The 57,671-nt window shown below is 43.3% G+C and carries 53 protein-coding genes, 1 tRNA gene and 1 pseudogene (1 of these 55 running past the window's edge); 6 read left to right on the plus strand and 49 right to left on the minus strand.

Annotation, left to right across the window (positions count from 1 at the left end):
• Positions 1-439 precede the first annotated feature (439 nt).
• Positions 440-1,558 (plus strand): IS110 family transposase, encoded by a 1,119-nt coding sequence (locus DWW70_RS02600; protein WP_055145656.1) that lies wholly within the window; start codon positions 440-442, stop codon positions 1,556-1,558.
• A gap of 567 nt (positions 1,559-2,125) precedes the next feature.
• Here DWW70_RS02600 and DWW70_RS02605 read toward each other — a convergent pair.
• The 14 genes and pseudogenes from DWW70_RS02605 to DWW70_RS02665 form a co-directional block, all read right to left on the minus strand.
• Complete coding sequence (locus DWW70_RS02605) at positions 2,126-2,893, minus strand: vWA domain-containing protein (RefSeq protein WP_055144220.1); 768 nt, start codon at positions 2,891-2,893, stop codon at positions 2,126-2,128.
• A gap of 85 nt (positions 2,894-2,978) precedes the next feature.
• A complete protein-coding gene (locus DWW70_RS02610; protein ID WP_158576504.1) occupies positions 2,979-3,731 on the minus strand; it encodes a vWA domain-containing protein in 753 nt (250 codons plus the stop codon).
• A gap of 129 nt (positions 3,732-3,860) precedes the next feature.
• Positions 3,861-4,349, minus strand: coding sequence for a hypothetical protein (locus DWW70_RS02615; RefSeq protein ID WP_055144216.1), 489 nt, complete (start codon positions 4,347-4,349; stop codon positions 3,861-3,863).
• A gap of 12 nt (positions 4,350-4,361) precedes the next feature.
• A complete protein-coding gene (locus tag DWW70_RS02620) occupies positions 4,362-5,210 on the minus strand; it encodes a hypothetical protein (RefSeq protein WP_055144214.1) in 849 nt (282 codons plus the stop codon).
• On the minus strand, positions 5,207-7,702 hold the full coding sequence (locus tag DWW70_RS02625) for an ATP-binding protein (protein ID WP_055144212.1): 2,496 nt from the start codon (positions 7,700-7,702) through the stop codon (positions 5,207-5,209). The genes DWW70_RS02620 and DWW70_RS02625 overlap by 4 nt, the downstream gene beginning before the upstream one ends.
• A gap of 23 nt (positions 7,703-7,725) precedes the next feature.
• Entirely contained in the window at positions 7,726-8,418 is a 693-nt protein-coding gene (locus DWW70_RS02630) for a hypothetical protein (protein ID WP_147360136.1), read from the minus strand.
• Between the two features lie 16 nt (positions 8,419-8,434).
• Positions 8,435-8,698, minus strand: a complete 264-nt coding sequence (locus DWW70_RS02635) for a DUF1292 domain-containing protein (protein ID WP_015534128.1) — start codon at positions 8,696-8,698, stop codon at positions 8,435-8,437.
• A 95-nt stretch (positions 8,699-8,793) separates the two neighbouring features.
• Positions 8,794-8,982, minus strand: coding sequence for a hypothetical protein (locus tag DWW70_RS14760; protein ID WP_147360137.1), 189 nt, complete (start codon positions 8,980-8,982; stop codon positions 8,794-8,796).
• A gap of 54 nt (positions 8,983-9,036) precedes the next feature.
• On the minus strand, positions 9,037-9,447 hold the full coding sequence (locus DWW70_RS02645) for a hypothetical protein (protein ID WP_015534130.1): 411 nt from the start codon (positions 9,445-9,447) through the stop codon (positions 9,037-9,039).
• A gap of 212 nt (positions 9,448-9,659) precedes the next feature.
• Positions 9,660-9,881 carry a helix-turn-helix domain-containing protein gene (locus DWW70_RS02650; RefSeq protein WP_015534131.1) on the minus strand — a complete coding sequence of 74 codons (222 nt, stop codon included), beginning with the start codon at positions 9,879-9,881 and terminating at the stop codon, positions 9,660-9,662.
• Positions 9,882-10,203: 322 nt separating this feature from the next.
• Positions 10,204-10,362 (minus strand): annotated as a pseudogene (locus DWW70_RS15550) (DUF6075 family protein); the annotation flags it as partial.
• A gap of 189 nt (positions 10,363-10,551) precedes the next feature.
• Entirely contained in the window at positions 10,552-13,188 is a 2,637-nt protein-coding gene (gene ppdK, locus DWW70_RS02655; RefSeq protein ID WP_015534133.1) for a pyruvate, phosphate dikinase, read from the minus strand.
• Between the two features lie 436 nt (positions 13,189-13,624).
• On the minus strand, positions 13,625-14,869 hold the full coding sequence (locus DWW70_RS02660; RefSeq protein ID WP_022216005.1) for an aspartate aminotransferase family protein: 1,245 nt from the start codon (positions 14,867-14,869) through the stop codon (positions 13,625-13,627).
• A gap of 53 nt (positions 14,870-14,922) precedes the next feature.
• Positions 14,923-16,320, minus strand: a complete 1,398-nt coding sequence (locus tag DWW70_RS02665; RefSeq protein WP_022057995.1) for a glycine--tRNA ligase — start codon at positions 16,318-16,320, stop codon at positions 14,923-14,925.
• A 346-nt stretch (positions 16,321-16,666) separates the two neighbouring features.
• Here DWW70_RS02665 and pdxR point away from each other — a divergent pair, with 346 nt between their 5' ends.
• Positions 16,667-18,073, plus strand: a complete 1,407-nt coding sequence (gene pdxR / locus DWW70_RS02670) for a MocR-like pyridoxine biosynthesis transcription factor PdxR (RefSeq protein WP_243017648.1) — start codon at positions 16,667-16,669, stop codon at positions 18,071-18,073.
• Between the two features lie 69 nt (positions 18,074-18,142).
• Here pdxR and recO read toward each other — a convergent pair whose 3' ends face one another.
• The 8 genes from recO to DWW70_RS02710 all read right to left on the minus strand — a co-directional run bounded on the left by recO (position 18,143) and on the right by DWW70_RS02710 (position 27,604).
• On the minus strand, positions 18,143-18,886 hold the full coding sequence (gene recO / locus DWW70_RS02675) for a DNA repair protein RecO (RefSeq protein WP_022216007.1): 744 nt from the start codon (positions 18,884-18,886) through the stop codon (positions 18,143-18,145).
• Positions 18,887-18,983: 97 nt separating this feature from the next.
• The gene (gene era, locus DWW70_RS02680; RefSeq protein WP_015534137.1) at positions 18,984-19,883 is read right to left on the minus strand and encodes a GTPase Era; all 900 of its coding nucleotides are present in this window, start codon (positions 19,881-19,883) and stop codon (positions 18,984-18,986) included.
• Positions 19,884-20,023: 140 nt separating this feature from the next.
• Positions 20,024-22,933 (minus strand): insulinase family protein, encoded by a 2,910-nt coding sequence (locus DWW70_RS02685; protein ID WP_173795373.1) that lies wholly within the window; start codon positions 22,931-22,933, stop codon positions 20,024-20,026.
• 36 nt (positions 22,934-22,969) lie between these two features.
• Positions 22,970-23,473: a cytidine deaminase gene (locus DWW70_RS02690; protein ID WP_015534138.1), complete on the minus strand. Its 504-nt coding sequence runs from the start codon at positions 23,471-23,473 to the stop codon at positions 22,970-22,972.
• A 185-nt stretch (positions 23,474-23,658) separates the two neighbouring features.
• Positions 23,659-24,393 carry a DUF4190 domain-containing protein gene (locus DWW70_RS02695; RefSeq protein ID WP_242849641.1) on the minus strand — a complete coding sequence of 245 codons (735 nt, stop codon included), beginning with the start codon at positions 24,391-24,393 and terminating at the stop codon, positions 23,659-23,661.
• A 165-nt stretch (positions 24,394-24,558) separates the two neighbouring features.
• Positions 24,559-26,190: a chaperonin GroEL gene (groL, locus tag DWW70_RS02700; RefSeq protein ID WP_004853959.1), complete on the minus strand. Its 1,632-nt coding sequence runs from the start codon at positions 26,188-26,190 to the stop codon at positions 24,559-24,561.
• A gap of 80 nt (positions 26,191-26,270) precedes the next feature.
• Entirely contained in the window at positions 26,271-26,558 is a 288-nt protein-coding gene (locus DWW70_RS02705) for a co-chaperone GroES (RefSeq protein WP_015534141.1), read from the minus strand.
• Positions 26,559-26,728: 170 nt separating this feature from the next.
• Positions 26,729-27,604 (minus strand): DNA-3-methyladenine glycosylase family protein, encoded by an 876-nt coding sequence (locus DWW70_RS02710; RefSeq protein WP_022216012.1) that lies wholly within the window; start codon positions 27,602-27,604, stop codon positions 26,729-26,731.
• A 147-nt stretch (positions 27,605-27,751) separates the two neighbouring features.
• Here DWW70_RS02710 and DWW70_RS02715 point away from each other — a divergent pair, with 147 nt between their 5' ends.
• Positions 27,752-28,471 carry a DUF6062 family protein gene (locus DWW70_RS02715; protein ID WP_015534143.1) on the plus strand — a complete coding sequence of 240 codons (720 nt, stop codon included), beginning with the start codon at positions 27,752-27,754 and terminating at the stop codon, positions 28,469-28,471.
• 54 nt (positions 28,472-28,525) lie between these two features.
• On the opposite strand, the gene DWW70_RS02720 is transcribed toward DWW70_RS02715, so the two are convergent.
• The gene (locus tag DWW70_RS02720; RefSeq protein ID WP_055144201.1) at positions 28,526-29,173 is read right to left on the minus strand and encodes a hypothetical protein; all 648 of its coding nucleotides are present in this window, start codon (positions 29,171-29,173) and stop codon (positions 28,526-28,528) included.
• A gap of 96 nt (positions 29,174-29,269) precedes the next feature.
• Positions 29,270-30,946: a glutamine--tRNA ligase/YqeY domain fusion protein gene (locus DWW70_RS02725; protein ID WP_055144198.1), complete on the minus strand. Its 1,677-nt coding sequence runs from the start codon at positions 30,944-30,946 to the stop codon at positions 29,270-29,272.
• 201 nt (positions 30,947-31,147) lie between these two features.
• On the opposite strand from DWW70_RS02725, the gene DWW70_RS02730 reads away from it, so the two are divergent.
• A tRNA-Thr gene (locus DWW70_RS02730) sits at positions 31,148-31,220 on the plus strand.
• A gap of 279 nt (positions 31,221-31,499) precedes the next feature.
• On the opposite strand, the gene DWW70_RS02735 is transcribed toward DWW70_RS02730, so the two are convergent.
• From DWW70_RS02735 to cysS, 4 genes are read right to left on the minus strand one after another with little or no spacing between them, the layout of a single operon-like run.
• Positions 31,500-32,090 (minus strand): sigma-70 family RNA polymerase sigma factor, encoded by a 591-nt coding sequence (locus DWW70_RS02735; RefSeq protein ID WP_055144193.1) that lies wholly within the window; start codon positions 32,088-32,090, stop codon positions 31,500-31,502.
• An 11-nt stretch (positions 32,091-32,101) separates the two neighbouring features.
• The gene (gene rlmB, locus DWW70_RS02740; protein ID WP_015534148.1) at positions 32,102-32,884 is read right to left on the minus strand and encodes a 23S rRNA (guanosine(2251)-2'-O)-methyltransferase RlmB; all 783 of its coding nucleotides are present in this window, start codon (positions 32,882-32,884) and stop codon (positions 32,102-32,104) included.
• Positions 32,874-33,431: a Mini-ribonuclease 3 gene (locus DWW70_RS02745; protein WP_015534149.1), complete on the minus strand. Its 558-nt coding sequence runs from the start codon at positions 33,429-33,431 to the stop codon at positions 32,874-32,876. Before DWW70_RS02745 ends, rlmB begins: the two co-directional genes overlap by 11 nt.
• Positions 33,416-34,807: a cysteine--tRNA ligase gene (gene cysS, locus DWW70_RS02750; protein WP_015534150.1), complete on the minus strand. Its 1,392-nt coding sequence runs from the start codon at positions 34,805-34,807 to the stop codon at positions 33,416-33,418. The genes DWW70_RS02745 and cysS overlap by 16 nt, the downstream gene beginning before the upstream one ends.
• Before the next feature lie 276 nt (positions 34,808-35,083).
• Between cysS and DWW70_RS02755 the strand changes: the two genes are divergently transcribed.
• Positions 35,084-35,386, plus strand: a complete 303-nt coding sequence (locus tag DWW70_RS02755) for a DUF1292 domain-containing protein (protein ID WP_015534151.1) — start codon at positions 35,084-35,086, stop codon at positions 35,384-35,386.
• Between the two features lie 11 nt (positions 35,387-35,397).
• Here the strand turns inward: DWW70_RS02755 and DWW70_RS02760 are convergent, their stop codons facing one another.
• The 13 genes from DWW70_RS02760 to rho all read right to left on the minus strand — a co-directional run bounded on the left by DWW70_RS02760 (position 35,398) and on the right by rho (position 47,943).
• The gene (locus tag DWW70_RS02760) at positions 35,398-37,395 is read right to left on the minus strand and encodes an ATP-dependent helicase (RefSeq protein ID WP_118649195.1); all 1,998 of its coding nucleotides are present in this window, start codon (positions 37,393-37,395) and stop codon (positions 35,398-35,400) included.
• Between the two features lie 96 nt (positions 37,396-37,491).
• On the minus strand, positions 37,492-37,995 hold the full coding sequence (locus tag DWW70_RS02765; protein WP_118649196.1) for an SEC-C metal-binding domain-containing protein: 504 nt from the start codon (positions 37,993-37,995) through the stop codon (positions 37,492-37,494).
• 80 nt (positions 37,996-38,075) lie between these two features.
• On the minus strand, positions 38,076-38,288 hold the full coding sequence (locus DWW70_RS02770) for a hypothetical protein (protein WP_015534154.1): 213 nt from the start codon (positions 38,286-38,288) through the stop codon (positions 38,076-38,078).
• Between the two features lies 1 nt (position 38,289).
• Complete coding sequence (locus tag DWW70_RS02775; RefSeq protein WP_118649197.1) at positions 38,290-39,606, minus strand: replication-associated recombination protein A; 1,317 nt, start codon at positions 39,604-39,606, stop codon at positions 38,290-38,292.
• A 96-nt stretch (positions 39,607-39,702) separates the two neighbouring features.
• Positions 39,703-40,098, minus strand: coding sequence for a response regulator (locus DWW70_RS02780; RefSeq protein ID WP_015534155.1), 396 nt, complete (start codon positions 40,096-40,098; stop codon positions 39,703-39,705).
• Between the two features lie 18 nt (positions 40,099-40,116).
• Positions 40,117-40,704 (minus strand): TetR/AcrR family transcriptional regulator, encoded by a 588-nt coding sequence (locus tag DWW70_RS02785; protein ID WP_022216022.1) that lies wholly within the window; start codon positions 40,702-40,704, stop codon positions 40,117-40,119.
• An 82-nt stretch (positions 40,705-40,786) separates the two neighbouring features.
• The gene (locus DWW70_RS02790; protein WP_015534156.1) at positions 40,787-41,686 is read right to left on the minus strand and encodes a DUF5688 family protein; all 900 of its coding nucleotides are present in this window, start codon (positions 41,684-41,686) and stop codon (positions 40,787-40,789) included.
• Positions 41,687-41,899: 213 nt separating this feature from the next.
• Entirely contained in the window at positions 41,900-42,955 is a 1,056-nt protein-coding gene (gene hisC, locus DWW70_RS02795; RefSeq protein WP_022216024.1) for a histidinol-phosphate transaminase, read from the minus strand.
• A 1-nt stretch (position 42,956) separates the two neighbouring features.
• On the minus strand, positions 42,957-44,033 hold the full coding sequence (gene prfA, locus DWW70_RS02800; RefSeq protein ID WP_015534158.1) for a peptide chain release factor 1: 1,077 nt from the start codon (positions 44,031-44,033) through the stop codon (positions 42,957-42,959).
• Positions 44,034-44,085: 52 nt separating this feature from the next.
• Entirely contained in the window at positions 44,086-44,949 is an 864-nt protein-coding gene (gene prmC, locus DWW70_RS02805) for a peptide chain release factor N(5)-glutamine methyltransferase (protein WP_015534159.1), read from the minus strand.
• A gap of 15 nt (positions 44,950-44,964) precedes the next feature.
• On the minus strand, positions 44,965-45,921 hold the full coding sequence (locus DWW70_RS02810; RefSeq protein WP_022216026.1) for a DUF1385 domain-containing protein: 957 nt from the start codon (positions 45,919-45,921) through the stop codon (positions 44,965-44,967).
• An 87-nt stretch (positions 45,922-46,008) separates the two neighbouring features.
• Positions 46,009-46,215: a 50S ribosomal protein L31 gene (rpmE, locus tag DWW70_RS02815; RefSeq protein WP_004853176.1), complete on the minus strand. Its 207-nt coding sequence runs from the start codon at positions 46,213-46,215 to the stop codon at positions 46,009-46,011.
• Positions 46,216-46,368: 153 nt separating this feature from the next.
• Positions 46,369-47,943, minus strand: a complete 1,575-nt coding sequence (gene rho, locus DWW70_RS02820; RefSeq protein ID WP_118649198.1) for a transcription termination factor Rho — start codon at positions 47,941-47,943, stop codon at positions 46,369-46,371.
• A 277-nt stretch (positions 47,944-48,220) separates the two neighbouring features.
• On the opposite strand from rho, the gene DWW70_RS02825 reads away from it, so the two are divergent.
• Entirely contained in the window at positions 48,221-48,754 is a 534-nt protein-coding gene (locus DWW70_RS02825; protein ID WP_015534160.1) for a DUF4364 family protein, read from the plus strand.
• 101 nt (positions 48,755-48,855) lie between these two features.
• Here the strand turns inward: DWW70_RS02825 and yihA are convergent, their stop codons facing one another.
• From yihA to ptb, 8 genes are all read right to left on the minus strand, one after another.
• Complete coding sequence (gene yihA, locus DWW70_RS02830) at positions 48,856-49,452, minus strand: ribosome biogenesis GTP-binding protein YihA/YsxC (RefSeq protein ID WP_118649199.1); 597 nt, start codon at positions 49,450-49,452, stop codon at positions 48,856-48,858.
• 10 nt (positions 49,453-49,462) lie between these two features.
• On the minus strand, positions 49,463-51,766 hold the full coding sequence (gene lon, locus DWW70_RS02835; RefSeq protein ID WP_118649200.1) for an endopeptidase La: 2,304 nt from the start codon (positions 51,764-51,766) through the stop codon (positions 49,463-49,465).
• Between the two features lie 118 nt (positions 51,767-51,884).
• On the minus strand, positions 51,885-53,195 hold the full coding sequence (clpX, locus tag DWW70_RS02840; RefSeq protein ID WP_022216030.1) for an ATP-dependent Clp protease ATP-binding subunit ClpX: 1,311 nt from the start codon (positions 53,193-53,195) through the stop codon (positions 51,885-51,887).
• Between the two features lie 136 nt (positions 53,196-53,331).
• On the minus strand, positions 53,332-53,913 hold the full coding sequence (gene clpP, locus DWW70_RS02845; protein ID WP_015534163.1) for an ATP-dependent Clp endopeptidase proteolytic subunit ClpP: 582 nt from the start codon (positions 53,911-53,913) through the stop codon (positions 53,332-53,334).
• 46 nt (positions 53,914-53,959) lie between these two features.
• Positions 53,960-55,246, minus strand: a complete 1,287-nt coding sequence (tig, locus tag DWW70_RS02850; protein ID WP_015534164.1) for a trigger factor — start codon at positions 55,244-55,246, stop codon at positions 53,960-53,962.
• 267 nt (positions 55,247-55,513) lie between these two features.
• Positions 55,514-55,720 (minus strand): alpha/beta-type small acid-soluble spore protein, encoded by a 207-nt coding sequence (locus DWW70_RS02855; protein WP_015534165.1) that lies wholly within the window; start codon positions 55,718-55,720, stop codon positions 55,514-55,516.
• Positions 55,721-55,852: 132 nt separating this feature from the next.
• Positions 55,853-56,920, minus strand: a complete 1,068-nt coding sequence (gene buk / locus DWW70_RS02860) for a butyrate kinase (protein WP_015534166.1) — start codon at positions 56,918-56,920, stop codon at positions 55,853-55,855.
• A 33-nt stretch (positions 56,921-56,953) separates the two neighbouring features.
• Positions 56,954-57,671 carry the 3' portion of a phosphate butyryltransferase gene (gene ptb, locus DWW70_RS02865; RefSeq protein ID WP_022216032.1) on the minus strand. The gene runs 203 nt beyond the window's last position, so 718 of the gene's 921 nt are visible here — the last part of the coding sequence; the start codon falls outside the window, past its right edge; the stop codon is at positions 56,954-56,956.

The following is a 57,671-nucleotide window of genomic DNA, read 5'->3' on the forward strand; positions in this document are numbered from 1 at the left end:
ATTATTTCCAGCCATAAACTGGACTTCTCGGGTATTTCCAGCAGTTTTCAATTTTACCATATTGGTCTCGTATAGTTTAATGGCATCTGAGTTAACTTTCTTTATTTTCATAAAAAACACGCACCTTTCACAACAAATTTTTTTGTTATGAAAAGTGCGTTTATATCGGTCAATTGGAACTTAATATGAAGTTTTGTTCTTTCGTATACCTAGGGGCAAATTTCGCTTTAACCTATGAATTCCTCTACGGAATTCTGACTCGATTCATAATAATCGGTCACCGAAAAGTTTTGCCTTCGGCAATGGTTATGGAGGTAGTTGGATTTATTAGACAATATGTAATGACCTCCACATTGTAGGTTCGTGGATTTACCTGTATACTAAAGATTGTCAAAGTCAATGGTAACAGGGATTACCGCATACAAAGGGAGGTCATCAAATGAATTATAACACAGTTTACGTAGGAATGGATGTACACAAAGAAAGTTTTACATTTTGTGCGTACACAATCGATGCAGAGAAAGGTTCCCACTTCCAGAGAACAGAAGCTGATTACAAAAATGTTCTGAAATATCTGGAGTTTCTTCGTACCGTCTACGGAAACGATGCTAACTTTATATGCGGTTATGAGGCGGGTTGCCTCGGTTATACTTTATATCATCAATTAATAGAGCATCATGTTAACTGTGTGATACTTGCGCCAACAACGATGCTTGAGCAGTGCAGCAGAAGAAGAATTAAGACTGATCGGCGTGATGCTGAAATCATTGCCAAATGTCTGGCACAGCATAATTACAGTCCTGTTCATATCCCTACAGCAACGGACGAGGAAACAAAAGAATTCCTCCGTATGAGGGATGATCATAAACTGGCACTGAAAAAGGTCAAGCAGCAGATTCTTGCATTTTGTCTTCGCCACAACTATCGCTATGATGGAAACAGTCATTGGACAGCAGCGCACATCAAATGGCTTAAGTCATTAAAGCCTGAGGCACTTTATAAGGAAATCCTCGACGAATATCTGCTGACCTATACTACCCTTAGCGATAAGCTTGAACGGTTGGATAAACGCATTGAGGAGCTTGCCTCCAAGGATGAATACAGAGAATCGGTTAAGAAACTCTGTTGTTTCATCGGTATCAAGACTCACACCGCATTATCTGTTCTGATTGAGGTTGGCGATTTTCAGCGTTTTGCTTCTGCACAGAAATTTGCTTCCTACCTGGGACTTGTACCGGGTGAGGATTCCAGCGGTGATGAACAGACAAGGCTTGGCATTACCAAAGCCGGAAATCGTCATGTGCGTATGCTCCTTACAGAAGCTTCCCAGTGCTATGCCCGTGGTCAGATAGGATTCAAATCAAAGGAACTGAAATCACGTCAAGCCGGTAATTCACCACAGGTTATTGCTTATGCAGATAAAGCCAATGAACGCTTAAGACGCCGATACTACAAAATGGTTCTTGGAAAAAGTAAGAAACACAATGTAGCTAAAACAGCGATTGCGCGTGAGCTTGCCTGTTTCATGTGGGGCATGATGACTGATCATATCACCTGATACAGGTATAACATCGTGCTGCCGATATCAAGACCAGGCCGCTGCCAGCGGTGCTTCGCAGCCTTGACATCATCATCCCGCTGTTATAGCAGGTAATCAAGCAGATGTAAGATGGCTTGCGCCACATACATCTGGCCAGTAACTAAAGTAACAACTGAAGACATCCTGAAAGGGCTTCGGCCATTTCAAGGTTCGAGCTATCTGCGATAAATCTATGTTGGCACAGAGAAATCTGTGATCCACGCAATTAGACGGTAGAGCTCACGGCGGACCATTGACCTGTCGGTAACCAATCCACGTATATCAGAGTGGCCAATGCCGGGAACTGATACTCCGAGGCTCTTTCCGGGTGCCTTCAGACAACTAAATAAAGTTTTGTGGTGATTTCTGTTAACTTGTACTTGACAAGAGGTCATTACATATCAGATTTTTGGAAGCTAAATGGTATCATCGCCAGTCTCCTTTCCTCGAACAAACAAACAATATCCTAATACACATGCATTCTTCATGTCTGCAATTGTAAAAAACAAGCCACGTAAAGAATGCATGTATAACAAAGACTAATTACTACTCAGCATACGAATACGCAAGCATCGCAGCCATATCATCCGATACTAAATCCTTTCCACCTTGACCAGCCTCTATTGGTTTTCTAAACACATATTCCAAATCAGTTTCCAAATCATTCCACGGATATGCGTCAGGTGCAAATAATACCAGTCTTCGCCCTTTCGGATCAAGATTAGACACTCCCAATGCTTCTTGGGTTTCTTCATCTTTTTTTTGCCACATACGATAAAATTCTTCTATGTCCTTGGGCATGTTATCCGGGTACATCGTAGGTCGACAAGACTCTTTTGCTGCCTCCTCTACTAATTTGTCATAATCCTCTAATGGATGAGCTCCATCGTCTGTAAACAACGCAATAATATGTCTCCGGCTATCTCCCGTTTGAACAAAATCAGAACGCATTGCCATTGTAAGAGCCTCTAAGGATGACTCTGGCAAATCTCCACCCCCTTTAGCTTCCAAGCTTTCAACATATTTATGAAAATCTTCTTTCTGTTCAGGGAGTTCAAAGAAATCTGATTCCCCGTAAGCTTGATTGCCATCATAATAAAAATCTCTAAACCATATAACTTTAATCCTGAGATTATTGATAACATGATGTGAGCTTTTTAATTTTTCTTCCAAAAGATCCCGAAATGATAATGCCGTCCTCTTTACCATATCTATAATTGGATCCATACTCCGTGTTACATCAATAACAAATACAATGTCCACGTTTGTCTGTTTATCCGGTATCATTCCTAAACTTTCCTGCAAATCTGACATTTTAATATCCTCCGTAATATAATTAATTTAAACTAAATAAACATATGTTCCCGATTTAATAGGCAATCCTTACTTTCCTATCTTATCAAGCTATCGAGCAACTAAGCATCTTTATAATATCATCTATGTCTAATTCCGCACCTCCATTACCTTTATTCATTTCTCTTCGCATCGTATTCTCAAAATTTTCATCAATTTCTTTCCACGGATAAACATCTGGGGCAAATAATACCAGACGCTTGGCTTTTTTTGACATCTGCGGCGTCATATTATTAGATTCAACACCTAGTGCATCTTGTCCCGTGCCCCATGTTCTGTACAAATCATCTAAACTTCTAAACATATTTGAAGGGTAATTATCTGGCACTCCTTCATTTTGTTTTTCATATCTATGTGCCGAAGCATCCGTAAACAAAACTATAACATGCCGTTGTCTATCCCCCCCGGTTATAAAATCAGATCTTAAAGCTAATGCCAATGCTTCAAGACCACTTTCTGGTTCATCACCGCCACCGCTAGCAGTAATATTTGACACAAAATCATGGAACTTATTATTCGCATCAGGCAACTCGAAAAAAACTGATTCTTCCATTGCCGCATTTCCATCCACATAGTAATCTCTAAAAACAATAACCTTCGCCCTAAGATTATCTATCCGTCTTTTATTCTCTCGCAAGCCCTCCTCCAACTTTTCATGTAATGATAACGTCAGTGTCTTTACCTTGTTTATCAATGGCTGCATACTTCCCGTCCCGTCTATAACAAAAACAATATCAACGTATGTGCTCAAATCGTTATTGTTATCAGCCATTACACCTAATGCATCCTGCATATTCATATTCATTTAACCTCCATTCATCAATATATTTTCTTCAATATTACAGCTGTTTTCGATTTCCAAGTTAACTCTCTATGAACCTCTCATCCCAATGCCTCCTAGTATTTACTGATAGACTCCGTAGTCATTTTATTTCACATTTACCCTTCTTGACAGCCGCATACTCATCTTGTCGGATTTCCCATTGATATAAGCTATATCAAGCAATCCCTCTGACACTTGCATATCTACCATGCTTTTTAACATCGGCTCTTTATACAGTCCTCTCGCAAGTGACGTTAACTTACCCTCAATTGCGTCATTATCCATTTTCATGTTCTCGCCATTATGTGTTCTTACTGCGAGTTCTAATATTTCGTTAGAATATGCGTTCAATTCCACTATCATGTCATAATTTTCAAAGTACGCTCTAACATAATCTGCGCTCAGTCGGAATATCGGTTCTACATATGTCTCAACAAGCATTTTGCATGTTTTTTCATCTGTACCTACGCAAGCGTTATTTAAACCATTATCTCGTACATATCCTCGTACACCTTCTGCCAATTTCTTGCCGTTAAATGGCGCATTGCCCATTTTATTTAGAAATAAATTATACAAGATTTCTTCTGCGCTCATAATCAACATCTCCTATCTAAAACCTTCATATCTATTAATCGCCATTGTTTTATACTGTACAAACAATCTTTCTTTGGCATGCTGTGTCTCATTCGTGTTGCCGCCGCGTGTCAGTATATCAATATCCCTTGAAAACTGATTCCATGCTCCGTCATATCCATTCAATCTGTTGAATTCACTTATAAGTCCTTCCTTGTTATCTCCAAAATAAGCAGCTTCAACATTTTCTTTACCTGTCAGAGACTCCAATCGCTCTGCCCACATTCTAGCTTCCGGATACGAGATCATTTCCTGTACCGCTTGTTCCCGTCCCGTATTTTCAAGTTCTCTCAATGTGTACATTTCGGTAAGTCCTTCATTGATTCCACAGTTCATATCAGTAACTCTACCATCTTCATGAAATCTGGTTTCTCTTACTCCACTGACAATAACCTCATCTCCATTGGTTTCTGTCTCATTTTTTCTGTCTGCACACAGATGAATCGTTTCATGTGTCGAAACATGTTCAATCTCCGCAGGCGATATGTCCTTGATATATATATTTCCTTCCGAATCACAGTGTCCTATAACATTAAGCGGGACATCTTGAAATCGTTCCACATACTCATCACTTGACACTACATTAAGTCGTTCGAGTGTTTCGTCTGATTCAAGCAACTCCTTCTGTGATTCTGACATCACTTCACCATGCTCAGACAGCATGTCCCTCTTTGTCTCAAGATGAACAGAGTCTGCAATTTCCGCCGATGATTTATATTCATCTCCATATTCCACAGGCTGGAAATCAGACATTTCATGTATCTCTTGTCCGCTTCCGACTTCCCTGCTATCAATATTATCTGATCCAAACTCATGCATCATCTCTCACCTCCCGTGTACCTGTATATCAATTTTCTGTATTCCCTCATTCCTCTGGAACCAGACTGCATCAATACATACCCCAATGCACAGAGGGTTTCCCATGTTTCTAATCTGTGTTTTGTTGCAAAATTATCAACCATTTCACGAATTCTGCGTCCATCATACATAGCGGTAAGCATTATCTCTATCGTAAGTACTGTATCAGCATCCATACGAACCTTATTCTTAACTCTTTCATAACAACAGAATTCTCTGCTTTTGCAAAATATACACGCAACATTTTTCACGCTTGTATTCGAATGTTGCACATTTACTCTTGAAGTAACTCCACCTCCCGGCAATGATACGAGCGCTTGTCCTGTTCTCATTGTCGGAAGCACACTCTCTTGATACTCACTGAGCCCCAACGCATATGAAACACTTTCCATATCTCTTCTGTCGCTGGTCTCATGAATAATCTTAACAGAAGTATTCCTTATAGCACTCTGGTTTATCCTTGACGGACTTTGATCGGCTATAATCATTCCCATTCCATAAGCTCTCACTTCCGAAAGCATATCGCTAAAATACGTACTTGTAATTGATTTCGAGCTCTTGACAGTGCCTTCAGGAATGTCTGCCATCACGTTGTGAGCCTCCTCCAAAACCAATACATTGCGAAGATGGCTTGTCTCATTTTGCCGATATATGTACTGCTTAATCTTGATAAGCAGTATGCTTAACACAAATGACTTTGCATCCGTGGACAAATCATCAAGTTCTACTACATTATGACCGGTACAAAGTCTCTCTCCGGTTAACAATGTTCTGCTATCGCTGCCGTTCTGAAATATCAATCCCGATATTCCCGAACGCAAATCCCTGCCTCTACTGTATATAGCGCCCTCTATATCCCTCTTAATCTCACTGCTTGAACGAATCTCCTTATCCGAATACTCATAGAGATTATTCATAAGATCTTCAAACGAAGGATATCTGCCTCGATATTTATATGCCTCATCATAGCTTTTCCATCCCAGCTTTTCATATGTGTATCCAAGCAAGCCCTTAAAATCCATTCGTATTCGGTCTTCCCAATCGAACGCACCCGAAAACGCGTACATCAGCTCATCTATATGATTTCCTATGACGACACCATCTTCCGGTTCAAACGGATTCAACCGAAGCGGTAATGCATCATATCCCGCAGAGTATACCTGCAAATCGTTGACTGAGCCTATCAACTCCCAATATTCCTTTTTTGCCGATTCCAAGACACAGAAGTTCTTATTTGCTCTCGCTACTTCTTCCAAAATGTGTTTTACCGTATTACTCTTGCCGCTCCCCGGCGTACCGGTTACCAATACATGTCTCTGAATTGCATCCAACTTTACGTACAACGGCTGTCTGCTCTCGTCCATGCTCCCAAGGACAAAACTATCCGCTGTGTCGGTGCCCGAACTATTATAGGCAAATGTTCTCATACTGTCAGATGTAATATCTGCATCTATGACCTCGATTCCTGAGTGACTATACAGAGGTAACTGGAAAAGCGATGCCAGTTCCTTGCTTGTCATGTACGATATCAGATCACCTTTAATAAGATTACTATCCAAGTCATAGCCTATATTTCTATATCTCGACGTAGGTATGTGCAGTCTGCCGTTTCTGAATCCATTTGTGTTGATATAAAAACATCCGGCTCTTTCAAGTTGTATCTCATCCGCTCTATTAAACGCCCCGACAAGGCAGTCACCCAAAGCATTTCTATCTGATTCTCTGTTTGCTGTAAACCATATAGCAGTTTCCCATATGTCATTTCCGTCCTCGGAAAATCTATCTCCCTGACGATTTAAGAAGTCCAAGAGACGACGATTCCCCGGAAAGTTGTCCGGCAACTGTCTCCTTCCGTTGTTTCCAAACGTGTTGTTCTGATTGTTATATCTGCTCGATAATAATGCAAGCTCCGAAAGTGCAATCGTATATGAAATACCATCTGCGGGAATTGCAAGAATCGCCACCATCATCTCCCCGCCTTCCATTGCATTCATGATGGTATCTACAACATCTTCACTGATTCTAAATGCTCCTGTTACTATCCCACTATAGTTAGATGCTCGACAAAACACTTTGCTTCTGATATTGTCTCTTATATGTAATTCCGGCAATACTGAGCGAAGGTTGTTCTCGAATCCATTATCCTCAGAGCCAAAGAACAATCTCGTGCTGCGCCCATCGGACACAAGGAAATATCCAACAGCTATATCACTACTATGAGAGGATGACAATGAACTCGCTACACTATTGCTTATAGTGGCTATATTGACATCTGAATCTTTAAGTTTTCTGTAGCCGGTAACCTCCTTGATTCTCAAAGAAACCTCATCATAGTTATTATAGTTGAGTAATGAACTATGCGCATATCTGGACAGACTATCTCCAGACAGGTATTCATATATCTCCGAAGCATGCTGTAAAAAATAATTATCTCTGTCTGTGTAATAGTTCGCCATAATGTCATCTCCTAGTGTAAATATCACTTTTTACTAAAAAATCCACCGAGAAATATCAAAAAACCTACAATCAATATTGCATATACCAAAATATCAAACAGCACTCCGGAACTAATCAAACAAATTATTCCGAAGATAACCACTAAATCCAATATCCAAAACAGCGATGCCGGAATCTGTGGTGGAGCCTTGATTTGTGATTCAGTCTCGTTTGAATACAATCTAATAACAACATATCTGTCACCTAACTTTCTCGCTATCGCTATAACATCATCGCCATAATTAATTCTGCCTTCGATGTCTCCATAGAATATTAAATCGCGCTTTCTTCCAGATACAAGTCCATCGTGAAAACCCTCAATTCTAAAAACAGTCTCGTGCGAAGTGTTGCCAAACTGATATGGTTCTCCACGAAGCAGAGCATTTACAATCTTCTTAAATCGGTTATGGTATCTCACGTGTGAGCTTATCTCTGTAACAGTACCGCGATACACATAGTTGAATCCTTCTCGCGTTTCAAACTCAGGTGTTCCACCATCATACTCTCTCGTCAATTCTGGAGTATATGAAACCGGTTCAATCACCTTCAAAGAATCTTCACGAATAGCCATGGTCTTCCTTCTTCGATACCTTATCAAGGTTGTTCCACATATCGGGCAAGTATCTATACTGTCATCATACAATGCAAAATCATTGCAACTTGGACATCTTTTCATCTGCTATCACCTGTTATCAATCACAATCATTTAATAAACTAACTATTTTGTTGAATTCTTCTTCATCATTTATACTCGACAACATCTCTCCCATTTCAGTATGTCCTACTTCAAATATGTACATTGATTCACCATCATTAAGGTCGTTGCCTAATACAAATAATCTTCCGTCGTATTCAAACTTTTTTACAAGCTCAACCGGGACTTTCTCATCATCAAAGTCCTCCAATTCAAGAATCACTGGTTCTTCACTCTCAATATCTATAACATCAACCTTCATGTGCATCCTCTCTTCGCTAGTCTAACCGTAAGGCAATCCACGAATGTTTTCTTAACTCACTGATTACCTCACGGCTGAACTTAATTATCCTACAATTACTTTCTTGTGAAGTATCCGCTACAACTTGATGAACTCTCCCACGGATAATAATACGCGTGATTTCTTGTACACCAGATTTTGCCACTTCTGTCTTTCTCTCCCGGATCAGACCAACCACATGCCCCACAATCATATGCGCAGCATACCCCTTCCGGTAGCGTTACATTTGTTTTGATTCCTTCCATCTCTAAACTCCTTCAATCATTTGATTTATTTAAACCGGCTGCTAAAGCAACCGCTTAAATCAAAGTAATCTTCTCTTCAGAAACATCTCCACACCTGTCTACTTTGTATAAGATTACCCTTACCTTGCTGCCTATCACGACCAACGGAAATAATATTACATTCATATCATTTGCCGTCATGATTAGCTGTGCATACTTGATGTCTGCACAGGACAACTCACACCTATCTTCCAAATGGCTATGAACAATCCCCGCAAATTGTATGCTCCGTTGCGTCCAATCCGATATGACACTATTTACAGTAACCGTATCCGGTTTGTATGTATTGCTATCGCAACTCCCGGTTCTGTCAAAATAATATGCACATACAACATCGTTTTGGGTTCCAATTATTCCACCTGTCTCCGGCGACACACTACCTATGGTGGACATAATTTCATTTAGTACATTCGCTTCTATATTCATAACCTGTTCTTCTAATATATATCTCACCCAAAATGCTTTTTATCGCACCACAGGCTTAAATCTTTTCTTTTTTGTAATTATTAAAGTTTCCATGGGATTCATAAATGAATAGAACATCAGGCTACACCTTTAGCCTCATGTCATTTTAGAATAAGAAGGGACTATCCCCCTGACTTTCATTTATAAATCCTCTGCTCCCCAGCAAATTGTTTCTATTTTTGTATACCTAACCGATTTTCTTCTCCTGTAACCAAATAATCTATCGATACATCAAAGTAATCAGCCAGTTTTATCAGTGTTTCATATCTAGGTTTTTTACCTTTTACCTCATAACCGGCTATCGTAGCTCTGTTTACATGTAAGTATTGTGCCAGCTTGTCCTGTGTTACTCCTCGTTCTTCACGCAGACTTTTCAATACTTCACCAAACGCCATAATAACCGTTTACTAATTTATGCATAGATCCTTTCAAATACACTATGATGATTGTGATTGACCTTTTGTCATATTATAATTTGGTATCTTGCATAGATAATTCGCATCATGCAAGGACATAAATCTTTCGCAGAATGTCAACATCTGCGAAAAGGAAAACATATATACTGACATAGATTTCAGTCACATCACAATAAAAATTATAGTGATTGCGTGTCAGATTGTCAACAAAATTCGGCACATTACAGCAAAAAAATAGTAAGTATTGCACAAAATCGCATTTATTTTTGTAGATAAAAGGATAATTGATACAATTATCCTTTTATCTATGGTCAAACTTATGGTAGGAGGATTGAAAATGCCACAACATGGTGAAAACATTCGGAAAAGAAAAGACGGCAGATGGTATTCCAAGTATGTAAATGAGTGACTTGTGATAACTGTCCCTGTATCTCGCCCTCGCTAATTTCTCCCTGCAAAATGTCCTGTGCTCTTAACGCTGTGTTGTTCATAACCTCGAACCTCCTTTAAGAATTTTGTATAAAATAAAAGGACTCTATATCTTAGTTAGAGATAGAACCCTTAGAAAACCCAATAAAAAAGGGGAAAACCCAATATTTGGAATTCCCCCCCTGATTATCAAAGATAGATTTTACAAACGAAATCTTTCCTACTTGTTAGCGATTGCAGCCTGAGCAGCAGCAAGTCTAGCGATAGGTACTCTGAATGGTGAACATGATACATAATCAAGACCAATCTTGTGGCAGAACTCAACTGATGAAGGATCTCCACCGTGCTCACCACAGATACCGATGTGAAGCTTTGGATTAACTGGCTTACCAAGCTTAACTGCCATATCCATGAGCTTACCAACACCTGTCTGATCAAGCTTAGCAAATGGATCGTTCTCGAAGATCTTAGCATCATAGTAAGCATTTAAGAACTTACCAGCATCATCTCTTGAGAATCCGAATGTCATCTGTGTAAGGTCGTTTGTACCGAAGCAGAAGAAGTCAGCTTCCTTAGCGATCTCATCAGCTGTAAGAGCTGCTCTTGGGATCTCGATCATTGTACCAACCTCATACTTAAGATCTACGCCAGCAGCAGCGATCTCAGCGTCAGCTGTCTCAACAACTACCTTCTTAACGTACTTAAGCTCCTTAACCTCACATACAAGTGGGATCATGATCTCTGGCTCAACTGTCCAATCTGGATGCTCCTTCTGAACCTCGATTGCTGCACGGATAACAGCCTTTGTCTGCATCTTAGCGATCTCTGGATATGTTACAGCAAGACGGCATCCTCTGTGACCCATCATAGGGTTGAACTCATGGAGTGAGTTGCAAAGTGCCTTAATCTCCTCAACGCTCTTGTTCTTAGCAGCAGCAAGCTTCTCAATGTCAGCCTCCTCTGTTGGAACGAACTCATGAAGAGGTGGATCCAGGAATCTGATAGTAACTGGGTTGCCCTCAAGTGCCTCATAAAGAGCCTTGAAGTCTCCCTGCTGATATGGAAGGATCTTATTAAGAGCTTCCTCTCTCTCTTCTACTGTATCAGAGCAGATCATCTCACGGAATGCTGCGATTCTCTCTGGATCAAAGAACATATGCTCTGTACGGCAAAGACCGATACCCTCTGCACCAAGCTCACGTGCCTTCTTAGCATCTGCTGGTGTATCTGCATTTGTTCTAACCTTAAGTGTTCTATACTTATCAGCCCATGCCATAACACGGCCGAATGTTCCTGCGATCTGAGCATCAACTGTCTTGATAACTCCATCGTAAATGTTACCTGTTGTACCATCGATTGAGATGTAATCTCCCTCATGGAATTCCTTGCCAGCGAGTGTGAACTTCTTGTTCTCCTCGTCCATAACGATATCGCCACAACCTGATACACAGCATGTACCCATACCACGGGCAACAACTGCAGCGTGTGATGTCATACCACCACGAACTGTAAGAATACCCTGTGCTGACTTCATACCTGTGATATCCTCTGGTGATGTCTCAAGACGTACAAGAACTACCTTCTCGCCTCTAGCTGCCCATGCCTCAGCATCGTCAGCTGTGAATACGATCTTACCACAAGCAGCACCTGGTGAAGCGCCAAGTCCCTTGCCCATTGGTGTAGCTGCCTTAAGAGCTGCTGCATCAAACTGTGGGTGAAGAAGTGTATCAAGGTTACGAGGATCGATCATTGCAACTGCCTCTTCCTCTGTCTTATGTCCCTCATCAACAAGGTCACAAGCGATCTGAAGAGCTGCCTGAGCTGTTCTCTTACCATTTCTACACTGAAGCATGTAAAGCTTCTTGTTCTCAACTGTGAACTCCATATCCTGCATATCATGGTAGTGATTCTCAAGAGTCTCACAAACCTTGATGAACTCTGCATAAGCATCTGGGAACTCCTGCTCCATCTGAGCGATTGGCATTGGTGTACGAACACCGGCAACAACGTCCTCGCCCTGTGCATTGATAAGAAACTCACCCATAAGCTTCTTCTCACCTGTTGCAGGGTCACGAGTAAATGCAACACCTGTACCAGACTCATTGTTCAGGTTACCGAATACCATAGGCATTACGTTAACTGCTGTACCCCATGAATAAGGGATATCGTTGTCTCTTCTGTATACGTTCGCACGTGGGTTATCCCATGAACGGAATACAGCCTCGATAGCTAACTTTAACTGCTCAACTGGGTCTGAAGGGAAATCTGTTCCTAACTGGTTCTTGTACTCTGCCTTGAACTGCTCAGCAAGTGTCTTGAGATCCTGTGCTGTAAGCTCTACATCAAACTTAACACCCTTCTCTTCCTTCATCTTGTCGATGAGCTGCTCGAAGTACTTCTTACCAACTTCCATAACAACGTCTGAGAACATCTGGATGAAACGTCTGTATGAATCGTATACGAAACGCTCGAATGCTGGATCTGGGTTGTGTGCTATCATAGCAGCAACAACGTCATCGTTAAGACCAAGGTTAAGGATTGTATCCATCATACCTGGCATAGATGCTCTTGCACCTGAACGAACTGATACAAGTAATGGATTTTCAAGATCTCCGAACTTCTTGCCGTTGATCTCCTCCATCTTCTTAACGCCATCCATAGCCTGAGCCATGATCTCGTCATTGATCTTACGGCCATCCTCATAGTACTGAGTACAAGCCTCTGTTGTAATTGTGAAACCCTGTGGAACTGGAAGACCAATTGCTGTCATCTCTGCAAGGTTTGCACCCTTACCACCGAGAAGATTACGCATGGTCATGTCGCCTTCGCTAAACATATAAACCCACTTGTTTGCCATTTGTTTGTTACCTCCTACGTAAACTTTATATTTCATGGTGTGAAGTCCCCGTGAAGTCTCCACACGCGCTAGACTGATTATAACATATATGTCAACATTAGCAAACTCTTTTTTCTATATTTTGTGTATAAACCAGTCCATTTTTACATATAGTTGAATTATATGTATATTCCATTATATTACGCTTAATTACAGCAACATTTGTGTGCCGACCTGAAACAGACCGGCAACTGATCTTCGCTGACCAGTATTCAAAAATTTCCAAATTGGCAAACTGCCCGCACAGCCCTATTCATCCCACCAAAAACATAGGCTGCGGAAAACTCCGCAGCCTATGTTTAACTTTATATCATGTCGCCTATCGGCTTCATGTGGATATTCGCATTATATCAGTCTTGCGCAATTACAACTGTCACAATGCTCATTAAATTACAAATTACTCACCATCAATAGCTGCCTTGAGAATATCAAGACCTGCAATAAGATCCTCATCTGAGATGATAAGTGGTGGCATGATCTTGATGACCGCGTTGTCACGGCCAGCTCTCTCTATTACAAGACCCTTCTTGAAAGCTCTTGCTGTGATGGCACCTGCTGTTGCATCGTCCTTAACCTCTACGCCCCAGAGGAGTCCGATACCACGTGTTGCAATTACATTTGGATCGCCGTCTATATTCTTCTCAAGATACTCTCTAACTATCTCGCCCTTACGTCTTGTCTCTGCCTCGATGTTGTTGTCAAGCATGAACTCAAGTCCTGCCTTTGCAGCTACCATTGAGAGCTGGATTCCACGGAATGTACCTGAATGCTCACCCGGCTTCCAGAGATCATACTCCGGCTTGAACATTGCAAGTCCCATAGGGAATGGGTATCCGCCGATTGACTTTGAAAGTGAGAACATATCAGGCTTGATTCCTGCTCTCTCAAATGAGAAGAATGTACCTGTTCTTGCACAGCCTACCTGTACGTCATCAACAACCATAAGGATATCGTTCTTATCACAGAACTCACGGAGTGCCTTGAGGTACTCTACTGAGAATACATTTACACCACCATCTGCCTGTACTGTCTCGATAAAGATTGCTGCAGGCTTCTCAACACCTGAGTGATCGTCATCAAGAAGTGTCTGCATGAACTTGATCGTATCAAGCTCTGGGAACATGTAAGGAGCTGGAATGTGGTATACGTTGTCAAGTCCAACGCCTGCTCCTGCACGGCTTGCAGCATCACTTGTAAGTGATATTGAGCCAAGTGTCATACCATGGAAACAACCCATATATGCCCAGATCATCTCTCTCTTCTTGACCTTACGTGCAAGCTTTAAGAGTGACTCAACTGCATTTGTTCCTGTAGGACCTGCGAACATGATCTTGTAATCAAGTCCTCTAGGCTCAAGGACCTTTTTCTCAAAAAACTCGATGAATTCAGCCTTTGGTGCTGTCATCATGTCAAGAGAATGCATGATTCCATCGCTCTGGATGTAATCGATAACCTTCTCCTTTATATAATCATTGTTATGACCATAGTTCAGCGCGCCTGCTCCTGCGAAGAAGTCTATATACTCCTTACCATTCTCGTCATACATCTTGGCTCCCTTGGCCTTTGTAAATATCTCTGGGAAACTTCTGCTGTACGATCTTACATTTGCCTCGTATTCTGAAAATAACTCTTTACTATGCATCTTAATGCCTCCTGTAATTCAGTGTCCCGTATTATCTCCGGTCACACCATCAATTAATATTCAAATTTCTTCTCAAAGTAAGCCTTCAGATCTTCAATCTTGACTCTCTCCTGCTCCATGGTATCTCTGTCACGAACTGTGACTGCTCCATCCTCAACAGAATCGAAATCATATGTTACACAGAACGGTGTTCCTATCTCATCCTGTCTTCTATATCTCTTACCTATGTTGCCTCTGTCATCGAACTCACAGTTGTAGTACTTTGAAAGCTCTGCATAAATCTTCTCTGCACCCTCGTTGAGCTTCTTGGAAAGTGGAAGCACACCGATCTTAACCGGTGCAAGCTGTGGGTGGAAATGAAGGACTGTACGGATGTCTGGCTTCTCCTCTGTTCCGATGTTCTCCTCGTCATATGCAGCACACAGGAATGCCAGTGTAACACGGTCAGCACCAAGTGATGGCTCGATTACATATGGAATGTACTTCTCCTTTGTCTCGTCATCGAAGTACTCCATGGACTCTCCTGATGTATTCTGGTGCTGTGTCAGATCGTAATCTGTTCTGTCAGCGATTCCCCAGAGCTCACCCCATCCAAATGGGAATAAATACTCGATATCTGTTGTTCCCTTGGAGTAGAAACAAAGCTCCTCAGGTGAATGGTCACGGGCTCTCATCTCATCATCCTTGATTCCGAGATCCTTGAGCCAGTTGATACAGAAGCTTCTCCAGTACTCAAACCACTCCATATCTGTACCCGGCTTGCAGAAGAACTCAAGCTCCATCTGCTCGAACTCTCTTGTTCTGAATGTGAAGTTACCAGGTGTTATCTCATTTCTGAATGACTTTCCTATCTGGCCAATTCCAAATGGAACCTTCTTTCTTGAAGTTCTCTGTACATTCTTGAAGTTGACAAATATACCCTGTGCAGTCTCCGGTCTCAGGTATACAGTGTTCTTGGCATCCTCAGTTACACCCTGGAATGTCTTGAACATAAGGTTGAACTGTCTGATGCCTGTGAAGTTGTGCTTACCACATGTTGGACAGCAGATATTGTTCTTCTCAACGTACTCTTCCATCTGCTCGTTGCTCCATCCGTCTACTGCGCCCTCTGGAACAACTCCGTTTTCAGCCATAAAGTCCTCTATAAGTTTATCTGCACGGAATCTCTCATGACACTCTTTGCAATCCATAAGAGGATCAGCAAATCCTCCAAGGTGGCCTGAAGCAACCCATGTCTGTGGGTTCATAAGGATAGCACAGTCAACTCCTACATTGTAAGGGTTCTCCTGGATGAATTTCTTCCACCATGCTCTCTTAACATTGTTCTTGAGTTCAACTCCGAGATTACCATAGTCCCATGTATTTGCGAGACCACCGTAAATCTCTGAACCTGGATAAACAAATCCTCTGCTCTTTGCCAATGCAACGATCTTGTCTAATGTCTTTTCCATTGTAATCCTCCAAATCATATTCGAATTTGCATTTTTTCACTCTATCCGCCTTATTTTATACTCATTCAAATATTTTTGCAAGGTTCACGGCATATTTTGTAATATTATTTATACAAAGCTACTATAATTTGTGCCGTCAGACATCACCTTATGACTTCTTCTTATTGCTTACTCGCTATGACTCTTGTATAATAGCACCAGATTGGTTCTTTCTAAAGTTCCAATTTCAAGTATTTTTATAGTTCCAATTTGCAGTATTGGAATATGAACAAATCAAGTAATACGCAAATATCCAATGATACAAGGTATTTTTAACGCTTATAATATGCAGGAAAGGAACACGGAAATGATATCAATAGACAAGGCCTCCGATAAGTCTCTATACGAACAATTATATGAACAAATGAAATCCGAGATACTTAATGAGCACTATGCTGCAGGTGAAAAGCTCCCTGCAACAAGGCAGCTAGCCGCCGAACATAAACTGAGCCGCAACACAGTAGTATCTGCTTACAACCAGCTTGAACTTGAAGGATATATACGCTCCGTGACAGGCTCAGGCTACTATGTTGAGAACATCTCTGCATTTTCTCCGGACAAAAAGCCAAGACAAAGCCACAATATACAGCATTCTTCCAGACAATCAGGAAAGACATTTGACTACACGTTCAGCTACGGCAATCTGGACTACAACTGCTATCACTCCAGGGCATGGCGCAAATGCCTTATGAACGCCTGGGACATGATATCCATGGCCGATACCGCCTCCTACCAGATGTCACAGGGAAGTTACACCCTCCGCAGTCTTATCACCGAATATCTGTACATGTCCAGAGGTGTAAACTGCACACCGGAGCAGATCATTCTCACGAGCGGCCACCAGAGATCAATAGATATAATCACGCATATATTCAGTCCGTCAGACTATTCATTTGCCATGGAGGACCCTGGCTACAACGGAACATGGGAGATCGTCAGCCAGAGTCCGTTCAGGATCATCCCCATACCTCTTGAGAATGACGGTGTATCAATAGACCATATACAGAGGCTCAGAGACACGCTGTTATATGTGACCCCATCCCACCAATTCCCTATGGGAAGCATATTGCCTATCAGCAAGAGGCTAGAGCTCATAGAGTGGGCGGCTCAATCGGGAAGTTATATCATCGAGGATGATTACGACAGCGAGCTCAGATACCAAAGCAGACCAATTCCATCCCTGCAATCCATCGATAACAGCGACCACACTATATATCTCGGGACATTTTCCAAATCCATGTCACCGGATCTTCGAATATCATATATGGTGCTTCCAGCAGATCTGATGAAGGCATATGAATCCAGATATTCACACACCAACTGCACAGTTCCAACGGTTCTGCAGCTTGCACTTATTGAATTTATACAGAGTGGTAATTATCAGCGCCACATAGGCGCCATGAAGAATCACTATAAAAAGAAGCATGATTATATATTGAATTATGTGAAACAGAATCTTGAAGATGATGTGATCATGTATGGTGCCGGAGCCGGTCTCCACTTTGTGGCAGAGGTTAAGAACTCAAAGCTTACCCAGACAGAGCTCATATCAGCTTTTGAACAGAAAGGCATACGAATCTTCTCCACAGAACCATTCTGGATAAGAAAGAATCTCTGTCCTGAGAACCAGCTTCTGTTTGGTTTCAGCGCCATACCATATGAAAAACTTCCCGGCGCGATGAAGGCGTTCTCTAAAATAATACACTCTCTGTGATTTGTATTTTAGACAGGTAATATACAAAAAGAAGAGAATCTCACGTCATGTAGGATTCTCTTCTTTTTTTCATGGCAGCGAGTCTATGATCTCCACCGATTTGAACTTCCTGTCCACATACATATCCATGAACTGCTTCGACACTAGCTGTATCTCCGCCAGTACAGGATCTGACACATTGAAGTTGTACATCTTGCCAAGCGGTGCACCATTTATGTATTGTATCGTGTATACTGCGTCATCCGATAGATGAAGCGGATGTTTTGCCCGGCCTTTGCATCCATCGCAGAGCAGTCCACCCGATGCTGCATCGAATACATTTGACACCTCAGCCTTGCCACATACCGGACAGTGGAAGCTCTGTATTCCCTGTCCGAACACATCCATGAGTTTTATCTCGTACACACACCGGATGAGCTTTGCTGGCATCTGCCCCTTCTCCAGAGCCTTAAGACTCACATACAGAAGATTGAGGTAATCTGCTGCCCTGTCTCCCTCATGGGTCATGAAGCCCATGACCTCGCAGAAATACGATGCATAACAGTATGCATCTATGTCCATGGTGAGCTGATGGAAATATTCATCCACATCTATATTCACAAGCCTGTATGAATCCCGCGCCGGGATCAATGTAAAACTTCCCATGACAAACATCTGTGTCTTGGACTGGAGCGGATTCGTTCCTCTCCTCACACCTGTTGCAAATACTGTGATCCTGCCCCGTTCTTTGGTGAGGACCACCATTCTCCTGTCATATTCGCTCTGGAGGCTGCTGGACAGTACAATTCCATGCAATGTTACTTCTTCTCTCAATTGTATATCCACCTCCATAACAAATTTAACATGACAAGATCGGCAAACTATGCACTGCCCGCAGCAACTGCACATTTACCGATCCTGTTTGCACACACTACTCGTCTCTAAACCCAAAGTTCCTTAGCAATGTATCTGTATCTCTCCAGTCCTTCTTGACCTTTACCCAAAGCTTCAGATTGACCTTGGTGTCAAGAAGTCTCTCTATTCCATATCTCGCATGAGTACCGATCTTCTTCAGCATGACGCCCTGCTTTCCTATGATGATTCCCTTGTGGGAGTCCCTCTCACATATGATTGTCGCATCGATATCGATCAGGCCGCCATCCGGTCTCTCTTTCATGGAATCAATCACAACTGCAATACCATGGGGAACCTCTTTATCAAGCTGACGGAGCGCCTGCTCCCTGATGAGTTCGGCAACTATCTGTCTCTCCGGCTGGTCAGTGATCGTGTCCTCATCATAATACTGTGGTCCATACGGAAGATACTTCATAATGGTATCTATGAGCTCATCTGTGTTCTTGCCCTTTAATGCCGACACAGGAACTATTTCCGCAAAGTCACAGGCATCTTTATAGGTATTTATCGCCTCAAATACCTTGCTCTCCTCCACGTTGTCTATCTTGTTCACAACCACAATTATAGGTGTCTTTACATGCTGGAGCTGTTCTATGATATACCGCTCTCCTGCACCGATAAATGTTGTGGCCTCAACTATCCAGAGAACCACATCGACCTCATCCAGCGTACTCTCAGCAACCTTGAGCATGTACTCTCCAAGCTTGTTCTTCGCCCTGTTTATTCCCGGTGTGTCCAGGAAGATAATCTGTCCCTTATCGCTGGTATACACGGTCTGTATCCTGTTTCTCGTGGTCTGCGCCTTGTTGCTTGTTATCGCTATCTTCTGTCCTATCAGTCTGTTCATAAGTGTCGACTTTCCAACGTTTGGTCTGCCTATGATGGACACGAAGCCTGATTTGTATTCTTTATTCATATATCTCCTTCATCCTGCATGCGCAGGCTAACCTACGCATACGCATCTAGCTTTACTATGTCATGACCCTAATTCGCCGCTCGCAAGTCATGCAAGCACGCCCACTCACTTGCGCTCATTATATCGACTGTCGGCTATACCTAGAAAATCGCAAGTACATCCTTGAAGTTGTCCTTATTCTCCTCTATCTTGCTCTCTCCGCCGATGGCGCAGATGATTCCTGAATCCGTAACAGCCTTCACAAGTGGTGCAAGGGCTCTGATGGCATCTCTGTCGGTGGAGAGGATCTTATCACGCTCTCTCTGGATCTGTTCATCTGTAACTCCCATAAAGTATCTCGCCATATGGCTTATACCCTCCGCAACAGGAGTCGTCGGTGCATCTATCTGAGCCATGGTTCCAATGATATACTTGGTCATATCTCTGTCTGAGCACTCAAAGTTCTCCACGAACTTATATGCATTCTTGAATATGTCATATGTCTCCATGAGGTTTGGATCTCTGTATGAGCTCATATAGCAGGTTCCATTCCTGAGGAATGAGCACATGGCACCATATGCGCCGCCCTTCACACGGACATTTTCCCACAGATAACCATATGAGAATATGATTTTGAGAACGCTCAGTGAGCTGTCGTACTTGTATCCCGCATCCTCAAAATTACCCGCTATGGCAACATACTGAACCTGGCTGGCTGTCTTGAAGCCCTCATTCTTGAGATCCTTCTCAAAAGGCTTCACATCCTTATGTGCAGGTCTTGTAGAGAGTGCCATGCCAAAGTCCGCAAATGATTCCTCAAGCAGATCTGTCACGTCCTCATTTCCTGTATATGAAACCGTAAGTGCCCCCTTTCTGAGTACCTCTGCAAGGGCATACTGAAGCTTCTCAATGAAGTCATCGTACTTCTCATCGAAGTGATCCACTATGTCACACAGGAATTCATAATAAGCGATTCCACAGGTCTCATCCGTGAATCTTGCTCCCTCATCTATATAGGACATGGCTCTGGTGTATGCGGTCACATGTCCCGATGCAGCCATGCCATTCTTCATGCTGGACTTCTCCTCCGTCAGGAGCTCCTTCAGTCTCTTCCTGTCATCGATCTTAGATGAGAACATAATCTCCTTCATCAGTTCAACGGCATATGGAAGCTTCTCATAGAGTGCCTTCATTGACACGTAAAAGAACTTCTTGATATCCGTGTCACTGGCATATCCAACCATATCAAATTCTATTCCACCTATATTACTGTCTATCTCATTTGAAAGCTGTCCATAGGTATGCTTCTCTGTGTCAATATATTTAAACAGGCATGACAGCACAGCAAGATATGGCACAAGGTCATTATCTATATCATTTATATTGAAATAGAACCTCAGATATCCTATACCGTTTGTAAATATATCGTGGCTTACAACCGGAAGTCCGCCGATCTCAGACTCAACATTCTTGAGCTTCTCAGCCTCTTTGTCAATGTCATCTATCGCCAGAAGCGGAACCTTGGCAAGATCCTCTGCGGATGAAGGAGTCGCCTGATACTCCTTGAGCGCCTTTGTATCCTCCACGATCTTCTCAAGCTCCTCACGGCTGAGCGTAGCCTTGTATGCCGCAAGCTCATCAGCGATCTTCTTCTCATTCTCCTGGTCAAGACCCTTCTTAGGGTTCATGGTGAGATACAGGCCAAATGTATTATCAATGAAACATTCCTTTATAAGCTGCTCAAAGTATCCATTCTGAAGATCCTCTCTCAGCTCCTTATACACATCATTCATCTCAAAAAACATGAGTGCCTTGGTATCGTCATACAGCCAGCTGTTAAATGCATCCAGTCCGTACATAAGTCCCTTAGGAAACCTTCCAAAATTGGCCTCCTTGTGCTTGAACTCAAACTTGTTGATTGCAGCCTCAACCGCATCCTTATCTATACCATGGCTGAGTTCTTCAAATGTATCATCTATTATCTTTATGAATCTGTCCTTATCGTTCTTATCCGCGCCTCTTGCTATGATAGAGAATGTGGTCTGCTGACAGCCATTGTCAAATGAGCTGTAGACCTCCTCGCCTATACCCGCATCAGTCAGAGCTTTCTTCAGGACAGCTCCCGGCGCATCCATGAGCACGTACTCAAGTATTTCAAGGGCTGTAACCTTCTTCTTTTCGGTGCTGAGCCCTGTTATCTTGCTGTATGTGAGTATGGAATTGTTCTCCTCTGGATCAGTATCAGCTATGGAGTACTCCTTAGTGATATCCTTCATCTCGTCAAATGGCTTCTGAAGAGGGATCGCTGAATCTATCTCCTTGTAATCGTAATGTGACAGATACTCCTCATCTATAAATTCCAGCTCCTTCGCCATATCACAGTCACCATACAGATAAATATAACTGTTCGATGGATGATAATATGTCCTGTGGAAATCTCTGAATCTCTCAAGGGTGAGTGTAGGTATGGATACCGGATCACCGCCTGAATCATTGCCATATGGAGTGTCCGGCATGAGTGATGACTCTATCTCTCTGTACATAATCGACTCAGGACTTGAGTACACGCCCTTCATCTCATTATACACAACTCCGTTGTACTTCAGGTCTCCGTCCATAGAGTCAAGCTCGTAGTGCCAGCCCTCCTGCTTCATGATCTCATCATGTATATAGATATCCGGATAGAACACTGCATCCAGATACACACTCATGATGTTCTCAAAGTCCTTCTGATTGAAGCTCGCTATAGGATATACCGTCTTGTCTGAATAAGTCATGGCGTTCAGAAAGGTGTTCAGAGAACCTTTTGCCAGCTCAACAAATGGATCCTTTACCGGATATTTCTTTGAACCACAAAGCACTGAGTGCTCAATTATATGAGGTATTCCTGAATCATCATATGGAGGTGTCCTGAAGCCTATATTGAATACCTTATTCACATCGTCATTCTCAATGATGAGGACCCTTGCCTTTGTCTTTATATGCTCCAGCACATATCCCTTGCCATGTACCTCCGGTAGATCCTTCTCCTCAACTATTCTGTAAGCCTTTAAATCTTTGATATTTCCCAATTCATATTCTCCTTCTATATAAATTTTCAACGCTCACTATTCCATCTGTCCGGCACCAAACGAAGCCGGAAGAAACTCTGACAATCTTCTCATGTCGTAATCATCCTCTGAATGTGCTGCGATAACATACATATCCGCAGAAAATTCCGAGAGCACCTGTCTGCATATCCCACATGGATATGTTATTCCATTTATCCCTGTACTATTCAGGCCACCGACAATAGCAATCGCTTTGAAATCTTTATAGCCACTACTCACTGCATTACACACCGCTGCACGTTCTGCGCATATAGTTGCACCATACGAGGAATTTTCTATATTACAGCCCGTGAACACTCTGTATTCATTCGCATTTCTATCGCGGCTGTCTGTCTCTCTGCCAACGACTTCATCTGCATCCGAAGAATTCTCCCGGCCAGCCAGGAGTGCTGCCCCAACCTTAAACTGTGAGTACCTGGCATATGCCATTTCTCTCGCCTCTACCGCTTTCACAATAAGACGCCTGATGTCTGTATCTTCAATAATATAATCACTCTCCATAATACAGGACCTCCTTTCTGATACCTTCTACGCACTTCCATAATAATAACACTAATCCACCTTTAGATTCAATCACCCACACAGTATTAAACGTTCAAATATTATCAGCTTGGTGCACATAACAAGAGGCCGCCCGAAATCCGGCGGCCTCTCGATCACTTCTCTTTATTCAATTTATTACATTTTTAATAGCTTCCTGACTGTATCTGTCTGAGTATTTCGTCCACCATATCCTGATATGTGTCCGATGTAAGAACCAGGATAATACAGAACACCAGGAACACAAGTGCTATTGCGCTCATTATAATACCTGCGATAGCCATTCCCTTGCCAGGCTTCTTATCCTTAAGACTTATGATACCTGTTATCAGTCCCGCAATGGCTGTGGCAATTCCCACATATGTGATACAACATCCAAATGTAAGAGAAAAGATACCAAGCACCATAGATGCTATGGATACGCCTTTGCTCTCCTGTGGCTGCATATTATTCTGTGGATATGCCGGACCTCCGCCCATATTCATGTCCTGGTTAGCATAATTCTGTCCGTATGGATCTCCCGGCTGTCCGTAGCCCTGACCATACTGACCATATCCCTGTCCGTACTGGCCACCTGGCTGGCCATAATTCTGTCCATACTGGCCGCCTGGCTGACCATAATTCTGATCATACTGTCCACCTGGCTGACCATAATTCTGTCCATACTGGCCGTCTGACTGACCATAGTTCTGGTCGTTCTGTCCATACTGGCCGTCTGACTGACCATAGTTCTGGTCGTTCTGTCCATACTGAGGCGCACCGGCATATGGATTCTGCTGTCCCGCCTGTCTGTTGTCTTCTGTTGGCTGATAGCCGCCAAAGCTGTTGTTATCTTCTCCCATCTCTTCCTGCCTTTCATTTATAACTTTTTTGTAACCCATACTTTCCCTTAGTCGAAAAATATCTGTTCTGATTATCTCACACATGCCGGTTAGTGTCAATTAACCTACATAAAAAAAGAAACACATCACCCGATTACGAATGATGTGATCCTTTTTTATCTTAGTCTTTGTATTTTACTGCGAAATCGTGTCTGACTCTATTCCTTAGAAGCCCATTCCGCCGCCCATTCCTGCTCCGCCTGCTGGCATTGCTGGAGCGTCTTCCTTGATATCAGCTACAACTGACTCTGTTGTGAGCATTGTTGAAGCAACTGATGTAGCGTTCTGAAGTGCACTTCTTGTAACCTTAACAGGATCAATGATTCCTGCCTCGATCATGTTGACATATGTCTCATTGTATGCATCAAAGCCCACACCAACCTCAGACTCTTTGATCTTGTTGATGATGACTGATCCCTCAAGTCCTGCATTGGCTGCGATGTGGAACAGTGGAGCCTCCATAGCCTTGAGAACTACCTTAGCGCCTGTCTTCTCATCGCCCTCAAGATCCTTTACAAGCTCTGCAACCTTCTTTGCAGCGTGGATGTATGCTGAACCACCACCTGAGATGATTCCCTCTTCAACTGCAGCTCTTGTGGCATTAAGGGCATCCTCCATACGGAGCTTAGCTTCCTTCATCTCTGTCTCTGTAGCTGCGCCGACTCTGATAACTGCAACTCCACCGGCAAGCTTTGCGAGTCTCTCCTGAAGCTTCTCTTTATCAAACTCTGATGTTGTCTCCTCAAGCTGAGCCTTGATGACATTTACACGACCTGCGATGTCTTCCTTAGCGCCCATACCATCAACGATAACTGTGTTCTCCTTTGTGATCTTAGCACTCTTTGCACGTCCAAGGTCATCAAGAGTAGCATCCTTGAGCTCATATCCAAGCTCCTCTGAGATTACCTTACCGCCTGTAAGAATAGCGATATCCTGAAGCATCTCTTTTCTTCTGTCGCCATAACCAGGAGCCTTTACAGCTACTACCTGGAATGTACCACGCAGCTTGTTGACGATAAGTGTTGTGAGAGCCTCACCCTCGATATCCTCAGCGATGATCAGTAGCTTTGATCCGCTCTGAACGATCTGCTCAAGAAGTGGAAGGATCTCCTGGATATTTGAGATCTTCTTATCTGTAATAAGTATATATGGGTTATCAAGCTCTGCAACCATCTTCTCCATATCTGTTGCCATGTAAGCTGAAATATAACCTCTGTCGAACTGCATACCTTCTACAAGGTCGAGCTCTGTCTTCATTGACTTTGACTCTTCGATTGTGATGACTCCATCCTTTGACACTTTCTCCATAGCGTCGGCAACCATCTGTCCAACCTCATCGTCACCAGCTGAGATAGATGCAACTCTTGCGATCTGATCCTTTCCGCTGATAGTCTCACTCATATCAAGAATAGCCTCAACTGCCTTGTCGCAAGCCTTCTTCATTCCCTTTCTGAGAACGATAGGATTAGCACCTGCTGCCAGATTCTTCATTCCTTCATTGATCATAGCCTGTGCAAGAACTGTAGCTGTTGTAGTACCATCACCTGCAACATCGTTTGTCTTTGTTGCAACTTCCTTGACGATCTGAGCACCCATGTTCTCAAATGCATCCTCAAGCTCGATGTCCTTTGCTATTGTAACACCATCATTTGTGATGAGTGGTGAACCGTATGACTTTGCAAGTACAACGTTTCTTCCTTTAGGTCCAAGTGTAACTCTTACTGTATCTGCTAACTGATTAACTCCTGCCTCAAGTGCCTTTCTAGCCTCAGCACCGTACTTAATTTCCTTTGCCATTTCTATCTACCTCCATGTTATATTACATATATATCATCCGCATATGTCTCCCACAGCTCACGCTGTCTGGATATATGCTTTTACTTCTCAACGATTGCAAGGATGCTGTCCTGCTTGATAACTATGTACTCTTCGTCGTCAAGCTTAACCTCTGAACCAGCGAACTTCTGATATATAACTGTATCTCCAACCTTAACGTCCATAGGAACCAGCTTGCCATCAACAACTGCTCCAGGGCCAACCTCTATAACCTCTGCATACTGTGGCTTCTCCTTTGCCTGGCCTGGTAATACGATTCCTGACTTTGTTGTCTCCTCTGCTACTGACTGCTTTAATACTACTCTGTCTCCAAGTGGTCTTAACTTCATGATATATACCTCCTGATTTATTTTTTCTTTTATTTTCTCATCTTCGTTCTTAGCACTCAATTTATGTGAGTGCTAACACTGTTTTATATTCTATCCATTTCTATAAAAAAATCAACCCTTATTTTCTAAAAAATATATAAAAATATGTCTGTCATCTACAGTAATACATATCACTTAAAAAGAGTCGTTCTTGCATAGTCAAACAGATACTGCTGCGCATATCCCCCGAGATTTCCGAACTTTTTCACGGCAAATGCCTCTATCTCCAGTTTTTTTGTGTCCTTGCCATCAAAGTACATGCTCTCCATGATCCTCTTCATCCACACATCCACAGGGAAAGCCTCACGTCTTCCAAGTCCAAAGAGCAGGACACAGTTGGCAACTTTCTCTCCTACTCCCTTTATAGTCATGAGAAGTTCCCTTGCCTGTTCTATGTCAAGTGCGTCAAGCTTCTCCTTTGTGACATTTCCCGAGTACACCGCCTCCGTCGCATTCATTATGTATGGAGCACGGAATCCGACCTTGCACTCCCTGAGCTCATCCTCTGTGACCTCATGAAGTCTGTCTACATCAGGGAACACATAAAATGCCTCGCCATTATATCCTATGACCTCATCACCAAATCTATGCGATATATTTTTCACACACTGTTTTATCTGAGGGATATTCTTGTTCTGGGATATGATAAATGATATAAGCGTCTCAAAGAAGTCCTGATTGAGTATACGTATTCCATCCTTCTCATTCACAGCCGTCTGAAGTGCGCTGTCCGCCTTTATGACACTCTCCTTGATGAGCCCGTAATCGTTGTCCATATCCAGATAAGGACGCCATATTCCTTCATAGTCTTCCATGGATGAACCATATATCCTGAGCACGCCGCCTGACTGTTCCATCTTCACAGCCCTGCCAAATGCTATGACCTCATACACTTCATCATCAAGCTTGTCAAAATGAAAGCACTGACCACACTCAAGTATCTGAGAAAGTCTGAAATCCTTCACTCCGTCTACCGTAACTATATTGCCATCACAACTTACATTCATCTTCCGTACACCTGCCATTTCATATTTGTATAATTGTGCTTTTTGTCTTATAAATTTCTCCAGGCTATTGTATAATACCTGTATATTATTTTCAATGTCACATAAGCAGTGTGGCAAAAACTGACACTATCACAAACAGGAGGATCTATGGCTGAACAGATATACACTATACCAGTAAACGATGCATTTGACAGCGGCTGCGAATGCCCTATGTGCCAGATGCAGAAGGATCTTGAACGAAATGCAATTGAATATACGATGGGGCCAAGCTACATGGAGGACGACAACCGTGCCATGACTGACAAGCTTGGTTTTTGCAGTCATCATCTGAGAATGCTCTATCAGGAAAAGAATCGTCTGGGTCTGGCACTCATGATGAACACCCATATGAATAAGACTATACAAGATATGAGGGCGCTGGCTGCCAAAGGTCCCGCCGCCAAAGCCGGTCTGTTCGGCAAGAACACACCAAATGCACCTGTTGTCGATTATATAGAGAATATGGAGAAAAGCTGCTTCATTTGTGGACGTATGGATGACATGTTCGTACGCTATGTAGACACTATCTTCCATATGTGGAAAAGAGATTCCGAGTTCAGGGACAAATTTGCTACGAGCAAAGGCTTCTGTACATACCACTACGGAATACTGTACAAGACAGGCCAGAACAAACTGAGCAAGGAACAGTATGCGCAGTTCATCGAAATCCTCAACAAGGTATACTTTGACAATATGGAACGTGTCAATGGTGACCTGAGCTGGTTCATAGACAAGTTTGACTACAGATACAAGAACGAGCCATGGAAGAATTCCAAGGACGCCCTCCCGAGAGGGATCATCAAGATTGGCCACACATTTGTAGAATAATAAACACATGACAATAAATAAAAGCCGCCTTACATATCTGTAAAGCGGCTTATTTTAACTGACTCTCCATGCAATGAGACCATCCGGAAGCGCCGGCTTTATCATGCCAAGCCTTCTGCCTGTGTTCTCTATGCCATGAGCCTGTTTCATTCTCTCATGGAGATATGCTCTGTATTCTGTGAGAAGCCCGGTAAATATCGGTCTGAGCTCAGGGCACCTTCTGAAATCCCCCGGCTTGACAAGTCCCGGTTTCTTGTGGAATATATCCACACCGGCATTTTTCAACACCGATGCCACGAACTGTGAACAGAAGAAACTGTATTCCCTCTCATACGCAAGATGGAAAAATACGCTGAATACACCCATGAAGTTATATCCGTATCTGTCCGGATGCTTCTTGAATCTGGCGAGCTCCTGCTGTATCCTGTCATACTGCTTACTCGTGACCTTCAGCTCATACACAGCGCATCTGGTTCCCTTGTGCTTTCCAAATATTCCCTTTTCTATGTTCTCACTGATAAATCCACTGTTAAATGGATTGTATACACCTTTCCTTGCAAAACTGTACATTTCATCAAGACTTATGTCCAGTGCCAGAGATGTGTGACAATACGGCTCTCTGGTCATAAGCTTTATGAGATTTGAAGGAACTGTTTTTGTCTTTGACAAAAGTATGTATACCTTCTTACTCTCATCTTTCATATTTTTGTTTCCAATCACCTATTTTGATGTACGCATATCCCCCCACAGGATAAGCGCCAATCCCCACATCATAAATTATAAACGCATCCCCGGTAATTACTTGCCCGGCTTGTAAGAACTCTTGAGTGACACGATCCTGTTGTATACAGGATGCTCCGCTGTAGAATCCTTTGAGTCAACACAGAAGAAACCATTTCTCAGGAACTGGAATGCCTCTCCCGGCTGAGCCTCCTCAAATGCCTTCTCAAGCTTACATCCCTGTTTGATAACAAGTGAGTTTGGATTGAGATTCAATGTACCATCGTCGTTGAGCTTCCCCTTCTCCTCATCGATGATATTCTCATACAGACGAACCTCTGCATCTATTGCGCTCTCTGCCGATACCCAGTGAATGGTTCCCTTGACCTTACGTCCCTCAAAGCCTGAACCGCTTCTTGTCTCTGGGTCATATGTACAATGTACTGTTGTGACATTGCCGTCCTCGTCCTTCTCAAATCCCACGCACTTTACGAAATATGCATTCTTAAGACGAACCTCGTTGCCAGGGAACAGTCTGAAATACTTCTTAGGAGGCTCCTCCATGAAGTCCTCTCTCTCTATATACAGATACTTGCTGAATGCTACCTTTCTGCTTCCGAGCTCCTCGTTCTCCTGATTGTTCTCGACATCGAGGTACTCAACCTGATCCTCAGGATAGTTGTCGATGACAAGCTTTACAGGATCAACAACTGCCATGTATCTCTTGGCTGTGAGCTTCAGGTCGTCTCTCACGCAATACTCAAGCATAGCGTAATCAACAGACGACTGGCTCTTGGATATTCCAACCAGCTCCATGAACTTCTTAATAGCTGATGGTGTGAAGCCTCTTCTTCTGAGGGCTGCAATGCTTACAAGACGTGGGTCATCCCATCCGTCTACTATTCCGTCCTCGACAAGCTTCTTGATGTATCTCTTACCTGTTATGACATTTGTCAGGTAAAGCTTTGCGAACTCTATCTGCTTTGGTGTGCCCTCAGGTGAATCCTTGTAACCGAGCTCCATAACCACCCAGTCATACAGAGGTCTGTGATCCTCAAACTCAAGTGTACATATAGAATGTGTAACACCCTCGATGGCATCCTCGATAGGATGTGCAAAGTCATACATAGGGTAAATGCACCACTTGTCACCTGTGTTGTGGTGGTTCATTCTTGCTATTCTGTAGATAATAGGATCTCTCATGTTGATGTTAGGGCTTGCCATATCTATCTTTGCACGGAGTACCTTACTTCCGTCAGGGAACTCACCGTTCTTCATTCTCTCGAACAGATCAAGATTCTCCTCTATGCTTCTGTCTCTGTATGGGCTGTTCTTGCCCGGCTCAGTGAGAGTTCCTCTGTACTCTCTGATTTCATCTGCTGTGAGGTCACACACATATGCCTTGCCCTTCTTGATGAGCTTTATGGCAGCCTCGTACATCTGGTCAAAGTAATTTGATGCAAAGAACACTCTGTCTCCAAAGTCTGCTCCCAGCCACTTGACATCTGCAAGTATTGACTCTACGAACTCTGTTTTCTCCTTTGTAGGGTTGGTATCGTCAAATCTGAGATTAAACTGTCCGCCATACTGCTGTGCCAGTCCGTAATTCAAAAGTATTGACTTGGCATGTCCTATATGTAAATATCCATTTGGCTCTGGTGGGAATCTGGTAACGATCTTCGGCACCTTACCCTCTGCGATATCTTTCTCAATTATCTGTTCAATGAAATTCTTACCTGTCATCTCTTCAGCCATTTCCAAACTGCCTCCCGCTTTTTTTGATAATTCTAAATGTCTGCAACCGAATTTGCACACGATTACAGTTAGTTTACCATACTTTTACTGCTTGTACCACAATTATCTTTTGATTTGTCATTATTTTTCGCACAAATGTAAATATTTTACTTGATTTTTGATGTCCATTTTGTTATAGTTATTATTGCTTTTGAAAAGCAAGCTACTATAGCTCAGGTGGTAGAGCGCAACATTGGTAATGTTGAGGTCACGGGTCCGACTCCCGTTAGTAGCTTTTATTTTTTTGTCCGTATTTACGCCGCCCTGAGCGGCTTTATTTTTATCCACCGCAGACCGGATCACTTACTTTCCGCCCGCAGTCTCAGCTTCATATATTCCATCAGCCCACTTCTTATTCCACTCACTCATGACATCGTTACCTTTTTTAGCTTTGCTCTCCGCTCTCATGTCACCACTCCTTAATCCGATGATTAGCTAATTTTTTGCAAAAAAGGAAGCGGCACTATGCCGCTTCCTGTCTTTGATTAAACAACTTAAAATTTTATTATTCTAATTACACATCCCTGAGCTTAGCTCTGATCCTCTGAACCGCATTGTCTATGGATTTTGCCGGTTTGCAGAGTCTCTCCCCTATCACTTCATAAGAAGCGCCTGTTAGATATTCGTCAAGAACACGCTTCTCAAGCTTAGAAAGCTTACTGTCGATGAGCTTTATAAGATCTGACTCACGCAGCTTCGCCATCATGATATCCTCAGGATTAGTTATGACACCCGAATCTATCTCATCAAGCGGGCTGGAGTAATCTCCCCCGCCATCGCCATAGATCGATATATAGTAGTTCAACGGTCCGTTTTTCTTGTTGTTTGAATTGTTCACCGCGGTAATGAGCTGCCTTCTCACGCACATGAACGCAAAGGTCTTGAATGTCGCGCCCTTGTCAGGTCTGTAATTATTCACAGCCTTGACCAGTCCGATCATGCCCTCCTGTATAAGATCCTCCTCATCAGCACCTATGATATAAAGGCTTCTGCTCTGTCCCGTTATCATTGGGCCATAGCGCTTGATAAGTGTCTCCATAGCATCGTTATCCTTTTGTTCATTTATAAGCTCCAGCAGTTCATTATCTGATAATTCCGAATACATATACTCTACCTTTACTTGTTCATCCTCTGTCTTACGACCTCATAAGCCAGAACTCCGGCAGCAACTGACGCGTTGAGTGAGTCTATGTCTCCCTTCATAGGAACAGATACGACATAATCACACTTCTCCTTGACCAGTCTGCTGACACCGCTTCCCTCATTACCTATGACAAGTCCAAGGGAACCTGTGAGGTTACACTTGTACATGAGTTCTCCGTCCATATCCGCACAGGCGAACCACATGCCTCTATCTTTCAGCTCCTCTATGGTCTTGCTGATATTTGTAACCTTTGCAACAGGTGTATAATTGATAGCTCCCGCTGATGCCTTTACAACCGTTGCTGTGATTCCGACTGCACGCCTCTTAGGTATGATCACACCGTGGGCACCACAGAGATTCGCTGTTCTGATGATCGCACCAAGATTGTGTGGATCCTCTATCTCATCGAGTATGAAGAAAAATGGATCCTCTCCTCTGCTCTCAGCCAGTGCAAACATATCCTCTATCTCTGCGTACTTATATGCCGCTGCATGAGCTATCACGCCCTGATGCTTGCCAGCCTGTGACATCTGGTTTAACTTTTCCTTTGAGAGGTAGTTTATCACTGTATCCTGCTTCTTCGCCTCCCTGACTATGCTGTTCACGATTCCATCCCTGCATCCGTCAAGGACATACAGCTTATCTATGGTCTTGCCTGATCTGAAAGCCTCGAGGACTGCATTTCTTCCCTCTATGACAAATGCTTCCTCATCGCTCTCTGTCTTAATGTTATTCTCAAATTCTCTATTCTGCATCTTTTTCTCCATCTGTACTCTCTGTACTCTTTTCAAGTGTTGAGGTATCCTCTATTGTATCTTCCTGTGCTGCTTTGCCCGGATCCTTGTGCTGCTGTTCTGCCCTGTCCGTTTCAACTGGATCATGGTTCAGTATGATCCTCGTGATCTCAAACATCCTGTCATACTGCTTATCAAGATACAGAAAGCCTATAAGGCACTCAAAGCCCGTTGCCATTCGGTACTGTCCCACAGTCGCATTCTTGGCTGTTGAATGAGTCTTGGTGTTCCTGCCTCTCTTGTATATCCACTCTTCCTCCTCGGTGAGCAGTCCGTTGTCCAGAAGATACATTATATATCCCGCCTGAGCCTCCGCCTTCACAAGCTGGCTCACCTCTTTGTGGTATTTGTATGCCTGCTTGTTATCCTTTGTGACAGCAAGGGTCTTTATGAGAAGATCAAACACGCTGTCACCTATATATGCAAGTGAAAGCGGCGAATACTCCCTTGGATTAGTGTATGTCACCCCGAGTATCTCAGTAAAGTAACTGTCTATGCTCTTTTCCATTTTACGCCCTCTCTGGTATCCTCAAGGATAATTCCCATATCACTGAGCTGGTCACGGATCTCATCTGCCCTAGCAAAGTTCTTTGCCTTTCTTGCAGCCTGTCTCTCCTCGATAAGAGCCTCTATATCTGAATCAAGTATCTCTTTCTTCTTCTCTGTGATGATTCCAAGTATGTCGCAGAGCTTTGTCACTGTATTGAGCACAAGCTCCACAGTAGCCTTTGTTGACTCCTCTGTCACATTTACATTTGCATATTTTACGAGCTCAAATATAACTGAGATCGCATCTGCAGTGTTGAGGTCGTCATCCATGGCTGCCTCATATTTCTTCACAAATGCATCCATCTCGTCTGCAACTGCCTTATCTACTTCTCCTTCTGTTCCGCTTATAGACTTCAGTCTGTCAACTGCTGTAAGGATTCTCTCAAGGCCGTTCTTTGAAGCCTCAACAAGGTCTGCTGAGAAGTTGAGCGGACTTCTGTAATGGGCTGACAGCATGAAGAATCTAATGACCTGAAGAGGGTACTTCTCTGCTATCTCTCTGACTGTGAAGAAGTTGCCAAGTGACTTGGACATCTTCTCATTGTTGATCTTGAGGAAGCCGTTGTGCATCCAGTATCTTGCGAACTCTGTGCCATTTGCAGCCTCACTCTGTGCTATCTCGTTCTCATGGTGTGGGAATACAAGATCCTCTCCACCCGCATGTATATCTATTACATCTCCGATATATTTCTTGGACATAACCGAGCACTCAAGATGCCAGCCTGGTCTTCCATCGCCCCATGGTGATGGCCATGATGGCTCGCCCTCCTTCTTTGGCTTCCAGAGAACGAAATCAAGCGGATCCTCCTTCTCATCAACACCTGATACAAGAAGGTCTCTGTTACCTGAACGGAGATCATCGATATTCTTCTTGGACAGCTTGCCGTAGTCCTTGAACTTTCTGGTTCTGAAGTATACGGTTCCATTCACCTCGTAAGCGTATCCCTTCTCTATAAGAGTCTTTACCATCTCAATCATATCCGGTATCTCTTCTGTTGCCTTTGGATGTGTTGTCGCCTCACGCACATTGAGAGCCGCCATATCCTTCTTGACCTCTGCGATATATCTCTCTGATATAACGCTGGCATCCACACCCTCCTCATTTGCACGCTTTATGATCTTGTCATCGACATCAGTAAAATTCGATACATAATTGACATCATAGCCCTTGTACTCCAGATATCTTCTGAGCGTATCAAATACTATCATTGGTCTGGCATTTCCTATATGGATATAATCATATACAGTAGGACCACATACATATATTCCCACCTTACCCTCGTTGATAGGCACAAACTCTTCTTTTCTTCTTGTGAGCGTGTTTAAAATCTTCATAAATATAATGTCCTTTCTATATTGGTCGATAATATATCTGTAAGCAAACAAAAAACTTCGTCCCAATATACATATGATATGCATATAGAGACGAAGTATTATCTCCGCGGTTCCACTCTGATTGTATTAAATACTACAATTCCTGTTCTTCGCCTTTTGTGTCTAGTATATGTGCGGGTGCAGGCTTTGTCAATAATTTCATTTTATAATTGTACTGGACATAGCACCAATTATTTACTAGAATAAACTGAATAAAACAATCAGGAGGATACCTATATGTCAGATATAAACAATAACGAAACCGACGAAATGGATATCGAGATGATCGATATAACATACGAGGATGGAACATCCTGCACATGTGAGATCATTGCCAAATTCGAGGTAAATGACATCTCTTATGCCGCTCTGCTTCCTGCAGATGACGAGGATGCCGATATCATCGTATACAGATACAGCGAGCAGGGAGACGATGTCACCCTCGACGAGATCACCGACGAGGCTGAGTTCAACGATGTCGCTGACGCCCTCGACGAGATCCTGGACGATCTGGAATTCAATTCAGATGACGAGGAATAATATCCGTACATCTATGCGTTTTCTATAAGCTCGTTATTTATCGTGTATTCAAGGCTGAGCGTCTTTGTTTCATGTATATCATCGAAGTGGACACACAGCTTTCTGTCATCTACATATGTGATGACTCCACGTCCATACCGCTTGTGGATTATGGTGTTTCCTGTTTTTATCAGAGACCTGTCCACAAGCATTTCCTGGACAAATCTCGAGGTCACCGCTTTTCTTCCATACATTTTCTGGGGAACATACACATACAGTCCATACTTAGCCCTCGTGACTGCCACATAGAACAGCCTGCGTTCCTCCTCTATATTTCCATCTCCGACTGATTTCTTATGAGGCGTTATGTCCTCAACAGCATCCATTATGAATACATATGAATACTCAAGTCCCTTTGAGCAGTGCATAGTCGAAAGCGTGACTGCATCACCTGCCACACTGCCCTGCCTGCTCTGCTCTCTGAGCTGTTTTGTATATTCGTCTATATACTCCATCCAGCCGTCGAAGCTCAGAAAGTCTTTTGCACTGTCCTGTATCTCCTCCAGGATATCCATATAATCGTCCTCACTCACGCCCCTGTACTCAGCATATTCCCTCACATACGCATCCAGTCCAACCGCTTTCCTTATATAATTCACGGCCGCGTACGGCGCAAGTCTGCTTATCCTCTCCAGATCGTTCTCGAGAACATTTATGTTGTTGACTATTCTGTACTTATCCTTATAATGCTGCCTCAGCTCCTCAAAGTTCACCACCGGCGAATCAAATGCATCCCTGCTTATATACCTGTTCGGCTTATTGATGATCCTGAGGACCGTTCTCCTGTCCCTGCTGCCCCTTGCAAGCCTTATATAGTCAAATATGTTCTCAGCTAGGAAGTGCGTGAAGATATTTGGTATGTTATCCTTCATCAAAAATGGTATGCCATTTTCCATGAGCTTTGAAGCCAGCGCCCTCGGCTCGGTATTCGTCCTGAATATGATCGCCATTTCACGGTATGGAATACCAGCCCGGTTAAGCTCTGTTATCCTGTCTATGATCTTCTTATTCTGCTCCGTCATGCTGTCCGTCTTAACTATATGGACTCTGTCGCTCTGTCCCGCGGCAAATGCCGACCTGAGCTGCTTCTCATATCTGTCCCGGTTGTTCTGTATTATCCGCTTCGAGCACTCAACTATATCGTAGCTGCAGCGGTAATTGACATTCAGGTATTCTATGACCGTACCATGGAAATCCTCCGGGAACTTCTTCATTATAGCCGGAGCAGCCCCCCTGAAGCCATACACCGACTGATCATCGTCACCCACGGAAAATACGTTCTGTCTCTCTCCGGCTAGCAGCTTCACAATGTCATACTGGATCATATTTATATCCTGGAACTCATCTATGAGTATGTACCGAAACTTGTTCTGCCACATCTTAAGTATGTCTGGTCTCTCCGACAATAGCTCATATGTGAACACCAGCATATCGTCAAAATCTATCTTCCCGCATCTTCTCAGAAAATTCTCATACTCATCGTACACAATGCGGAAATCCTCAAGCTTCATCGTTGTGCTCTCATAGTTCTCAAGACTCACTCTCCCGCTCTTGACATTGCCTATCTCCCCGACAACATTCTTGGCAAAATCCTCCTGGCTGTCATACCTGAAGCCATGTCTGTCTATGCTGTCCCTGATTGCTCCATACTTTTCGGAATCCGTGACGATATTCGCCGCTGTGTAATTATATGCATTTCTGAGCATCCAGAAAAACACAGAGTGAAACGTTCCAAATGTTACTCCGCGGGTTCCCGGACACAGCTCCTGAAACCGCCCCTTCATCTCATTCGCCGCAGCCTTCGTGAAGGTTATGACCAGGATATTGTCCGGTCTCACACCATGTTCCTCTGTCATGTATTTTATCCTGTGGGTGATGACCGTAGTCTTACCTGAACCAGGCCCCGCTAGCAGCAGCATCGGCCCATCGCAGTGTCTCACCGCTCTCTTCTGGGATTCATTAAATTCCATCTGTATATCCTTTCACGCAAATATAAAAGGCGGTCAAAAGTTTACCCTTTAACCGCCTTCTCATATCTGCCAGTTATATCAGCATGATATATATCATTACTTACCGCAGCACTTCTTGTACTTAAGTCCGCTTCCACATGGACATGGATCGTTTCTTCCAACCTTTGGTGCCTTGATGATAGTCTTAGATGACTTCTGTATCTTGTAGAGCTCGTCTCTCTTTGCCTTGGAGAATATTCCCTCCCACTGAGGAAGAGTGTAGAGCCACTCTGCATTGCACTCAACCATGTTCATATAAAGCTTCTCATAATCTATAGGAAGCTTAACCTCTGAGTCCTCTGTCACATCATCAAGATTGTTTGATTCTGCAAGACTGTCATCTATTCCGTCGAGGAATCCGATCATATACTGAATAGTGAGTCCGTACTTCTCAGCAAGCTCTTTTACAGTTCCATGTACAGGGTCTGCAAGAGGATTAGCAAGAAGCTGCTCATATACGCCCTTCTCTGCCTGGAAATAACTAACCCAGAATTCCTTCCCCTCAGGTGTTCTGTCATCTAATCCGTATGCGTAATCACGCCATTCTTTTAATAAACTCATTTCATCTACCTCTTAAGTATTTTTTGAACTTTAAAGAGTATATCAAATTATGTAATTTTTTTCAACACATTTGTACTGTTCTACTTGTTCTGATCTCTCATATCTTCGCCCTTGCGTCTGAGCACCCTGGCGATGAGCCATATTCCCCAGCACACAACAGGAATGACCACATCAAGGAATATCATACCCATCAGATTATCACTTCCGGTTATTCCCATTATAAATGTCGCAACATACATTCCGATGAGCACAAGTACAAGCACTATAGCTCCAATTCTCTTCAATATATCCATATCAGTCTCTCTTCTTTATCTTATCAAAATACGCCTTGATATCTCTCTCATAACCATTGTCCGACGGCTCATAGAATACCCTGCCTGCAATCTTATCAGGAAGATACTGCTGGTCAACGTAATTATTCGGATAATCATGAGCGTATTTGTATCCTGAGTGTCCAAGCTTTGCTGCACCGCCGTAATGTGCATCTCTGAGATACACCGGAACCTGACCCGTGTCCTCATGCTTTACCGCATCCATAGCCGCAAATATCGCATTCACCACAGAATTGCTCTTCGGTGCACACGCAACGTAGGAAGCCGCATGGGCAAGTATTATCTGTGCCTCAGGCATTCCGACTCTCTCCACAGCCTGTGCACATGCCGACGCCACCACGATAGCATTCGGATCAGCATTGCCCACATCCTCACTGGCACATATCATGATCCTTCTGGCAATAAACTTTATATCCTCACCTCCGTAAAGCATCTTTGCAAGGTAGAATATCGCCGCATCAGGATCTGATCCACGCATGCTCTTTATAAATGCGGATATTATATCATAATGATTATCTCCGTCCTTGTCATATCTTATAGCTCTCTTCTGGATACATTCCTCCGCCACTTCAAGCGTTATGTGTATCCTGCCATCCTCGCTTCTCTCCGTCGACAGAACTCCGAGCTCTATGGCATTTAACGCACTTCTCGCATCTCCCGACGCCATGTCTGCAAGAAAGTCCTCGGCATCCTCATCAATGTCTGCATCAAATGCACCCATGCCATATTCTGAGTACACCGCCTTGTGGATGAGCTTCTTGATGTCCTCCCTGGACAATGGATTGAGCTGGAATATATGGGATCTGGATATAAGAGCCCCGTTAACCTCAAAATAAGGATTCTCCGTGGTCGCTCCTATGAGTACCACCGTTCCATCCTCAACAAATGGCAGGAGATAATCCTGCTGTGACTTGTTGAATCTGTGGATCTCATCGATGAACAGTATAGTCCGTCTGCCATACATAGCCTTGGTATTCTTCGCCTCTTCCACAACCTTTTCCATGTCCTTCTTGCCCGCCGTTGTGGCGTTGAGCTGTCTGAACTCCGCTTTGGTTGTATTGGCTATGACCATGGCAAGCGTAGTCTTGCCGGTCCCCGGAGGGCCATAAAATATAAGCGAACTTATCTTATCCGCTTTTATCGCCCTGTACAAAAGCTTGTCCTTGCCTATAATATGTTCCTGTCCAACCACGTCATCAAGGCTGGTCGGTCTCATTCTTTTTGCCAGAGGAGAATCATCCTCCGAGAAATTCTCCCTCATATACTCAAATAAATCCATCTTTATGTCCCTGCCATCTAATATTCAGTGTCATAAGACACTTCGAAGCCCGATATCTTACAATAACGGGCTTCGCATGTATCAATATCATATCATCTACTTGATAATGTCCAGTTTCTTCAGCATGTCATTAAACTTCATGATATCAATCGGCTTACATATGTAATCATCATAATCGTCGCTGGCGAGATTACTGTCAAAGCTTGCCTCGTCAAGTGCGCTGGTCATTATGACCTTCGATCTGAGCATCCTTGACACTCCGTGCTTTCTCTCTGCACTTCTTATGGATGCCAGAACTTTATACCCATCTATCTTTGGCATCATGATATCAAGACACACCAGCTCGAACAGTTCGCCCTTCTCAAGAGCATTTACAAATTCATCAACCGCTGCGATTCCATCAGGTGTTATGACCACATCACCAAACTTACTCAAATACTTGGATAAAAATTTTGCATTTGCAACATCATCCTCAGCTATTAATATCTTCATGACAATTCCTCCCTAATTTTACAACCTAAGTACTTTCTCAAGATGACTGAGCATCTCCTTGATCTCACCCCTGAAACTCTTCCTTGAGTATTGGTTTCTCCGTTCAAGCAATCCCTCTGTAAAAATTCCGTTGAACATGAGCGTAAGTTCCTTCGGTGAGAAAACCGCTCGTATCTCCTTGCTGTCAATCGCACTCTGAAACAATGTGCATACAAAATCATTACGCTTCAACATACACTCAGAGATGATCTCTCTCGTCTCTGACATGTGAAGCAATTCTTCATAATGCAGCATTATCGCACCCATACCAATATAGTTATCATAATATGTTGCATATGTATCTGCATAATACTTGATCTTATCCAGGTATGTCCCGTCAAGTCTCTCAACAGTCCTCTGGATATTGACATCAAATGCCGCATATTCGTTCACAACCGCTATAAGTACCTCATCTATACCCCCAAAATACTTATATATCAGTGTATCAGATATATTCTGCTTTCGTGCAAGGTTCTTCGGTGTAAGAGCATGTAATCCCAAATCTCCAATTAGTTCGATAGCTGAAGCGACAATTTTATCTCTGCGCGAAATATAACTATCCTCCAATGTCTGTTCCTCCCATTACACATAATTTTGCCCTTAGAACACTGATTTTATTCTATGTCATGGGATATATTTTGTCAACATTTTAGACTATCAAGAGTTTTCCTTTTTCCCTGCTGTACATATACAGACTGTCAGACAGATAATCCATGGCAGACACTGTTACCTTGTTCGCCTCTCTTATGAGATCCTTGTAATAATCCTCTGTGTAATCCGCACTTGCCCTGATAAACAGCAGCTCATGCACACTGGATGGCAGGATATATATGTCATCACCCACCATATTCGCACACTCCTCAAGCATTCCATCATACAGTACGGCCGTGGCCCCATTGATACCGTGCGTGTTTGACAACATGTACAGTTCGTCCACATTGTCACAGTCGTCATCGAAATCTATCCCTTCATATCTGCCCTTCAGCGCATCAAAAAGGTTCTGCCTTACACACGGAAACATTCTCTGGGTGTTCTTAAGTGCATTCTTATACAATGTATCCAGACTGACTCTCCACCTCTTCACATCATTATTGTTGACTATCGTGGTTGCCAGGCCGTCGTTATCCAGACTCAGCACCCTTCTGAAAGTTATCGCAAGATCATTAAACTCTATAAATGGTGCACTCTCAAGCAGCCGGCTATTTCGCTCCCTGTTGACAAGCCGCAATATTATGTTGTCCATAACCTTCGTCTCATCCACCACATCGCGTATATCAAGCTTCCTGCACCTGCAGTTCGCCTCTCTGAGCCTGCATATATCTTCCATAACAACATCAAAATCCATCCCCTGCTCATAATCCCTGTAAAACGGATCAAGATATATCGTAGGACACACCTCTTCAGAGCTCTTGCACACATTCATCGCAGTGAGCTCCACCCCATTATTCTTCAAAACCTTATTGACCCGGATGTCTGATCCATCTCCCTGTCTGAGAAGTCTGCTTCTCATTTCATCCACTACTCTGGCTATAAATTCATCAAAATTCATTCAATTCTCCTTTTACAAACAAAATCAAACGAAACGTCCCGATATTTTTTCCTGAAATATTTCATGGGTGAATTCTATAGAAAAACTCTGCCAAATTCAATAGTTTTGGTGCGCTTTATAGTGGAATCCTGCGCTTTATATTGGAATCCTGGCACAGTTGTTGCCGCCATATCAAGAAAAAACCGCCATGCCTTCGGCACAGCGGTCTGTTTATTATCTCTCCTGTATATAATTTGTAAGGAACTCTGTGAATTTATCCATCTCTTCATCCGTACCAATGGATATCCTCAGATAATTGTCTATACGTGGTTTGTCAAAATATCTGACATATATATGGGCATCCTTCGCAGCCTGGAATATCTCCTTTGCCGGAATATCCTTATGCGTTGCAAATACAAAGTTTGCAGACGAAGGAAGGCATGTAAAATCAAGTGGCTTTATAGCTTCCACGAATCTCTCTCTCGTGGCGACCACCTTTGAAACAGTCTCCTTAAAATACTCATCGTCCTTAACTGACTCTGTTCCCATTATCAGTGATGGTCTGTTCATTGTATATGAGTTGTATGAATACTTTACGTCATTGAGGGCCTTTATCAGAACCGGGTTGCTTATTGCATATCCTATCCTGAGTCCCGCCATGGATCTCGACTTTGAGAACGTTCTTACAACCACAAGATTGTCATATTTGTCTATAAGGCCAAGTGCCGACTCGCCGCCGAAATCTATATACGCCTCGTCTACTATGACTATCGAATCTTTGTTGTGGCTGACTATATCCTCCACATTCTTTATGTCCTCGTATATTCCTGTAGGGGCATTTGGATTAGGGAATACGATTCCCCCGTTCTCTCTGTAGTAATTCTCCTTCACCAGCCTGAAGTTTTCGTCAAGTGCCGGTCTCTCGTAAGGGATACTGAAAAGCTCTGCCCACACATCATAGAAGGAATATGTAATGTCAGGGAACAATATTGGTTTGTCAGAGTTGAAAAATGTAAGAAACGACATGGCAAGCACATCATCCGAACCCACTCCCACAAATACCTGTGAAGGATCAACTCCGTGATACTCTGCAAGCACATCGACAAGTGCCGATGCTGTTGGATCCGGATATAATCTGAGTGTATCGATATCCACTATTGCATTCTTCACTCTCTGTGACGGGCCGTACGGATTCTCATTCGTATTGAGCTTTATCACATCTGTATCCTTAGGCTGTTCACCCGGAACATAAGGTTCTACTTTTCTTATATTGTCGCTCCACGCTGCCATATTATTCCTCCTCATTCACCTGTGCCAGCTTTGCTGTCTGGTCAGCCGCTATAAGACTGTCTATAAGTTCATTCAGATCTCCGTTCATGATCTGGTCAAGCTTGTATAATGTGAGCTTGATCCTGTGATCTGTAACTCTTCCCTCAGGGAAATTGTATGTTCTGATCTTCTCTGATCTGTCTCCTGTTCCTATCTGGCTTCTTCTGTCCGCAGCCTCTGCGTCATGCTGCTTCTGGAGCTCCATGTCGTACAGCTTTGATCTCAGAAGGGCAAATGCCTTTGCCTTGTTCTGGAGCTGTGATTTCTCTGTCTGGCTGTAGATCACTATTCCTGTAGGTATATGTGTAAGACGTACTGCCGAATCGGTTGTATTGACACACTGTCCACCGTTTCCTGATGCTCGCATTACATCTATCCTTATATCATTCTCATTTATCTCTACATCAACTTCCTCAGCCTCAGGCATAACCGCAACTGTTATGGTCGATGTATGGATTCTTCCGCCTGACTCTGTCTTAGGTATACGCTGTACTCTGTGTACACCACTCTCGTACTTCATCTTGGAGTACGCACCGTCTCCGGTGATCATGAACACAGCCTCCTTGAATCCTCCGATACCGTTCTCGTTGACACTCATAAGTTCAACCTTCCACTTGAACTGGTCAACATATTTCTGGTACATTCTGTACACCTCATATGCGAACAGAGCAGCCTCATCTCCGCCTGCACCGGCACGGATCTCCACGATTACGTTCTTGGAATCGTTAGGGTCCTTTGGAAGCAGAAGAATCTTGAGTTCCTGCTCTATGGTCTCGAGATTCGCCTTTGCCTCATTCATCTCTTCCTTTGCCATCTCGCGGAGCTCCTCGTCGCTCTCCTCCTCAAGAATCTCAAGACTGTCCTCTATGGTAGTCTTTGCATCCTTGTACTCATGGTACTTCTCAACTATAGGTGAGAGATCGCTCTGCTCCTTCATGAGCTTTCTGAATTTGTTCTGATCTGACACAACATCAGGATCGGTGAGCTGATTATTTATCGTATCAAGCTTATCTACAAGTTCTTCTAATCTGTCAAACATATCTATACCTCTCTATATTCATTCTGTCACGCTGTCTCCTGCAGCGTTAAATCTACCGGTTATCTTCTCTGTCATATCTGCCGTACACCACCCGGTCATTACCACTCAGATCCTGTACAACATGTATATCGTCATAACCTGAATCTACAAGGAGGTACTGTACATCTTCTGCCTGATCATTGCCAATCTCGAATACAACATATCCTTCATCCTTTATATATTCTCTCGCCTTATCGGCTATTATTCTATAAAAATACAATCCATCCGCCGTTCCGTCAAGTGCCAGATGTGGTTCATGCTCCCTGACCTCCGGCATTAGTGTCTCTATGACATCACTTCTTATATATGGAGGATTCGACAGTATGAGGTCATATTTCCCGGATATCTGCTCAAAGAGATCCGTCCTGACCACTTCAAATCTATCATCCCCTGCACACAGTTTCGCTACATTTCTCCTTGCAAGACCGATCGCTGCCTCAGATACATCGGCAAGTACGATCCTGCTGTTCTTGTTCCAGAGTCCAAACGATACTCCTATGCAGCCCGAACCGCAGCACATGTCCAGAACATCAACGTTATGGTCAGCGTCCTTTACAAGCTTCAATGCCGTCTCAACAAGAGTCTCTGTGTCCATCCTTGGAATGAGCACATCTTCTGCGGTATCAAAATCATATCCCATGAAATTCTGCTCACCTGTGATATACTGAAGCGGAATCCTTGTGCTCCTCTTTTCTATGAGCTTCATGTAGGCTTCCGATTTATCATCATCCACGTCATCTTCTCTGGCCATGATCATATCCATACGGTTCATACCCGACAGGTACTGCCACAATATATCAGCGTCTATATCCGCATCAGGAACATCACTTTTCTCCAGCCTGTCCCGTCCCATTCTCAAAAGTTCACACAGCTTCATCTCTATCGAAATCCTTTAATCTTCTATCTCGCCCTTGTGCATGGCGTCCTGGTATGCCTCCCAGTCTATAACTGCCTCCACGGACTTTATCGCAACTGCTATCATGTCAAGATCCGGCTCCCTTGTGGTGAGTCTCTGAACCCACATTCCCGGAACTGACAGCGCATTTGCAAGCTTTGAATCACTCTTGCCAGCAAACATTATAAATTCGTATGATATACCGGCGATTACCGGAACCAGCAGCAGTCTTATGACAAGTCTGAGCCATGCCGTATCTGCGCTTATAAACATGAAAACAATTATGCTTATTATCATTACGATGAACAGAAAGCTTGTTCCGCATCTCTTATGATATCTTGAATACTTCTTCACGTTCTCCGGAGTCAGTGGCACCCCAGCCTCAAAACAGTTGATCGTCTTGTGCTCTGCCCCATGGTACATGAACACTCTCTGTATATCCTTCATAAGCGATATGAGTGCCACATATCCCAGGAATATTCCAAGTCTTATAACTCCCTCTATGGCAGACATTATGATCCTGTTATCTATAACCTTGTCTATGAGTTCCCCGATAAATGCAGGAAGCATCATGAATAACGCGATGGCAAATACAAGTGAAAATAACACTGTACCTATCATCGCCGCATCGTCCGCTCTTTTCTGCTGCTCAGGTGTCCTCTCTTTTTTCTTTTCTTTTTTCTCTTTCTCCGCCTTCTCAGGCTCCTCGTCATCGTAAAACGATGCTGAGTATGTGAGGGTCTTCACTCCTATCACGAGGGATTCCACGAAATTGACAACTCCCCTGATTATAGGAACTCTGAAAAATACACTTCTCGATGCCATGGACACATAATCCACAACTTTCACTTCTATATCTTTATCCGGTTTTCTGACTGCCACCGCATATCTGTCGCCATTTTTCATCATGACACCTTCCATGACAGCCTGACCGCCTATTCTTACTCTCTTCACGCCAATCTCCTATCGGTATATTTAACTGGATAATAAAAAAACAGCTTGAGATTATTGTAAAATAACCTCAAGCTATCAACGTTTTTATTAGTTGGCCTGAACGCCATACTTCTTATTAAACATATCAATTCTACCACGTGCTTTGATTGCCTTCTGCTGACCTGTGTAGAATGAATGACACTTTGAGCAAATTTCTACGTGAATCTCTTCCTTTGTTGATCCTGTAACGAACTCGTTACCACAGTTACATACAACCTTTGCCTGATAGTAATCTGGATGTATTCCTTTACGCATTCTTTTTCACCTCTTTACATATATATTTATATATGAGAACAGGCATAAAGCCAGGGTTCTTCATAACACAACTTCTGTATTCTAACATAGTGACCAGTACAATGCAAGCAGTTTTTTGATTTTTTTGACAAAATCATCTCAACAATCCTGCTGTTATTTTCTGAGAAGTGACTGCTTTACATAGTGGATAAATTCTTTGTTGTTTCTGGTACGAACAAACAGCTTTCTGACATCCTCAAGAATATCCTCTGATTTACTTCCCATGAGCTCCTTGTGAATGGCTGTGACAACCTCCTGCTCTTCCTTGTTGAGAAGAAGATCATCTCTTCTGGTGCCGGATTTTGCTATATCTATGGCAGGGAATATCCTCTTCTCTGAGAGCTTTCTGTCAAGCACAAGCTCCATGTTACCGGTTCCCTTGAACTCCTCAAATACAACGTCATCCATCTTGCTGCCCGTGTCGACCAGCGCTGTGGCAAGGATCGTAAGGCTTCCTCCCTCACGCATGTTTCTGGCGGCACCAAAGAATCTCTTTGGCATGTGAAGCGCTGCAGGATCAAGACCACCTGACAGAGTTCTTCCGCTAGGAGCGACCGTGAGGTTATACGCTCTTGCCAGACGTGTGATACTGTCGAGCAGGATCACAACATCCTTCTTGGACTCCACAAGTCTCTTTGCTCTCTCAATGACCATCTCTGACACTCTCTTATGATGCTCTGGAAGCTCATCAAATGTTGAATAGATAACCTCCACATTAGGGCCCTCTATGGACTCTCTTATGTCTGTTACCTCCTCAGGTCTCTCATCTATGAGAAGGACGAGCAGGTGCATATCCTCATATCTTCTGCTGATCTGCTTTGCGATCTGCTTGAGAAGAGTCGTCTTTCCTGTCTTAGGTGGTGAAACGATCATGCCTCTCTGTCCCTTACCTATAGGGGCAAGAAGATTGATCATCCTGATAGGGATAGGAGCACCGTCTCCGTCAAGCTCTATCCTCTCATTAGGGAAGATAGGGGTCATCTCCTCAAAGCTCTTGCGGGCCGCTATGACCGCAGGATCCTCATCGTTCACGCTTGCCACATATAAAAGGGCACTGAACTTTTCTCCCTGTGTCTTGTTTCTTATATTACCTGTGACTATATCTCCTGTCTTGAGACCAAATCTTCTGATCTGTGCCGGTGACACATATATATCCTGATCTCCCGGAAGATAGTTTGCACTTCTTATGAAGCCATATCCCTCAGGCATGACCTCAAGTATTCCGTTAGCCTGTCTTCCACTGTCGAGCTCCGGCAGATACTCGTTCACGTTCTGTGCCGCCTGATTTGACTGGACTCTGTCATGATACCTTTCCTGGTTTCTGTCCTGATTCTGACCTCTATCCTGGTATCTCTCCTGATTCTGGCTTCGATCCTGATATGTAGCCATTCTTCTCATACGTCTCTGTCCGTTGTTCTCCCTGGAATCATCATCTCTTGAGCCCTCAGAGTGATGTACTATCCTGTTTTTTCTGTATTCTGTGTCTCCAGCTGTCTCTCTGACCACATGCTCGGTCTTAGGCTCTGACACATTTTTCTTATTTTCCACTGAAACCGCTGTCACATGCTCCTCCACATATTTTATGAGGAACTGCGCAAGCTCCGCCTTCTTCATTCCCGAGCAGCCTTTTATACCATTATCCTTGGTAAACTGACGCAGCTCTGCAAGAGAAGCTTTACTAAAATCCATATATAATTGTCTCCTTTCACTGAAACCAATGATCAACAAATAAATTAAGTATTATGGGAATATAAACACTCTAAGAAATAAGTAGTGTCTCTCAATGATACATCAAATTCAATTACGGTAAAAAAATAAAAATGCGCTAAGCACGCATATTATTCTCGCTCATTATAACATAAATAGAACAATTGTAAATATATTGATTTTAAATTTTACTAATGTTATCATATGAATGTTGTCCGTTCATCAGCACGGACAAACATTTTAACAAAGGATACACGATATGGGAACCGAATCTATTGTATTATATAAACTCATAGTGCTCTATATGCTTGACAGAGTTAACTTCACTCTGACCAATTCACAGATTTCAGACTTTGTTCTGGAGAAGGGCTACACCAATTATTTCACTCTTCAGGAAGCCATAAACGGACTTATAGAAAGCGAATTTGTATATGTATCAAGCATAAGAGGCGCATCCCATTATAAGATAACCTACAAAGGTGAGGAAGCCCTGAGCATGTTCGAGAACAGGATCCCATATGCCATCAAACAGGATATACTGGATTTCTTTGAGAAACAGCAGATCAACCTCAAAAAGGAAACTGAGATACAGTCTGACTACTACCTCAACGATTCCAATGAATATACCGTCTCCTGCGTCATCAACGACAGGAACGAGCCGCTGCTGGATATAAAGTTCAGCGTGCCTACCCAGGCCGTGGCTGTTGCCATATGTGACAACTGGCGTCAGAAAAGCACTGAGATATATGATATACTCGTAAAACAGTTATGGGCATCCAACACATCCAGCTAATATCAGCATAAAAAACGACTGAGCATACCGAAAAGAATTATACTCTTCGATATTCTCAGTCATTTTTTTGTCTATTTATCTGACTATATGTTCATGTTACTTTACTGCTGCTCCTGTGCCAGTGTCTCCTCTATGAGATTCCAGATATCATCTCTTCCCTGCTTTGTCTGTGCGGAGAACGGTATCATCGTTGTTCCAGGAACAAGATCCAGTTTCTCACGTATGAGCTTCAAGTTCTTCTGAACCTGGCTTCTCTTGATCTTGTCCAGTTTTGTGCAAATGATCACCGGCTCATAGCCATTGTCCACGATCCAGTCATACATCATGCAGTCATTCTCCGATGGCACATGTCTTATGTCTATCAGCAGGAATACCTTTTTGAGCTGCGGAGAACCGTGAAGGTATCTCTCGATCATCTTGCCCCATTTTGCTCTTATCTCCACCGATACTTTTGCATATCCATATCCCGGCAGATCCACAAAGTACAGATTTTTATTTACATTATAGAAATTGATCGTCTGTGTCTTACCTGGCTGCGCGGATGTTCTGGCAAGCGACTTCCTGTTAAGCAATCCATTTATCAGAGATGATTTTCCTACATTTGACTTGCCGGCAAATGCGATCTCCGGGAGATCGTTATCAGGTAATTTACTTGTAATTCCACACACAGTCTCAAGCTCAGCGCTCTTTACTATCATATACTTCTCCTTATCTGACAAGGGCAAGGTCAAGCACCTGCCTCATGTCTTCCACTAAATGAATATTGACTCCCGATGTTATCTCTTCATCCAGCTCCAGATAATCGCTCTCATTTTTCGACGGTATCAGTATATCTTTAACACCGATCATCTTGGCTGCAAGGAGCTTCTCCTTCAGGCCTCCAATAGGAAGCACCTCTCCTCTGAGAGTTATCTCTCCTGTCATAGCTATTCTGCCATTAACCGGCACGTTAAATATGGCTGAATACAACGCTGTCGCCATGGTTATTCCGGCAGACGGACCATCCTTTGGAACTGCCCCCTCCGGTATATGGATATGGAAATCGTGCTTTGCAAAGTAATCGTCTCCAAGCGCCAGTGATTCCTTGAGGGATCTGATATAACTCATTCCCGCATAAGCGGATTCCTTCATAACATCGCCCATCTTACCTGTGAGCTGAAGAGTTCCTGTCCCCGGAAGCACATTGACCTCTATCTCCAGAGTGACACCGCCAACCGCCGTCCAAGCAAGGCCTCTGACAGCGCCAATTTTATTCTTCAGATTTCCATTCTCATCTTTATATTTGTATGGGCCAAGAAAATCCTGGATATTCTTCTTTGTGACTTTGACCACATCCATCTCACCGGTGAGTATCTTGCGGCAGGCCTTCCGACACACCTTGTCTATATTTCTCTCAAGACTTCTGACTCCCGCCTCTCTCGTGTAGTGGCTTATGATCTCCCTTATGGCACCGGCATCTATCTTGAACTGAGATTTTGTCAGTCCGTTCTTCTCACGGGTCTTCTCCACAAGGTACAGCTTTGCTATATGATACTTCTCATTCTCCGTGTATCCCGATATATTTATAACTTCCATTCTGTCGAGGAGCGGCCCCGGTATACCGGAGAGGTCGTTCGCCGTTGCTATGAACAGTACATTGCTCAGATCCACCGGTACTCCAAAATAGTGATCATTGAACTCTTTGTTCTGCTCACCATCAAGCACCTCGAGAAGTGCCGATGACACGTCTCCCTTGTAATCACTGCTCACCTTGTCTATCTCATCGAGAAGCATGAGCGGGTTGTTCGTCTTTGCCTTTATCATGGATTGTACAATCTTTCCAGGCATAGCTCCCACATATGTTTTCCTGTGACCTCGGATCTCCGCCTCATCGTGGACTCCGCCCAGTGATAAGCGGACATATTCCCTCGATGTTGCACGGGCTATCGACCTTGCTATGGATGTCTTTCCTGTTCCCGGAGGTCCCACAAGACAAATGATCGGAAGGTCCCCCTTATTGCTCAATATATGAACAGCAAGATAATCAACGATCCTCTCTTTGACCTCCTCAAGGCCATAGTGATCTTTGTCAAGTATGTCTATGGCTGACTGCAGATCATTATTATCTTCCGTTGACACATTCCACGGATAGCTGAGCATCACATCGATATAGTTTGCCGACACACTGCTCTCAACTGCATTCTGAGGTATGCCCTTATAGTAATTTATCTCTTTTTCTATCTTATCGTATACTTTCTGGCTGCAGCCCGCCTCATCGAGTCTCTTCTGAAATTCTCTGACATTTGCATCTACGCCGTCGTCACCAAGCTCCTTACGGATAACGGACATCTGCTCTCTGAGCACATACTTTCTCTGATTCTCAGCGGTCTCCTGATTGACCTTTTCCATGATCTCTTTCTTGATCTTGCCGATTCCGAGAACTTCCTCCATTATCTGTATCAACCTCATAGCGCGGCTTCTGACATCTAGCATCTCCAGAAGCTCCTGCCTGTTGTCATCAGATATATTCACATAGTCGGCCATGCTGTCAACCAGCTTTCTGACAGACTTGAATGAACGTATCTCCCTGTACAGAACGTTGTTCTTCACTATACCCTCGTCAAATGCTTCCTTAAGCTTTTCCTTGAGTATGCTCTGTATAGCCTTCTCCTCATCCTCGCTGATGTCGTTAGTCTCCTCCACATCTGTCACGTGGCACACATAATATTTATCCTTGCTGTAATCCACAAGGCGCGCTCTCTTCTCAGTCTGTATGAGAACTCTCATGCCTTTGTTCTGAAGTCTGACAAACTGCTTTATCCTGGCTATGACACCTATCTCATAAAACGAAACTGTCTTATCGCCGTTCTTATGAACAGGATTTGCCAGAAATATACATTCCTCATTCTTGACTGCATGTCCCACCGCCTCGCAGGCTTCACGCGTTGTCGCATCAAGATAGAAGGACAATTCCGGCATAACCACGCCATCGTCAAGACTAATCATTGTCATCTCTAACATTTTCTCATTCATACCTGTTATCTCCGTATATATCATTAAAAAATAAGACGTTATCAACACTGCACATTTAAAGGCTTATAAGGGCGCAAATGTATGTCAGCGTTGTAACGTCTCATTTCGGCAATAATGACTATGCACTCTCGCCGTTATCTGTATTTGCCTTTTTCTTCCTTACCTTTTTCTTAGGAAGGTCTGTATCCTCTGATGGATCTCTGTAAGTCAGTACAGGTTCTTCATCGCCTGTTATGACACCCTTGGTAATAACACACTTCTCTATAGTTGGATCTGAAGGGATCTCGTACATAAGATTAAGTGTAGCATTCTCCATGATAGCTCGAAGTCCTCTAGCTCCGGTCTTACGCTCCATAGCTTCCTTTGCTATCTCTCTGAGCGCATCATCCTCTATCTCAAGTTGAACTCCATCAAGCTCAAAAAGCTTCTTATACTGCTTGCATATTGCACTCTTTGGCTCTGTCAGTATTCTCACAAGTGCATCCTCATCCAGAAGATCCAGAGTCACTGCAACAGGAACTCTTCCCACAAATTCAGGGATAAGTCCATACTTTACAAAGTCATGTGGCATAACCTGCTTGAGGAGCTGTCCAACGTCCTGCTCTGACTGCTCTATAACCTCTGCATTAAAGCCAATTGACTTCTGGCCAACTCTATTCTCTATGATCTTCTCCAGTCCCTCGAACGCACCACCACATATGAATAATATGTTGGTCGTATCGATCTGGATAAGCTCCTGATGCGGATGCTTTCTTCCACCCTGAGGTGGAACTGAAGCCACAGTGCCCTCTATTATCTTTAACAAAGCCTGCTGAACGCCCTCACCCGACACGTCTCTGGTTATGGATACGTTCTCGCTCTTCTTTGTGATCTTGTCTATCTCATCAATATAGATTATTCCGTGCTCAGCTCTCTCTATGTCATAATCAGCGGCCTGTATAAGCTTCAGGAGAATGTTCTCAACATCCTCTCCTACATATCCAGCCTCTGTGAGAGTTGTAGCATCTGCTATTGCAAAAGGAACGTTTAACAATTTTGCAAGGGTCTGGGCAAGATATGTCTTACCTGATCCCGTTGGGCCAACCATGAGGATATTACTCTTCTGTAATTCAACCTCAAAATCCTTCTGCGCAAGTATTCTCTTATAATGGTTGTACACGGCAACCGCCAGTACCTTTTTTGCCTCTTCCTGACCTATTACATACTCATCAAGAAATTCTTTTATTTCCTTTGGCTTTAACAGATTGATATCACCATCTGAATCAAGTCCTGCGTCAACCAGTTCTTCTTCTATTATCTCTGAGCATATCTCTACGCATTCATCACATATGTAAGCCCCAGGTCCGGCTATGAGTTTTCTAACCTGATCCTGTGTCTTATTACAGAAAGAACATCTGAGCTGTTTTCTCTCGTCACTACGATCTGCCATTACAATACCTCGATTATTCACTATTTATAATTGTCTGGAGCCAGTCTTTTCCAGAATCTGCGAATACACCGCCGGTTCTGCAGGCTGGCTCCAACCAACTGATACATCTTCTACATATCAGATATCTCTATCTGTATTATCTGTTTGTTATAACGCTGTCGATAAGGCCGTATGCACAAGCCTCCTCAGCAGTCATCCAGTTATCACGATCTGTATCTGCTGCGATAACATCAAGTGGTTTTCCTGTATTCTCACTCAGCATTTTGTTGAGTTTCTCTTTTGTCTTTAATATATGTCTGGCTGCGATCTCTATCTCTGTTGCCTGTCCCTGAGTTCCACCAAGTGGCTGATGTATCATGATCTCCGAGTTTGGAAGCGCGTATCTCTTGCCCTTTGTTCCTCCTGCAAGAAGGAATGCTCCCATGCTCGCTGCCATTCCACAGCATATTGTTGAAACATCACACTTGATATATCTCATTGTGTCATATATTCCCATTCCGGCTGTAACTGATCCACCCGGGCTGTTGATATATAATGAGATATCCTTTGAAGGATCCTCTGACTCAAGGAATAACAACTGTGCTATAACAAGGCTTGCAGTTGCATCATTGACCTCATCTCCAAGAAAGATGATTCTGTCTTTCAGCAATCTAGAATAAATATCGTATGTTCGCTCTCCGCGGCTAGTCTGTTCTACAACGTATGGTACCAATGCCATGTTATCTACCTCCAATACATATCAAGCCAATCTGTCTGTTAAAATATTAAACTTCCTTTGACTCATCTACAAGAAGCTTTGCAGCCTTCTTAACTGCTACATCCTTCTTGATGCTGTCCTTCTCTGCGTCGCCCATGAATCCCTTGATATCCTCAAGCTTCATCTGGTACTGAGCTGCCATCTTTGAAAGCTCCTCGTCAACTTCCTCGTCAGTAGCCTCAATGTTCTCAGCCTTTACTACAGCCTCAAGAACTGCTCTCTGCTGGATTCTCTTGAGTGCGTCTGGCTTGATTCTCTCCATGAGAGACTCCTCTGTAACGTTTACGATCTGCATATACTGCTCAAGGCTGATTCCCTGATACTGAAGTGTCTGAGCGAACTCATCCTTCATTCTCTTCTGCATATCCTCAACCTGTGCATCTGCAATATCCATAGTTGCGTTCTCGATAACCTTGTCAAGAACCTTTGCTTCCTTCTCGTTTGCAGCGTCTCTGTTCTTCTTTGCAAGTATCTTCTGCTTTACCTCTTCCTTGTACTGGTCAAGTGTATCGCATCCGCCTACCTCGCTTGCGAACTCATCATTGAGCTCTGGAAGCTGTGACTCTGTGATAGAGTTGATCTTGCACTTGAATACTGCCGGCTTTCCTGCAAGCTCCTCAGCCTGGTAATCCTCTGGGAATGTTACGTTAACCTCAACATCCTCTCCGATGTTCTTACCAACAAGCTGATCCTCAAATGTATCGATGAATGAATGTGAGCCAAGAACGAGCTTGTAGTTCTCACCCTTTCCACCATCAAATGGAACACCATCAACAAATCCCTCGAAGTCAAGAGTAACCTCGTCGTCAAGCTGTGCTGCTCTTCCCTCTACGAGTACCTTTCTTGCGTTCTGAAGCTGCTCCTTCTTGATGTCCTCAAGAACCTCGTCATCTGTTACTTCAACGTCGATCTTCTCAACTTCGATTCCCTTGTAATCGCCAAGTGTAACCTCAGGCTTTACAGCAACCTCTGCTGTGAATACGAAATCCTTGCCCTTGCCCATCTCTATTACGTCAATAACTGGCTGTGATGCGATCTCAAGCTCTGAAGCTACAGCCTCTTTTGGATAATACTCGTTGATCATTGCATTTGCAGCATCCTCATAGAATACTTCCGGGCCATACATCTTCTCGATGAATGCCATTGGCACCTTGCCCTTACGGAAGCCTGGAACATTGAATCTGTTCTTTGTCTTGTTGTAAGCTGCTGTCATTGCCTTGTCAAAATCTGCTGCAGGTACTGTGATTGTAAGCTTTGCCATGCTGTGCTCAAGCTTTTCTACTGTGAAACTCATCTTTTTATTTCCTCCTTGAAATGTGCAAATGGTGCCTTAAGCCCTACAATTAAGGCACTCAGATAGCATCCATTTATCTTTTTCTTGTTTATATGTGTGGACAAAGTCCACATCAATCATCGATTATATCATAATGTGCAAATGATTGTCCAGTCCATTATACTATTATTATAATACAAAGTTTTCACGACACAAAAGACCTGATGTATGGATCATACACCAGGTCTTCTTTTTGTTCGTAGATCTAACGGAGATTATAAGCCAGGCTTATCTTCCTGACATCTGCTCTTCCTGTCTCTTGATCATCTGACGAACCATCTCGCCACCGATTGAACCTGACTGAGCTGATGTTAAATCTCCATTGTAGCCATCCTTAAGATCAACACCGATCTCCTTGGCTACCTCCATCTTGAACTTGTTCATAGCACTCTTTGCCTCTGGAACACTTGTCTTGTTAGAGTTTGAACTTGCCATAACCCTGTACCTCCATATTGAAATAATTATTTAAGACTTTCGTCTTGTTAGTATTATTAACAATACGGCTTATGTTATAATGGCAATTTCTGTTATATGCCATGAACTTTTTATCTGAAAATCACTTTTCTCTTAATACTTCATTGGCTCCTCTTCGCCATTCATGACTCTGAGTGCGCCCTGAGCAAGTGCAAGAAGCTCATCCTCTCCTGCATATACTGTAAATGGAGCAATAAATCCTGCTCTCTTCTCAAGCTCTTCGCATGTGTGCTTTGAATATGCGATTCCACCTGTGAGGATGATCTGATCAACCTTTCCTCTGAGAACTGTTGCCATACCACCTATATCCTTGGCAACCTGCTGATAGAATGCATCCTGAACAAGCTTTGCATGCTCATCGCCCTCATTGACAAGCTTCTCAAGATCTCTTGCATCGTTGCTTCCGATGTAAGCGTTGAAGCCGCCCTTTCCAACGAGCTTCTTCATAACCTCAGCCTGTGTATACTCGCCTGAGAAGCACATCTTTACAAGTGCTCCTGAAGGAACGCCACCTGCTCTCTCTGGTGAGAATGCACCGTCACCGTCAAGTGCGTTGTATACATCTACTACCTTACCGTGATCATGGGCACCAACTGATACACCGCCACCCATATGTACTACGATGAGATTCAGGTCTGTGTACTTCTTGCCAACTTCCTTTGCATATCTCTTGGCTACTGCCTTCTGGTTGAGTGCATGGAACACGCTTATTCTTGGAAGCTCAGGTACTCCTGAAAGTCTTGATGATGGCATAAGCTCATCAACAACGACTGGATCTACGATGTATGAAGGAACTCCGAGCTCATCACCGATCTCTCTTGCGAGGATACCACCAAGGTTTGATGCATGCTGGCCCTGCTTACCGATCTTAAGATCCTCAAGAAGGTCATCGCTTACTGCGTATGTACCGCCTGGGATTGGCTTGAGCATTCCGCCACGTCCTACACATACATCAAGTGTCTTGATGTCAAAGTTCTTCTCAGCAAGGACATCAAGAATAACCTTCTTTCTGAAGTCCTTCTGATCTACTATCATATTGAAGCCTGCAAGCTCCTCTGTTGTATGTCTGAGTGTCTCCTCAAACAGAAGTGTCTCGTCCTCGAACACACCGATCTTTGTCGATGTTGAACCTGGGTTTATTATAAGAATCTTATATGACATTTTTTAAACCTCCAAATGTTTTTTATGTATGGCTTATTTGTTTGCCTTAAGTGACTCTGCAACAACTGCTGCAAGTGCTATTGAGTTGAGCTTAACCTCAAATGTATCTGATCTTGATGTAAGGATTACAGGAGCATCTGTACCTGTTATGATACATCCGTTCTTACACTTTGTTGTATGAACAAGTGTCTTGTATACAAGGTTACCTGCATGTATGTCTGGGAACAGAAGGATATCGGCATCTCCAACGATCTTTCTGTCTGTAGCTCCCTTATGGATAGCTGCCTCTGGCTCGATCGCAAGATCCATTGAAAGAGGTCCGTCAACGATACAGCCTGTGATCTCACCGTTCTCGTTCATCTTTGTGAGCTCAGCAGCCTCTACTGTTACAGGCATCTTAGGATTTACAACCTCTACTGCTGCAAGTGGAGCAACCTTTGGACAAGGTATTCCGCACGCATGAGCAACCTCTACAGAGTTCTCTATGATCGACTTCTTCTCCTCAAGTGAAGGATAAGTCATGAACGCAACATCTGTAAGGTACAGGAGTCTGTCAATACCAGGGATCTCAAATACACATACATGTGAAAGTGGCTTACCATTTCTGAGACCAACCTCTTTGTTGAGGACACTCTTCAGGAAATCCTTTGTTGAGAGAAGTCCCTTCATATACATGTCAGCCTTATGATCATGAACAAGTTTCACTGCCTTAAGTGAAGCCTCTATATCATCTGGCTCATTTACGATCTCA

Origin of the sequence: Coprococcus sp. AF16-5, assembly GCF_003479365.1 — a bacterium.
Taxonomy (GTDB): domain Bacteria; phylum Bacillota; class Clostridia; order Lachnospirales; family Lachnospiraceae; genus Coprococcus; species Coprococcus aceti.

What these genes read in the sequence shown, in the direction of transcription:
- DWW70_RS02600 (WP_055145656.1), top strand. Translation starts at nt 440, where the DNA reads ATGAATTATAACACAGTTTACGTAGGAATGGATGTACACAAAGAAAGT.
- DWW70_RS02605 (WP_055144220.1), bottom strand. Translation starts at nt 2,893, where the DNA reads ATGTCAGATTTGCAGGAAAGTTTAGGAATGATACCGGATAAACAGACA.
- DWW70_RS02610 (WP_158576504.1), bottom strand. Translation starts at nt 3,731, where the DNA reads ATGAATATGCAGGATGCATTAGGTGTAATGGCTGATAACAATAACGAT.
- DWW70_RS02615 (WP_055144216.1), bottom strand. Translation starts at nt 4,349, where the DNA reads ATGAGCGCAGAAGAAATCTTGTATAATTTATTTCTAAATAAAATGGGC.
- DWW70_RS02620 (WP_055144214.1), bottom strand. Translation starts at nt 5,210, where the DNA reads ATGATGCATGAGTTTGGATCAGATAATATTGATAGCAGGGAAGTCGGA.
- DWW70_RS02625 (WP_055144212.1), bottom strand. Translation starts at nt 7,702, where the DNA reads ATGGCGAACTATTACACAGACAGAGATAATTATTTTTTACAGCATGCT.
- DWW70_RS02630 (WP_147360136.1), bottom strand. Translation starts at nt 8,418, where the DNA reads ATGAAAAGATGTCCAAGTTGCAATGATTTTGCATTGTATGATGACAGT.
- DWW70_RS02635 (WP_015534128.1), bottom strand. Translation starts at nt 8,698, where the DNA reads ATGAAGGTTGATGTTATAGATATTGAGAGTGAAGAACCAGTGATTCTT.
- DWW70_RS14760 (WP_147360137.1), bottom strand. Translation starts at nt 8,982, where the DNA reads ATGGAAGGAATCAAAACAAATGTAACGCTACCGGAAGGGGTATGCTGC.
- DWW70_RS02645 (WP_015534130.1), bottom strand. Translation starts at nt 9,447, where the DNA reads ATGAATATAGAAGCGAATGTACTAAATGAAATTATGTCCACCATAGGT.
- DWW70_RS02650 (WP_015534131.1), bottom strand. Translation starts at nt 9,881, where the DNA reads ATGGCGTTTGGTGAAGTATTGAAAAGTCTGCGTGAAGAACGAGGAGTA.
- ppdK (WP_015534133.1), bottom strand. Translation starts at nt 13,188, where the DNA reads ATGGCAAACAAGTGGGTTTATATGTTTAGCGAAGGCGACATGACCATG.
- DWW70_RS02660 (WP_022216005.1), bottom strand. Translation starts at nt 14,869, where the DNA reads ATGCATAGTAAAGAGTTATTTTCAGAATACGAGGCAAATGTAAGATCG.
- DWW70_RS02665 (WP_022057995.1), bottom strand. Translation starts at nt 16,320, where the DNA reads ATGGAAAAGACATTAGACAAGATCGTTGCATTGGCAAAGAGCAGAGGA.
- pdxR (WP_243017648.1), top strand. Translation starts at nt 16,667, where the DNA reads ATGATATCAATAGACAAGGCCTCCGATAAGTCTCTATACGAACAATTA.
- era (WP_015534137.1), bottom strand. Translation starts at nt 19,883, where the DNA reads ATGAATAAAGAATACAAATCAGGCTTCGTGTCCATCATAGGCAGACCA.
- DWW70_RS02690 (WP_015534138.1), bottom strand. Translation starts at nt 23,473, where the DNA reads ATGGAGAGTGATTATATTATTGAAGATACAGACATCAGGCGTCTTATT.
- DWW70_RS02695 (WP_242849641.1), bottom strand. Translation starts at nt 24,393, where the DNA reads ATGGGTTACAAAAAAGTTATAAATGAAAGGCAGGAAGAGATGGGAGAA.
- groL (WP_004853959.1), bottom strand. Translation starts at nt 26,190, where the DNA reads ATGGCAAAGGAAATTAAGTACGGTGCTGAGGCTAGAAAGGCACTTGAG.
- DWW70_RS02705 (WP_015534141.1), bottom strand. Translation starts at nt 26,558, where the DNA reads ATGAAGTTAAGACCACTTGGAGACAGAGTAGTATTAAAGCAGTCAGTA.
- DWW70_RS02710 (WP_022216012.1), bottom strand. Translation starts at nt 27,604, where the DNA reads ATGAATGTAAGTTGTGATGGCAATATAGTTACGGTAGACGGAGTGAAG.
- DWW70_RS02715 (WP_015534143.1), top strand. Translation starts at nt 27,752, where the DNA reads ATGGCTGAACAGATATACACTATACCAGTAAACGATGCATTTGACAGC.
- DWW70_RS02720 (WP_055144201.1), bottom strand. Translation starts at nt 29,173, where the DNA reads ATGAAAGATGAGAGTAAGAAGGTATACATACTTTTGTCAAAGACAAAA.
- DWW70_RS02725 (WP_055144198.1), bottom strand. Translation starts at nt 30,946, where the DNA reads ATGGCTGAAGAGATGACAGGTAAGAATTTCATTGAACAGATAATTGAG.
- DWW70_RS02735 (WP_055144193.1), bottom strand. Translation starts at nt 32,090, where the DNA reads ATGTATTCGGAATTATCAGATAATGAACTGCTGGAGCTTATAAATGAA.
- rlmB (WP_015534148.1), bottom strand. Translation starts at nt 32,884, where the DNA reads ATGCAGAATAGAGAATTTGAGAATAACATTAAGACAGAGAGCGATGAG.
- DWW70_RS02745 (WP_015534149.1), bottom strand. Translation starts at nt 33,431, where the DNA reads ATGGAAAAGAGCATAGACAGTTACTTTACTGAGATACTCGGGGTGACA.
- cysS (WP_015534150.1), bottom strand. Translation starts at nt 34,807, where the DNA reads ATGAAGATTTTAAACACGCTCACAAGAAGAAAAGAAGAGTTTGTGCCT.
- DWW70_RS02755 (WP_015534151.1), top strand. Translation starts at nt 35,084, where the DNA reads ATGTCAGATATAAACAATAACGAAACCGACGAAATGGATATCGAGATG.
- DWW70_RS02760 (WP_118649195.1), bottom strand. Translation starts at nt 37,395, where the DNA reads ATGGAATTTAATGAATCCCAGAAGAGAGCGGTGAGACACTGCGATGGG.
- DWW70_RS02765 (WP_118649196.1), bottom strand. Translation starts at nt 37,995, where the DNA reads ATGAGTTTATTAAAAGAATGGCGTGATTACGCATACGGATTAGATGAC.
- DWW70_RS02770 (WP_015534154.1), bottom strand. Translation starts at nt 38,288, where the DNA reads ATGGATATATTGAAGAGAATTGGAGCTATAGTGCTTGTACTTGTGCTC.
- DWW70_RS02775 (WP_118649197.1), bottom strand. Translation starts at nt 39,606, where the DNA reads ATGGATTTATTTGAGTATATGAGGGAGAATTTCTCGGAGGATGATTCT.
- DWW70_RS02780 (WP_015534155.1), bottom strand. Translation starts at nt 40,098, where the DNA reads ATGAAGATATTAATAGCTGAGGATGATGTTGCAAATGCAAAATTTTTA.
- DWW70_RS02790 (WP_015534156.1), bottom strand. Translation starts at nt 41,686, where the DNA reads ATGAATTTTGATGAATTTATAGCCAGAGTAGTGGATGAAATGAGAAGC.
- hisC (WP_022216024.1), bottom strand. Translation starts at nt 42,955, where the DNA reads ATGGCAGCGTGGAGCGACAATATAAGAAAAGTAGAACCTTATGTTCCG.
- prfA (WP_015534158.1), bottom strand. Translation starts at nt 44,033, where the DNA reads ATGTTTGACAGATTAGAAGAACTTGTAGATAAGCTTGATACGATAAAT.
- prmC (WP_015534159.1), bottom strand. Translation starts at nt 44,949, where the DNA reads ATGAAGCTGTGTGAACTTTTGAGAATGGGACGGGACAGGCTGGAGAAA.
- rpmE (WP_004853176.1), bottom strand. Translation starts at nt 46,215, where the DNA reads ATGCGTAAAGGAATACATCCAGATTACTATCAGGCAAAGGTTGTATGT.
- rho (WP_118649198.1), bottom strand. Translation starts at nt 47,943, where the DNA reads ATGGATTTTAGTAAAGCTTCTCTTGCAGAGCTGCGTCAGTTTACCAAG.
- DWW70_RS02825 (WP_015534160.1), top strand. Translation starts at nt 48,221, where the DNA reads ATGGGAACCGAATCTATTGTATTATATAAACTCATAGTGCTCTATATG.
- yihA (WP_118649199.1), bottom strand. Translation starts at nt 49,452, where the DNA reads ATGATAGTAAAGAGCGCTGAGCTTGAGACTGTGTGTGGAATTACAAGT.
- lon (WP_118649200.1), bottom strand. Translation starts at nt 51,766, where the DNA reads ATGAATGAGAAAATGTTAGAGATGACAATGATTAGTCTTGACGATGGC.
- clpX (WP_022216030.1), bottom strand. Translation starts at nt 53,195, where the DNA reads ATGGCAGATCGTAGTGACGAGAGAAAACAGCTCAGATGTTCTTTCTGT.
- clpP (WP_015534163.1), bottom strand. Translation starts at nt 53,913, where the DNA reads ATGGCATTGGTACCATACGTTGTAGAACAGACTAGCCGCGGAGAGCGA.
- tig (WP_015534164.1), bottom strand. Translation starts at nt 55,246, where the DNA reads ATGAGTTTCACAGTAGAAAAGCTTGAGCACAGCATGGCAAAGCTTACA.
- DWW70_RS02855 (WP_015534165.1), bottom strand. Translation starts at nt 55,720, where the DNA reads ATGGCAAGTTCAAACTCTAACAAGACAAGTGTTCCAGAGGCAAAGAGT.
- buk (WP_015534166.1), bottom strand. Translation starts at nt 56,920, where the DNA reads ATGTCATATAAGATTCTTATAATAAACCCAGGTTCAACATCGACAAAG.